Genomic DNA, 42,498 nt, shown 5'->3' with positions numbered 1-42,498 from the left:
ATGTTTGGATTTAAAAGTCCAAATGAAGTTTATGAAGAAAAATTAGTTAAATTAGCATAGGGGTAGATGTGTGCAATTAAACTTGCAATTTTCAATTAATAACTAAAAAAATTCTAATTATTGACATAATGTACAGTACGTGATATTATTAAATTAATTATTAAAAATAAGGGGGAAGTTCTATATATGAGAATAGATTTAAATGAAGCTAAAGAAGGAATGATTATTTTAGCGGATGTTTATGATGAATACGGGAAAATACTACTTTCATCTGGAGTAAGGCTTTCAAATAAATTAATAAATAGATTAAAAAAAGAAAAAGTAATAGAAATAGATGTAAGAGAACAAGACGCTCCTAAAAAAAGATTTGAATATTTTGAAGAAGAAGAAGAAATAGAAAACTCAAAAGTAGAATTAAAAAAATTTGGTAGACCTGAAGTAAAAGAAAAAGTAACAGAAAATTGTAATAAATTAGAAGATATTATAAAAAAATTATTTTTAAATAATAATGTTGACGTTGCAAAAAGAAAAACTATAATTGCTTCGGTAGTTAAATTTATTAAACAAAATTTTAATAAAGATATAATTTATATTTTAGAGTATATTACAAAAGATAGAATAATAGAAGGGCAATTATATTATCATAGTTTAAATGTAGCTATTTTATCCTATACAATAGGAAAATGGTTAAAATATACAGATAAACAGTTAGATACATTAATTGTAGCGGCGCTTTTTCATGATATAGGAAAAATTAAAATACCAGAAGAAATATTAAATAAAGAAGAAAGATTATTAGATAATGAATATGAAATAATAATGTCACATGCAAAAGAAACAGAAAATATAATGAAAGAATTTGGATGTTTTTCAAAAGAAACAATAGAAGCAGCAAGTTTTCATCATGAAAGATCTGATGGTAGTGGATATCCAAATAAACTAAATGGAAATGAGATAAATGAGTATTCAAAGATAATAGCAGTAGCAGATATTTTTGATGCATTAACTTCAAAAAAAGCATATAGAGAAAAATATAATTCTTTTAAAGCTTTGGAAATAATAGATAATTATTCATATAGTAAATTAGATAATAAAATTACAAAATTATTCATTACAAAATTTTTTGAAATATATTTAGGACAAGGAGTAGAGCTTAATGATTCTACTAAAGCAAAAATAATTAGATTGAACTCAAATGAAATAACAAGACCTTTATTAGCAACAACAGATGGACAAATAATAGACTTAGCACTTAGAAAAGAATTAGAAATACAAAAATTTTTATAAAATTTTAATAAAAATATAAAGTGATTAAAAAAAAGAACGATAAATATTATGTAGAAATAGATAATAAAAAAATTAAAAAAAAAACTAAAGAAAAAAACTAAAAGAACGATAATTAATATGTAAAGAAAATAAAGTTAAGCACGGAGGCTTATTTTAATGGACTAAAGGAGTAGTCGAAAAAGACAAATTCTTTAGTAGCATTAGTAAGCTTTGTGTAGCGCTAATGTAAATTTGTGTTACAAAAAAATCAAAAAAACATTAAAGTTTTATAAAAAATGAGACGATAAATATAATATGAAAAGAGCAAATAAGCTCTATAAAAAATTCTTAAACACGGAGGTTTAAGTAAGTCTAATGGAGTAGATGATTAAGGTTTGTAAAAGTGTATTAATCTAAGTTTAAATTACTTATTTAGTTTACTTAAATTTTAGTGTGCTTTTATAAATTTTAATCTAAATACTCATAGCTACTTAAATTATCCGGTTTATGAAAATAAATCGGATTTTTTTATTGTAAAAGACAAGGATGTCGAAAAAATTCAAGGAGGATGAGAAGTATGAGAATTAATCACAATATTACAGCTATGAATGCTTATAGAAATCTAACAATGACAAACCAAAGAGTGGAAAAATCATTAGAAAGATTATCTTCAGGATACAGAATTAATAGGGCAGCAGATGATGCAGCAGGACTAGCAATATCAGAAAAAATGAGAGGTCAAATTAATGGGCTAAAAATGGCTACTAAAAACTCTGAAGATGCGATTTCTTTAATTCAAACGGCAGAAGGAGCACTAAATGAAACACATGCTATACTACAAAGAATGAGAGAATTAGCTGTACAAGCAGCAAATGATACAAATACACAAAGTGATAGAAAACAAATTCAACAAGAATTAAATCAATTAAGAAAAGAAATAGATAGAATAACAAAATCAACAGAATTCAATACTAAAATATTGCTAAATGGTGATTATGCAGATAATGGACTTATATTTCATATAGGAGCAAATAAAGATCAAACTGTTACACTTACTTTAAATGATATGAGTGCAAGTGCATTAGGAATAGCAGGAAAAATAGAGAAAGAAATAATAAAAAAAGATGAAGCAGGGAATCCTATATTAGATGCAAATGGGCAAGAAGTGAAAGAAACTCAACTAGTAGATTCTGAAGATACAGCAATATCAGTAATGTCAGTAGGAGAAGCAGAAGTAGCCATAAAAACAATAAATGATGCTTTAGAAAAAGTATCAGATGAAAGAGCTAAATACGGTGCTATGCAAAATAGATTAGATCATACAATAAACAATTTAAAAGTATCTGCAGAAAATTTACAAGCAGCAGAAAGTAGAATAAGAGATGCAGATATGGCAGAAGAAATGGTTAAATTTTCGAAAAATAAAATAATAGCACAATCAGGAACTGCGATGTTAGCTCAAGCAAATGCACAACCACAAGGAGTATTACAACTATTACGAGGATAAATATTATGATATTACACCATTTGGTGTAATATCATAATAAAAAAGATACACTTTAATAAAAAAATAATTTTTTATTAAAAATAAAAAAGTAAAAAATAAAAAAGTAACTATTATTTTTGGTGTGAATATAATAAAATTATTATGTTTTTATTAGAAATAATAAAAGTACATTGACAATAAAATAAAATAGGATTTTAAAGTGTTTTATTTAAATGCTGTAAAGATTTTATTATATATATTCCTTATATAATTATTTTAAATTATGTAGAGGTATAATATATGTGATGATATTAATAAAAAAAAATAAAAAAATATAAAAAAATAAAAAAAGTAAAAAAAGTAAATAAAGGCAAGGAAGCCGTTTAAAATTCAAGGAGGAATGAAAAATGATAATCAATCATAATTTAACAGCAATGAATGCTTATAGAAATTTTAATGATGTAAATACAAGAGTAGAAAAAACAATGGAGAAATTATCTTCAGGATTAAGAATTAACAGAGCATCAGATGATGCAGCAGGGCTAGCAATATCAGAAAAAATGAGAGGTCAAATAAAAGGACTTAATATGGCAACAAAAAATGCTCAAGATTCAATATCAATGTTACAAACAGCAGAAGGAGCATTAAATGAAACACATTCAATATTACAAAGAATGAGAGAATTAGCTGTACAATCAGCAAATGATACAAATACACAAAGTGATAGAAAACAAATTCAAAAAGAAATGGATAGACTAAGACAGGAAATAGATAGAATATCAACAACAACAGAATTTAATACAAAAAAATTAATAGATGGATCATTCAAAGATAATAAATTAAGTTTCCATATAGGAGCAAATCAAGATCAAGTAGTAACACTAAATATAAATGATATGGGAGCAAAAGCATTAGGAATAGCAGAAGTAAGAGAAGTAGAAATAACAAAAGAAGATGGGACAAAAGAAAAAAGATATGTACAGACAGAAAATACAGCAGTAGATGTAACAACAGTAGAGAAAGCAGAAAAAGCGATAACAATATTAAATAATGCAATAGAAACAGTATCAGATGAGAGATCGAAATTTGGAGCATTACAAAACAGATTAGAACATACAATAAATAATTTAAGAGTATCAAGTGAAAATTTACAAGCAGCAGAAAGTAGAATAAGAGATACAGATATGGCAAAAGAAATGGTATCTTTATCAAAAGATAAAATCATATCACAATCAGGTAATGCAATGTTAGCACAAGCAAATGCACAACCACAAGGAGTGTTACAATTATTAAAAGGATAAAACAAATTAAAATATTATAAATGAAATATATTTAAAAAAAGTAAAAAAAGTAAATAAAGTAAATAAAGGCAAGGAAGCCGTTTAAAATTCAAGGAGGAATGAAAAATGATAATCAATCATAATTTAACAGCAATGAATGCTTATAGAAATTTTAATGATGTAAATACAAGAGTAGAAAAAACAATGGAGAAATTATCTTCAGGATTAAGAATTAACAGAGCATCAGATGATGCAGCAGGGCTAGCAATATCAGAAAAAATGAGAGGTCAAATAAAAGGACTTAATATGGCAACAAAAAATGCTCAAGATTCAATATCAATGTTACAAACAGCAGAAGGAGCATTAAATGAAACACATTCAATATTACAAAGAATGAGAGAATTAGCTGTACAATCAGCAAATGATACAAATACACAAAGTGATAGAAAACAAATTCAAAAAGAAATGGATAGACTAAGACAGGAAATAGATAGAATATCAACAACAACAGAATTTAATACAAAAAAATTAATAGATGGATCATTCAAAGATAATAAATTAAGTTTCCATATAGGAGCAAATCAAGATCAAGTAGTAACACTAAATATAAATGATATGGGAGCAAAAGCATTAGGAATAGCAGAAGTAAGAGAAGTAGAAATAACAAAAGAAGATGGGACAAAAGAAAAAAGATATGTACAGACAGAAAATACAGCAGTAGATGTAACAACAGTAGAGAAAGCAGAAAAAGCGATAACAATATTAAATAATGCAATAGAAACAGTATCAGATGAGAGATCGAAATTTGGAGCATTACAAAACAGATTAGAACATACAATAAATAATTTAAGAGTATCAAGTGAAAATTTACAAGCAGCAGAAAGTAGAATAAGAGATGCAGATATGGCAAAAGAAATGGTATCATTATCAAAAGATAAAATCATATCACAATCAGGTAATGCAATGTTAGCACAAGCAAATGCACAACCACAAGGAGTATTACAATTATTAAAAGGATAAAACAAATTAAAATATTATAAATAAAATATATTTAAAAAAATAAAAGATTTATGAAAAGCCTTTTGGCTTTTCTATAAATCCTCCTTAAAAAGATGATAACTCATGCTGTATATAATTACAGCAAATGTTTTTAAACATTTAAAATATTTAAAAATATCTGTGGTGGTTATATAATCAACATACTAAATATTTAGGGAAAGAGTGTCATCAAAAATTAGCAAGGATGCTAAAAAAATCAAGGAGGATGAAAATTATGAGAATTAATCACAATATGGTGGCAGAAAATGCATATAGATCAACTACATTAACAAATAACAGAATGTCAAAAGAGATGGAAAAATTATCTTCAGGTCTAAGAATTAATAGATCAGGAGACGATGCCGCTGGACTAGCAATATCAGAAAAAATGAGAGGGCAAATCAGCGGGTTAAAAATGTCTTCTAAAAACTCACAAGATGCAATATCATTAATACAAACAGCAGAAGGAGCACTAAATGAAACACATTCAATACTACAAAGAATGAGAGAATTAGCTGTACAATCTGTAAATGATACAAATACTGATAGTGATAGAAAGCAATTACAAAAAGAAATGGATAGACTAAGACAAGAAGTAGATAGAATAGCTAATACGACAGAATTTAATACTAAAAAGCTATTTACAGGAAATTTAGCTAGAAAAGGACTTATTTTTCAAGTAGGAGCAAATGAAGGGCAAACAGTAGAATTAACTTTTAGTAATATGGGAGCAAAAGCTTTAAAAATTAATGGATGGGAAGCAGTAAAAAATGAGGATGGAACTATATCAAGAAGAAGTAGTAAAGATACTGCAGTTGATATAACTAATGCTAAAAGTGCAGAAAGAGCAATAACAATAATAAATGACGCAATAGAAAGAGTGTCAGATGAAAGAGCGAAGTATGGAGCAATGCAAAATAGATTAGAACATAGTATAAAGAATTTAGATGTAGCAGCAGAAAATCTACAAACAGCAGAAAGTAGAATAAGAGATGCAGATATGGCAAAAGAAATGGTTGATTTATCAAAAGATAAAATCATATCTCAATCAGGAACAGCAATGCTAGCACAAGCAAATACACAACCACAATCAGTATTACAATTACTTAGATAATTAAGTAAATAATATTTGGAACTTCTTAAAAAATTTAAGAAGTTCCAATAATAAATCATCCTATTTAAAATGACAGGTTTAGTTACAATGTTTATACTGAAGATTTTAAGTATAAGTGTGGTAATTAAAATTACCAAATTTTAAAATGTGCACATTTAAAATTATGTCATTTGAAAAACTATAATTTTAGTTTTTTATTAGTGGTTGAAAATAGCATGGATGCTAAATTAATCAAGGAGGATGATTTAAATGATAATCAATCATAACATAGTAGCATTAAACTCTTATAGAAATATGACTGATGTAAATAACAGAGTGTCAAAAACAATGGAAAAACTATCTTCAGGTTTAAGAATAAATAGAGCTGGAGATGACGCTGCAGGATTAGCGATATCAGAAAAAATGAGAGGTCAAATAAAAGGACTTAATATGGCTACTAAAAACTCGCAAGATGCGATATCGTTAATACAAACAGCAGAAGGAGCATTGAATGAAACTCATTCAATATTACAAAGAATGAGAGAACTTGCAGTACAAGCAGCAAATGATACAAATACTAATTCTGATAGAGGTCAAATCCAAAAAGAAATGAATAGACTTAGACAAGAAATAGATAGAATAGCAACAACAACAGAGTTTAATACAAAAAAATTATTTACTGGAAATTTTGAAAATAAAGGATTAAGATTTCAAGTAGGAGCAAATGAAGGGCAAACAGTAGAACTTACATTTAGAGATATGGGAGCAGCTTCATTAGGAGTAGCAGATAAAAAAATAGTAACAGATGCAGAAGGAAATGCAAGAACAGTGACAACAAGAGATACAGCAGTAAATGTAGAAACATCACAAAATGCAGAAAAAGCAATAACAGTAATAAACGATGCTATTGAACAAGTATCAGCAGAAAGAGCAAAATATGGAGCAATGCAAAACAGATTAGAACATACAATAAATAACTTATCAGTAGCAAGTGAGAACTTACAAGCAGCAGAAAGTAGAATAAGAGATACAGATATGGCAAAAGAAATGGTAGAATTATCAAAAGATAAAATTATTTCTCAGTCAGGAACAGCAATGCTAGCACAAGCAAATACACAACCACAAGCTGTATTACAATTATTAAAATAGTAAATAATAAAATTATATAAATTTTGGGAAAACTTATAAAATTTATTATATAAGTTTTCCCGTGATAAAAACTTCTTGATTTTTATTGTTTTAGCCTCTGCATATATATTAAAAATTTTAATATATATGTGGTGGCTGGAAGCTGCCAATTTATGATATAATCCCGGGATATCATAGCAAGGAAGCAAAAACAATTAAAAATCAAGGAGGATGATTTATATGATAATCAATCATAACATAGTAGCATTAAATTCTTATAGAAATGTAACAGGAGTAAATAACAGAGTAGAAAAAACAATGGAAAAACTATCTTCAGGTTTAAGAATAAATAGAGCTGGAGATGACGCTGCAGGATTAGCAATATCAGAAAAAATGAGAGGTCAAATAAAAGGACTTAATATGGCCACTAAAAACTCGCAAGATGCGATATCGTTAATACAAACAGCAAAAGGAGCATTGAATGAAACTCATTCAATATTACAAAGAATGAGAGAACTTGCAGTACAATCATCAAATGATACAAATACTGACTCTGATAGAGGTCAAATCCAAAAAGAAATGGATAGACTTAGACAGGAAATAGATAGAATATCAACAACAACAGAATTCAATACAAAAAAACTATTAACTGGCGAGTTTAAAGATAAAGGATTAAGATTTCAAGTAGGAGCAAATGAGCATCAAACAGTAGAACTTACATTTAGAGATATGGGAGCAGCTTCATTAGGAGTAGCTGGAAAAAGAACAATAACAGATGCAGAAGGAAATACAAGAACAGTAGCTACAAGAGATACAGCGTTAGATGTAGGAACATCAAAAAGTGCAGAAAAAGCAATAACAGTAATAAACGATGCTATTGAACAAGTATCAGCAGAAAGAGCAAAATATGGAGCAATGCAAAACAGATTAGAACATACAATAAATAACTTATCAGTAGCAAGTGAGAACTTACAAGCAGCAGAAAGTAGAATAAGAGATACAGATATGGCAAAAGAAATGGTAGAATTATCAAAAGATAAAATTATTTCTCAGTCAGGAACAGCAATGCTAGCACAAGCAAATACACAACCACAATCTGTATTACAATTACTTAGATAATAAAAATTTTTATATATTGGCTTAGCGAAATCTAAATTTAATATAATTTAAATATTTTTCGCTTTGCCTTGACTATAAACTTTTTAATTATCATCCTCAAAACTGGAAATTGACAATTAAATATTTTAATTTGTTTGATTCCTCCAAGATATAGCTTCAGAAAAGTTTAATTTCTTTTTGATATTGAGCTTTAGTCACGATGTTTGGATTTAGGATGAAATTTTGTCCCCAAACCGTGTCTTCTGAATGTAGATGTGGTGACTAAAGTATCACCAAATTTAACGAATCTCGGCCGAGTATCGTAGCATGGAAGCAAAAAATCAAGGAGGATGATAACAATGATAATTAATAACAATATTACAGCTTTAAATTCGTATCGTAATTTAACAGATGTAAATAACAGAGTATCAAAATCAATGGAAAAACTGTCTTCAGGTTTAAGAATAAATAGAGCTGGAGATGACGCTGCAGGATTAGCAATATCAGAAAAAATGAGGGGCCAAATAAAAGGACTTAATATGGCCAGAAAAAATTCACAAGATGCGATATCATTAATCCAAACAGCAGAAGGAGCATTGAATGAAACTCATTCAATATTACAAAGAATGAGAGAACTTGCTGTACAAGCAGCAAATGATACAAATACTCAAAGTGATAGGAAACAAATTCAAAAAGAAATGAATCAACTTCGTCAAGAAATAGATAGAATTTCTAAAACAACAGAATTTAATACAAAAAAATTATTAAATGGAGATTTTAATGGTCAAAATGGCTCTAAAATAAGATTTCAAGTAGGAGCAAATGAAGGACAAACAGTAGAACTTACATTTAATGATATGAGTGCTAAAACTCTTAGGATAGCACAGGTTAAAAGAATAGAAACAGATAATGGTACTAAAGAAGTAGATACTGGAGATGCAATTTCAGTTACAGATGCAAATTCGGCACAAAAAGCCATAACAACAATAAATAACGCAATTGAAACAGTATCAGAAGAAAGAGCAAAATATGGAGCTGTTCAAAATAGATTAGAGCATACAATAAATAATTTAGCTGTATCTGCAGAAAACCTACAAGCAGCAGAAAGCAGAATAAGAGATACAGATATGGCAAAAGAAATGGTAGCTTTATCAAAAGATAAAATTATTTCTCAGTCAGGAACAGCAATGTTAGCTCAAGCAAATACTGCGCCTCAAAATATATTACAGTTACTTAGGTAGCCCTGTGCTATCTGAGTAACCCTTTCTCCGTGTTAAAATTTAATAACTATTGTAATTTTTAGAAAAAATTATAAAAATATAATTTGAAAAAGTTATTAAAAATTATAAATGGTTATTAAAGACGGGCCCGTTATAAAAATAACCAGGATGTTCATGGAAGGAATATCCAAATAATAACACGGAGGGAGGTTTAAAAAATGATAATTAATAATAATATAAGAGCAGAAAATGCTTATAGACACTTGAGTGAAACTCAAGAGAGGCAAGCAGCGTCATTAGAGAAATTATCTTCAGGTGTAAAGATAAATAGAGCTGGTGATGATGCAGCAGGACTTGCAATTTCTGAGAAAATGCGTAGCCAGATAAAAGGACTTGAAATGGCGGTAAGAAATGCACAGGATGGCATCTCTCTTATTCAAACTGCAGAAGGAGCATTAAATGAAACACATGCTATTTTACAAAGAATGAGAGAACTTGCTGTACAATCTTCTAATGATACAAATACAGATGCAGATAGAAGAGTAATACAGCAAGAAATGGATCAATTAAGAAGAGAAATTGATAGAATTGCAGATACAACAGAATTTAATACAAAACAATTATTAACTGGGAAATATGGATATGACCCTAAAAATAATAGCTCTAATGAAGGACTAAAATTTCAAATAGGTTCTAATGAAGGGCAAACTGTTGTAGTAACTTTTGATAAAATGGATGCCTATGCATTGGGGATAGCAGGTAAAGAAGTAAAAGCTACAACAGATAGAAGAGGAAATGATACTAAAAAAGAAGTAATATCATCAGATAAAGCAGTATCAGTAATTACTTCAAGTGATGCTGAAAAGGCAATATCTGTATTAAATAAAGCTGTAGAAAAAGTATCAGAACAAAGAGCAAAATATGGTGCTATGCAAAATAGACTTGAACATACAATTAATAATCTTAGAGTTGCAAGTGAAAATTTGCAAGCAGCAGAAAGCAGAATAAGAGATGTGGATGTGGCTAAAGAGATGGTATCATTTTCAAAAGAAAAAATATTATCTCAGTCAGGAACAGCAATGTTAGCCCAAGCAAATTCACAACCAAAAGAAGTATTGAAATTAATAAAAGAATAATATAAAAGACCTTAGTTTTCATGGTACTAAGGTCTTTTTTTAGTTTTTATTCCAACTCAAGACTTTTGATAAAAATATTTTTAGATTTTTAGTTTTAGGCGAAGACAGAATATTAGGTGGTCCATGTTCAATAATTTTTCCTTCATCAATAAAAAGAATATAATCAGCAACATCTCGAGCAAATCCAATCTCATGTGTTACTATTATAAAATCTTTTTTTTCATCTTTTAATTTTAGTATAGTTTCTAATACTTCATATGTAAGAATTGGATCTAAAGAGCTTGTAGGTTCATCAAAAAAAAGTATATCAGGATTAATAGCAAGAGAACGTACAATAGAGGCTCTTTGAGATTGACCGCCACTTAATTGTTCAGGTAATTTATGCATATGTTCTAATAATCCAAATTTTTCTAATAAATAGATGGTTTTTTCTTCAGCGTTTTTTTTATTAATTTTATGTATTTTTTCTAATATTAAAGTTATATTTCTTAAAATTGTTAAATGAGGAAATAGACTATGACTTTGAAAAACAAAACCTATTTTTTTATGGTAATCTTTTATTTTATCTTTTGTTATTTCTAATCCATTTACAATTATACTTCCCTCTGTTAATTCTTCTAGCCCTGCAACAAGTCTTAAAAAAGTAGACTTTCCGCCACCACTTGGACCAATTACTCCAATAATATTTTTATTTTTTAGTTCAAGATTTATTCCTTTTAAAACAGGTTTATCATAATCTTTTTTTAAATTTTTAATAGTTAGATTCATTTAGGCATACCTTCTTTCAAGATAGTTCGTAATTCTGATAAGAGGAATTGTAATTAACAAATATGAAACAAGCATTAAAATATATCCTTCTGTAAAAGCATAAGTACGTGATTGCGCAGTTGAAATAGAATAAAAAAGTTCTTTATATCCAATAACATAAAGGATAGAACTACCTTTTATTATAAAAGTTAAATTTCCAGATAATGGCGGCATAATAATTTTTATTATTTGAGGTAAAATTATATATTGATATTTTTGTATAGTTGTAAAACCAAATAATTTTGCTGCCATATGTTGATTTTCATCTATTGATTCAATAGCGCCTTTAAATAAATTTGTCATATATGGTGCCATATAAAGACTAAGTGCAGCAGTGCCAAGAACCATTCTATTGGAATAGTTAAATGCAGTTCCAATAAAATAATAGATTATTAACACAAATACAAGAAGTGGTGAACCGAAAATTATTTCATTAAAAATAATAGCTAAATATTTTATAAAATAACGTAAAAAAGGTATATTATTTATAGTCATTATATAAATAACAAACCCAATTATTAAACTACAAAAGAGGGCTATTATACTAATTAAAATACTATTTAGCCAACCTTGTATAATTAAATTTTTATATGGTGCTAAAAACGAAAAACTAAAATTACTAGAAGGTATTCTTTTTATTATAAAGTATACAAAGTAAGTGAATACTAAAAAGGCTAAAAAGAAATTAAAGCCTTTTATAGATTGTTTTTTAAAATTCATTATTCATCTCCTATAGGTGTAGTGTAAAAATCAAGTGTTTGACCAGGTAAACTTTTATCTATAATACTATTATATTTTTCTGCCAATCTTTTATAAACTCCATTTTTTTCTAAATCATTTATAAAAGTATTTACTTTTTCAAGTAATTCAGTATCACTTTTTCTAAGTCCCATTCCTATTTTAGCTTGTTCAACAGGATCCCATAGTATTTCTGTTTGTTCGGGATATTTACTATAAAATTCAGATGCAGCAATAGCATCTATAATAAAAGCATCAGCTTTTCCTTGAACCACTTCAAGAACAGCACTTGATTTATCATCAAATTCCAATAATTTTGGATTATTAGCTTTTTCTTTAGGTATTTTTAAAGCTACAAAACTTTTGGGCCCTACAAATTTTAACCCTTCTCTTGAAAATAATTCTTTTTTATCTTTAATATTACTATTTTTATTTAAAAGAGTAACTAATGAAAAATAAAAATATGGTTTTGAAAAATTTATTTTTTCTGCTCTTTCTTTTGTGATAGACATAGATGCTATAATTATATCAATTTTTCCAGTTTCAAGCGCAGGTATTAATGAGCCAAAAGAAGTATCAACTATTTCAATATCTCTATCTAAATACTTTCCAAGTTCATAAGCTAAGTCAACACTAATACCAGTTGGTTTTCCATCTTCAGTTATAGTTTCAAAAGGTGGCCATTTTAATTCCATTCCTACTTTTAATGGTGCTTTTTTGGTAATACTTCCTGAATTATTTGTATTTTTTTTATTACAAGAAATCACAAATAATGATAATATTAACACTATTATAAAAGCTTTAATTTCTTTCATAAATATTCCCCCTGTAAAATTTTAAATTAATATCACTAATATATTATTTCATATTTAAAATAAAATTTCAAGCTATTTTTCTTTATAAAAAAAATAAAGAATTAAATTCATTGATGATTTGAATAAATATTGCTATAATATTTTGAGGTGAAATTATGATATTTATAGGTATATTTAGCATAAATTATGAAGAAAAATTTATAAAAAAAATAAAATTAGAAAAAAATTATTTAGATTTAGAAGAAGTTGATTTAGTAAAATTAGAAAAAAATTATAAATTGTTTTTTTTGAAATTATTTTCATGGTTTGATGGATACTATTTTAAAGTAAAAGATAATTATATAAAAATTTATACAAATAATATAAAAGATATTATTATAAAAGAAAAAATAGATATTACAAAATATTTATAAAGAGCTTGAAATTTTATAAAAATCATGATAAAATTTTATGCAAAAAAAGAATATGCAAGGATGGTGGAATTGGTAGACACGCTACTTTGAGGGGGTAGTTGGCTTAGCCAGTGAGGGTTCGAGTCCCTTTCCTTGTACCAAAAAAATCAAGTGTAATAAGCACTTGATTTTTTTTGATATTTCAAAACAATAATGGTATATTAAAATTAAGTATATAAAAATTATTAAGGAGATAATAAAATGGGAAAAATAATAACAGAGGAAATTTATATTAAACAATTAAAAAAAAATCGAAAAGTAAGAATTTATTTACCAAATGATTATGAAAAAAGTGATAAAAAATATCCTGTTATATATATGCATGATGCACAAAATATATATAACATTGGGATATCTGCTTATGGAATGGAGTGGAATGTAGACAAAACTTTAGATAGTATTTTTGAAAAAACTAAAAAAGGCTTTATTGTAGTAGGAATAGATAATGCTTCTGAAAGAAATGGAGCAGAAAGAATAACAGAATATTCACCATTTATAAATAATAATCTTTATAAAATCACTGATAAATATAATGATGGTTATACTCTTGGAGGAAAAGGTGATAAGTATGCCGAATTTATAGTAAATGATTTAAAATTGTATATAGATAAAAAATATAAAACTCTGTCTGACAGAGAAAATACCGCTATAATAGGAAGTTCTATGGGAGGATTTATTTCTATTTATATTGGATTGAAATATCAAAATATTTTTTCAAAAATAGGAGGTTTATCAAATGCAATTTGGTTTGCTGAAAATGATATGATACAGTTTATTAAAAATATAAAAAAAGAAAATGATATGACAATATATTTGGATGTAGGAACTAATGAAACAAGTGATGAGAGAGTAGACAATTTTAATGAACTTTATATTAATGGAAATAAAAAAACATATGAAATATTGAAAGAAAAAGGATTTAATGTAAATTTTTATTTGATTGAAGGTGCTAAACATAATGAAGTATATTGGGCAAAAAGATTTTCTAATGTAATAGAAGCTTTGTTTTTTAATGAATAATAAAATACTCCTCCTTATAGTCAAGAATTTTTCTTTACTATAAGGGGAGCTTATCAAACATTTTAAAATCTTTAATTATATAAATTTTTTTTAGCAATATTAATAGCGTCATTAATATTTTTACATATAAATTGTTTTCCAAGTTTTTTATCTAAACCAATTTTTTGTATCGCATTTATAGGTTGTTTATTTATACCAGATATTATTATTTGAATATTATTTTTTTTACAAGATTTAATAATAGTTTCTAATGCAGAAAGTCCAGTAGCATCAATAACAGGAACATTTCGCATTCTTAAGATTAAAAATTTTGGTAAAATTTCGATATTTCCAAGATTATCTCTAAAAATAGATGCAGCACCAAAGAAAAAAGGCCCGTTTATTTCAAAAATTTCAATCTCTTTTGGAATAGGATTATTATTTTCTAAAATTCCAGTTGCAATAAATTCTTCATCAGTATCATAATATTCTTTTTTTAAAAATTCTGCTTCAGTCACTTCACTCATTCTTTTCATAAATAATAAAGCTGATAAAATTATTCCAAATTGGATAGCTACAGTAAGGTCAGCTAAAACAGTAAGTAAAAATGTAATTAAGAGTACAAAAAAATCTGATTTTGGAGCTTTTCTTAATTTTATAAAATGTTGTATTTCGCTCATATTATAAGCTACAATCATTAAAATACCAGATAATGTAGCCATAGGAATCATTTTAGCTAATTTTCCTAAAAATAACATAATTATAAGAAGTGTTATTGAATGAACTATTCCTGCAAATGGAGAACGACCACCATTTTTTATATTTGTTGCAGTTCGAGCAATTGCTCCAGTAGCTGGAATACCACCAAAAATAGGTGAAAAAATATTTGCTATTCCTTGTGCAATTAATTCAGTATTTGAATTATGTCTTGTTCCGATCATTCCATCAGCAACAACAGCAGATAATAAAGATTCTATACTGGCTAATACTGCAATAGTAAAAGCTGAAGGAAGAAGTTTTTTAATCGTTAAAAGATTTATACTTGGAAAATGTAATGGCGGAAATGAGCTAGGAACATCTCCAAATACACTACCAATAGTATCAATTGGTAGTTTAAATGAACTAACTAATATAGTTGTGGTAATGATGGCAATTAAAGATCCTGGAATTTTTTTAAATTTTTTTGACCAAAAAAAAGTTATTAATATAGTTATCAATCCAATAAATACAGAATAAAAATTAATATTTGAAATATTTCTTATAAAATAAGGAAATTTTTCTAAAAATTCTGTAGGAGCACTATCATATAAACCTAAAAAATCTTTTATTTGTGATGTGAAAATAAGTAATGCGATTCCAGAAGTAAAGCCTACTGTTACTGGGTAAGGAATAAACTTAATAAAGCTTCCTAAACGAAAAGCACCAAAAATAACCAAGATAATTCCCGCTAAAATAGAAGCAGTAGCTAAACCAGTATAACCAAATTTTTGTACTATGTTATATACAATAATAACAAAGGCACCAGTTGGCCCCCCTATTTGAACTCTACTACCTCCAAATAATGCAATTAAAAATCCAGCAATAATAGCTGTATAGAGTCCTTGTTCTGGCTTTACTCCAGAAGCAATAGCTAATGCAATAGATAATGGTAATGCTACAATTCCTACAATTATCCCAGCAATCAAATCTTTTGTAAAACTATTAAAATCATATCCTTCTTTTAAAACTTTTAAACTTTTTGGATAAAAAACTTTTGACATTATGTCATCTCCTTTATATAAAAAAATTAAATACAATCAAACATACATAATATATCATTAAACTATTTGTAATGCAATATTATTTTTATTGACAAAACGGATAAAAATAGAGTAAAATATATTAGAAAATAATAATATAGTAAAAAGGTGATTTTATGGATTTGAATGAATTAGAAGTAAAATTTTTTAAAGCGTTAGCACACCCAATAAGAATAAAAATAGTAAAAAAATTATTATTTGGAGAATTATGTGTTTGTGATTTAAATGATGATATAGATTTTTCTCAATCTAATTTATCTCAACATTTAAAGATATTAAAAGATGCAAGAATAGTTACTTCAAGAAAAGAAGGGTTAAAAGTACATTATTCTATAGAAAATTTAGAAAAAATTAGAAAAAGTTTTCAATTAATAGAAGAACTGATAAGAGAAACATGGGATATTAAGTTTTAAATAATTTTATAAATAAAGATGAGAAAAATTTTCTCATCTTTATTTATTTTATATATTTTTATATTCATTAATAAAAGCATTTACAGCCTTTATTGGTGTAGCCCATGATGTAACAAGCCGAATAACAGAACTATTTTCATCAAATTTCTCCCAAATATAAAAATCAAATTTTTTTAATAGTTTGTTTATTTTTTTGTTATCAATTATTGGAAATATTTGATTTGTAGAAGATTCAACTAAAAAACTACAACCTAATTTTTTTAATTCTATTGTTAAAATATCTGCCATATTATTTGCATGTTTTGCTAATTCAAAATATAAATTATCTTTAAATAATTCATTAAATTGAATTCCCATTATTCGTCCTTTAGCAATTAGAGCTCCTCTTTGTTTTATAATATATCTTATTTCGTTTTTTATATCTAAATTTTTAATAATAAGAGCTTCTCCTAATAAAGCACCATTTTTAGTTCCACCAATAAAAAAAGCATCACTATAATTATACATATCTTGTAATGTTACATCACTAGCTAATATTGCATTTCCAATTCTAGCTCCATCTATATATAAATAAAGTTTATTGGTTTGGCAAAAATTATATAAATTTTTCAATTCATTTTTAGAATATACAGTACCAATTTCAGTAGAATTAGAAATATATACTAATTTGGGCTTTACCATATGCTCAAAATAATGATATTCTAATACTGGCTGTATAAGCTCAGGGGTTAATTTACCATCAACAGGAGTATTTATATTAATTACTTTATGACCGGTTGCTTCAATAGCGCCTGTTTCATGATCTACTATATGTCCAGTTTTAGCAGCAATACATGCTTCGTGAGGCCTAAGAAAAGCAGTAATTGCAATAAGGTTTGTTTGAGTACCACCAGGAATAAAGTGAATATCACATTGTCCATTAATGTAATTTTTTATATTTGATTTTGCTTCTTCTGTATAAATATCTTCACCATATCCATTTTGTTGGTTAAGATTATGTTTTAATAAAGCTTCTAATAATTTTCGATGAGCACCTTCAGAATAATCATTTTTAAATTTATACATAATAAAAACTCCTTTCAAATTTTCTAAATTATACAATAAATAAATATAAAATACTATATTTTTTAGAAATGGATATTATTTTATAGAGAGATTTTTAAAAAGTAATAATCTATGATATAATTTAATAAAAATTATTAAGGAGAATTTTATGAAAATAGCATTTATATCAGATGTCCATAGTAATTATTATGCATTAAAAAGTGTATTGGAGAATATAAAAAAAGAAAAAGCAAATGAAATATATTTGGCGGGAGATATAATAGGATATCATTCTATGCCAAATGAAGTAATTGAATTAATAAAAGAAAATAATATTATTTCAATAAAAGGAAATCATGATTATGATATTATTAATAAACGTTTCGATGAAAATATAAAAGATTTTAAAATATGGACATATGAAAATTTAACAGAAGAAAATAAAAAATATATAATAAATTTACCAGAAGAATTAATTATAGAAAAAAATAATATTAGAATAAAAATTGTACATGGGAGTAGCAGAGATATTGCAGAATATTTATTTGAAAATAGTAAACAGATAGAAAAAGAAGCAGAAAATTTAAAAGAAGATGTACTTATATGTGCTCATACTCATTTTCCATATATAAAAAAAATACACAATAAAATTATAGTAAATACTGGGAGTGTAGGAAAACCTAAAATAGCTAAGCCAACTCCAAATTATATAATATTAAATACAGAAAATAAAGAATTTGAAATAAAATTTGTAGAATATGAAGTAGAGAAAATGTGTAAAGATATGAAAAATAAAGGGTTATCAGAAAAACATATTAAAGAGCTAAGATTAGGAAAAGTAATAAAATAATTACATAAAAAATAGGTCTAAAAATAAAAGACCTATTTTTATTTTTTTAGATTTTTCTTATTTTTAATAATAATAAAATATGATATAATTGTATCTGATGAAAAAATATAAAGAAAAAATAAAAGTATAGTAAAAAATAACTCGTATAGAGCTATAGAACAAATAAATATATATAAGTAAAAATTAATGTAATATTTCGTCCGAATTTTATATTTTAAAATTATTTATAGTTATTCAAAAAATTATAATTTTAAAATATAATTATTAGGATTTTAATAAATGAAAATGGAGGATATACTTTTTTTATGAAAAAACATATATTGTTATTGTATATAATTTTATCAATAAATATTTTAGCTGGAGATCAATTAAATATAAATACTGATGAAGCAGTGATTGATTTTGAGAATGAGGAGTTTCAAGCTGGTGGAGGAGTCAATTTTAATTATGATGATATAAAATTAAAAGCGTATAAGCTTAGAAAATTGAAAGATAAGAATATTATTATAGCTGAAAAAGGAGTGATATTTAATAAAGGAGATAATAAAGTAGAAGCATATAAATTAACTTTAAATATAGATAAAAATATAGCTATAATTCAAGATGGAGTATCTTATGTGGAAGTAGCAGGCGCACCAAAAAGACATAACAGACTATATTACGGTGGAGAGCAATTTTTAGCTAGTTATCCAGATAAAGCAGAAGTAAAAAATGCATGGTTTACTACTTCACATAAAGCATTAAAAGTAGAAAAACAAGATGATAGATTTAAACTTCCATATCATATGAGTTCAAAAAGAATATTAGTATATCCTGGGAAAAAGGTGATAGCATATAATAATATTTTATATGCAGGGAGAATACCTATATTTTGGATGCCATGGTATGCTAGTTCTTTAAAATCAGATACACAAGCTCCACTTTTCCCTAAAATTGGTTCAAATAGTGATGAAGGAACATATATTATATGGGGATTTGATTATGGTATAGAAAATAAAAATTTAAATGGAAGTTTAGCTTTAAAACAATCAACTAAAAAAGGAACTTTCATAGAAAGTTTTGAAAATATATATAAAATAAATGACGAAAACAAAGGGAAAGTTTCATTTTATGATACTTTGATTTTTCCAAGAGGAGATTATGAAGAACAATGGAATTTTGAACATCAACATGATTATAAAACGAAAAATGGGGAGTTACACTGGAAATATAAAAATCAAACAATTAATACAATAAATGCTGTAGAAGATAGTAGAAGTGAGGCAGAAGATTCTGGTGAAAGTGACCCATATAGTAACTATGAACAAAAAATGTCTAGGTATGAATTATCTACTCAATTTGATAAAATTGGAAAAAATAAAGATACATCAATTTATGCATATATACAATATGTAGATAATAAAGATGTTTTAAAAGAAATCATAAATAATAATAATGAAAACCTTTTAAATAAGGATAACAAAAGTGAAATAGATAATGAGATACAGACAAAATTAAAATTTGATAAAGATAATTTAAGATATAAACTTTATGGGTATTATGAAAGATTTGAAGATTTAGATCCAGGGTCAAGTCAAAGTGATACAAAATCATATAATAATATAGATGAATATAGAATGATAGATAAAAAATATAGGATAGATTTTTCTTATAAAAATACAGATTATGATGTATGGAGAAGTTTGTCTGATAGTGAAAGGTATGATGATGACAAGGAACTAAGTGATTATACAGGTGATTCTTATAACCCATATACAACTACTCAATATGATGAGAAATCATTAAAAGATGTTAATATTACTTTAGGTAATTATAATATTTTAAAAAATTATAAATTAAAATTTAGTTATAGCTATGATAAAAACTATGAAAAACTTAATTTAGATGAAGATCCTTTTAGAAGTAGTTATACAAATGCAAGAGATAGACAATATAATAGAACAGTTGATATTATTGAAAAAAATATAGAACAAAATGGATATCTAACGGAATTAAGTAAAGATAGCAAAAGATTAAAACTTGTATTAGGAGATTATAAATCATTTGCTAAAGATAGAGACTTGTATGAAAATACAGGTTATGATGAATTTGTAAATAATTCTAATTATAATATAATAGAATATCAAGATAGTAAAATAAATACAAAATTAGGAAATTTAAATTTTTTAATTAATAGAAGGTATGATAAATATTTTGAAAAAGATAGTTTGCAAGAATTTACTACAAAAGAAATTGTAACTAAAAATCTCTACAATAATACAGGAGATTTTTATAGAAAATATGATCTTAAAATTGATAATAAATTTAGCTATTATATGAATTATTTTATCTATAATAGTGAAAATAGAGATTTTAATGATAAGGTAGCGTATATTTCTGATGCCGAAGATTCAAAATATTATAGATTAAATGGGAAAACTTTAAAAAAGGATATATCGAATGAATTAAAAGTATTATTTGGAAATACAGATACAATATATAATATAAATTTAGTAACATATAATGATGCATATAAAAATAAATGGTTAAAAAATATATCATTAAAAAATAGTATAAATTTTAATATAGAAAATAAAAAAACTATTGCTACATCTTATGATATAAATAATTCTTATCAAGAAGATAACTATAAAAATATAGATAATCAAAACTATAAACTAGAACTTTATGACGATAATAAAGAATTTAAATATAATGTTTCATATTATAAAAATAGAGTAAGAAATGAAACTATTGATACAACTCTTGATTATTCAGATAGAATTAGGGCTTATAATTTTTTAAAGTATATAGATAAAGATATTATAAATAATTTTGAATATTCTTTTGGAGAAAAAAGTAAAAAATGGTGGACATTAGAGTATACAATAACTACAAATACCACTTATGATTATAATGATAGCAGTGGTAATACAGTAAATGATTATAGTGAAAACATTTTAAAAAATCAAATTAAAATAAATTATTTAGTGGGTGATAAATTATCTGAGTATAATAATTATAGCTATGAAGTAATAGATTATAATAATAAATTAGATAACAATTATTCTTATTATCAAAATGAAGTTAGCTATGAATATAATGATTTAAAAAAAGATGAAGATAAAAAAATAATATATACAGATAGTACAGGAGAATATCAAGTAGAATTAAGTCAATCAGAAGAAGAAAAACTACAAAGAAAATTTTTAGAACAAGTAAAACAAGAGAGGGGAATTACTACTGATATTTTTGGTATAGATGATATTGCAGATGAGATTATTTATAAAAAATATAATAAATTCACACTTACTTTAAGAGCAGATAAAAATTATACAAAAGAAACAAATTTTTTAAATGCATTAGAACTATTTAAGCTTAGATTAGAAATGCATAGAGATGAAAATAAATTAGTATATTCTTATGATGAAGAAAATAGTATATATAATAATGTCAAAACATTAAGTACAAGTAAAACACATTATTTGGAATTTATAAAAAAAATAGGGAAAACAGATGAAAAATGGATATATAAATTTGCTACAAAATATAAAACAGAATTAAAAGATAGCAATAGCGAAGAGAACTTAGATGAAGTAAGAGCTACAATAGGAAAAGAGATAGAGTTTGGACAATGGCAAACTTCATATACGCTTGATTGGAATCAAACCTATTTAAGATATGATTATACTATATCATTTAGTTTTAATTTATTTACATTCCCCGATAAATCTATTGGTATAGCAAAAAAATCTACTGAAAATGAATTGAAATTAGAAGCAGGTATTTAAACTTGACAAAAAAAGTTTAAAATAGTATAATCAATGGAAATTGGAGGTAATAAAATGAATAAGTTTATTAATATACAAATTACCTATACCGCAAAATAAAGAGGGCTAATTATTCCCTCTATATTAAAATGTAAAAATGCGGATTAGGTTTGTATCAAGAGGGCTGATTTATTTTATTTATTGATTTAATTAAAAATACCCTGGTATAAACCCGGGTATTTTTTTATATTTAATATGAAGATATAAATTTATATAAAGGAGAGATTATTATGATAAACGTAAAACTTCCTAGTGGAGATATTAAGAGTTTTGAAAACAGTGTAAATATGTTTGAAATAGCTAAAAGTATAAGTAATTCTTTAGCTAAAAAAGCAATAGCTGCAAAAATAGATGGGAAATTAGTAGATATGACATATGTACTTGATAAAGATGCAAGTGTAGAATTAATTACTCCAGATACAGAAGAAGGAGTAGATATTATCAGACATAGTACAGCGCACCTTATGGCTCAAGCTGTAATTAGACTTTTTCCAGAAACAAAAGTTACTATTGGTCCATCTATAGAGAATGGATTTTACTATGATTTTGATCCGAAAGAACAATTTACAGATGAAGATTTAGAAAAAATTGAAGCTGAAATGAAAAAAATTGTAAAAGAAGATATAAAAATTGAAAGAGAAGAAAAAACAAGAGAAGAAGCAATAGAATTTTTTGAAAATATGGGGGAAACTTATAAAGTAGAGATAATAAAAGCAATTCCTGAAGGAGAAGTATTATCACTTTATAAACAAGGAGAATTTATTGACTTATGTAGAGGACCACATGTTCCATCTACTAGATATCTTGGTTCTTTTAAGCTTAAATCTGTGGCAGGAGCTTATTGGCGAGGAGATTCTAATAATAAAATGTTACAAAGAATTTATGGATTTGCTTTTGCAAACAATAAAGAATTAAAAGATTATTTAACTTTATTAGAAGAAGCAGAAAAAAGAGATCATAGAAAATTAGGAAAAGAATTAGAATTATTTTTTATATCAGAATATGGACCAGGGTTTCCATTTTTCTTGCCAAAAGGGATGGAAATCAAAAATATTCTTATGAGAATATGGGAAAAAGAGCATAAAAAAGCGGGATATAAAATTATTCAAACTCCTATGATGCTTAATAAGGAACTTTGGGAAACTTCTGGACATTGGTTTAATTATAGAGAAAATATGTATACTTCAGAAATAGATAAATTTGAGTTTGCAATAAAACCAATGAATTGTCCAGGTGGAATATTAGCATATAAAAATGGATTACATTCATATAAAGATTTACCTCTTAGAATGGGTGAATTTGGACATGTACATAGACATGAATTTTCAGGAGCTTTACATGGATTATTTAGAGTAAGAGCATTTACTCAAGATGATGCACATGTATTTATGACAAAAGAACAAATCGAAGATGAAGTTGTAAATGTAATTTCATTATATGATAAATTTTATACATTATTTGGATTAGAATATCATATTGAATTGTCTACAAAGCCAGAAAAAGCAATAGGTAGTGATGAAATATGGGAAGTTTCAGAAAAAGCATTAGCTAATGCAGTAACAAAAGCAGGAAAAGATTATAAGTTAAATCCAGGAGATGGAGCTTTTTATGGTCCTAAACTTGATTTCAAATTAAAAGATGCTATTGGAAGAATATGGCAATGCGGAACAATTCAATTAGATATGAACTTACCTGAAAGATTTGATATGTCATATATAGGTGAAGATGGAGAGAAGCATAGACCCATAATGATACATAGAGCTATGTATGGAAGTATTGAAAGATTTTTAGGAATATTAATTGAACATTATACAGGAGCGTTTCCTACTTGGCTTGCACCAGTTCAAGTAAAAATTCTTACTCTAAATGATGAAGTAATACCTTATGCAGATGAATTAAAAAGTATATTAGAAAATGAAGATATTAGAGTAGAGATAGATGATAGAGCTGAAAAAATAGGATATAAAATAAGAGAAGCAAATGCAAAGCAAAAAATACCTGTACAATTAATAATAGGAAAATCAGAAGTAGAAAATAGAAAAGTAAATGTAAGAAGATTTGGTTCAAAAGAACAAGTCGAAATGGATATTGATGAATTTATTAAAATAATAAAAGCTGAATCAAAGCCAGTATTTAAAAATTAATATAAAAATTAGTAGAGCATATTTTTTTTATTAATTAAAGAAAATTGCTCTATTTCTTTTAATAAATTTTTAAGTTTTTGAATTTAAAATTCGATTAGATAAAAGTTATGCGAATAGTTTTAAAAGTAACTTTAATGATAAATTATTTAAATTTTTTGTGAATATTTTTGTGAATTACTAAGTTTAAAAAAATAAAAAAATTATAGGAGGGATAGATATGTACGGACTTAATGGTGGTGGATATTATCATGTAAGTGAAAAAGTAATGGCAAATACAATATCAAAAATTCTTATTTGGATGGTAGCTGGGCTTTTAATAACTTTTGGAGTAGCATTTTCAATAATGACTAATCCAGTGATGGCAATGACCGTATCAAGATCATATTTATTATTAATAATTGCACAATTTGGTGTAGTTATAGCGATGTCAGGAATGGTAAAAAAAATAAGTGTTCAAACTGCTAAGATACTATTTGTTGTATATTCAGCTTTAACAGGGGCGACATTATCATTATTAATGATGTTTTTTACAACTGCATCTATTATATATGCATTAATTATTACAGTAGTTATATTTTCTGTAATGGCAATATATGGATATACTACAAAAGAAGATTTATCAAAATTTGGAAATCTTCTTAGAGTAGGAATAATAGCGTTAATTATATTATCATTGGTAAATATGTTTTTAAGAACAGCAGCTATTTATTGGATAGTATCATATCTTGGAGTATTAATTTTTATAGGATTTATAGGATATGATATGAATATGATTAAAAATAATATTATAATAATGGCAAATGGTGATGAAGAATTAATAGAAAGATTTTCAGTATTTGGAGCTTTAATGCTTTATCTGGATTTTATTAATTTATTCATTTATATATTAAGAATAGTAGGCCTTAGAAACGATGATTAATAGTTAATCCCCTAAAAAGTAGGGGATTTTTCTTTATTTGAAAAAACTTTATTATTATGATATAATTTTGTTTAGTTAAAATGTTAAAAAGGGATGGAAAGAGATATGAAAATAGCGAGTTTAATAAAAAGTAGTACGGTTGATTTTCCAGGGGAAATAGTAGCTACTATTTTTTTGGCGGGATGTAATTTTGACTGTGATTTTTGTCAAAATTATGAACTTATTTCTCCTATAAATGTAGAATATATATCTGAAAAAGAAGTAATAGAATTTTTAAAAAAACGTAAAAATTTATTAGATGGGATATGTATAAGTGGTGGTGAACCAACTTTACAGGGAAAAGAATTAGTGAAATTTATTAAAAAAATCAAAAAAGAAGTTAGAGAAGATTTTTTAATAAAACTTGATACAAATGCAAGTAATATAGAGGTTGTAAAAGAATTAAAAGAGTGTTTAGATTATATAGCGATAGATTTTAAATCTTTAGATTATTCAAGATTTTCAGATTTCAAAACAGAAGAAATTTTAGATAACATAAAAAAAATGATTAATTTAAAAATAAATTATGAAGTAAGAATAACAATGTATCCAGAATATATTAAAGAAGAAGAATTTGAAAAAGTTGTAGAGCAGTTATATGAAATAGGAGTAAAAAAAATTTATATTCAACAGTATCAACATGCATATAGAGGTGTAGAAGAATATTATTCTTTGGGAACGTTAGAAAAGTTTAGAAAAAAATTTGAGAAAAAAAATATAGAAGCAGAGATAAGATAGAAAGAGGTTTTTTAAATGAAAAAAATCTATGTAGCACCAATAGCAGGTGTGACTGATTTTATATATAGAAAAATTTTAAATGAATTCCAGCCAGATCTTATGTTTACAGAAATGGTAAGTGTAAATGCTGTTCAAATGGGGAATAAAAAAACGGTAGATGTAATGTTAAAACTTCATGAAAATGATGGAGTTCAAATATTTGGAAAAGATATAGAGCTTATGAAAGATACAGCAATTTTTTTAGAAGAAAAAGGTGTAAAAAATATAGATGTAAATATGGGTTGTCCTATGCCAAAAATAACTAAAAATGGTTATGGAGCAGCACTTTTAGAAGATAAAGAGCATGTAAAAAAATTATTGACAACTATAAAAAATTCATTAAAAGAAGAAACAAAATTTAGTATAAAAATAAGAGTGGGTTATAAAGATAGTAAAGACCCACTATTTTTTGCTAAATTAGCAGAAGATCTCAATTTAAGTCATATAACTATACATGGACGTACAAGAGAACAAATGTATACTGGAATAGCTAATTGGGAAATTATAAAAGATATTAAATCAAAGGTAAATATTCCAGTAATTGGAAATGGAGATATTTTTACAGCAGAAGATGCTATGGAAAAAATAAATTATTCAAATGTAGATGGAATAATGTTAGCTAGGGGAATATTTGGAAATCCTTGGCTTATACAGCAAATAAGAGAAAAGATCTCATTTGGGGAAGTTAAAACTATTCCTACAATATTAGATAAATTAAATATGGCTATTAAACATGTTAACTATGCTAGAGAGTATATAGACAAGCCATTTTATTATGAAATAAGAAAACATTTATGTTGGTATATAAAAGGAATGAAAAATGCAACAAAGCTTAAAGATGAAATAAATCATATTGATAATTATAAAGAATTATTAAATAAATTAGAAGAGTTTAAATTATTACAGAAAGAGGATTAAATATGGCGGAAACTCCATTAATGAAACAATACAGACAGATTAAATCTGAAAATAAAGATAATATACTTTTTTTTAGATTGGGAGATTTTTATGAAATGTTTTTTGAGGATGCTGTTATAGTATCAAAAGAATTGGGCCTTACACTAACATCTAGAAATAAAGAAAAAGGTATAGATATTCCAATGGCTGGAGTTCCATTTCATTCTGCAGCTAGTTATATATCAAAACTTGTAAATAAAGGTTATAAAGTAGCTATCTGTGAGCAAGTAGAAAATCCTAAACAAGCAAAAGGTATAGTAAAAAGAGAAGTGGTAAAAATAATTACCCCTGGTACCGTTATAGATATAGATTTTTTAGATGAGAAAAATAATAATTATTTATTATCTTTAATTATAAAAGAAAATCGTGCAGGAATAAGTTATTTAGATATTACAACAGGAGAATTTAAAACATTTGAAATAGAAAAAACAAAAGTTTTAAACGAAGTATATAAAATCTCGCCAAAAGAAATACTTATAGAGGAAGAAAGCTATAAAGAAATAAGGGATGAAATAGATAAATTTTTAGAAATTAATGATATAAATTATACTATTATAAACAAATTAAAAACTTCAGAAGAGTTAATAAAGGAGTATTTTAATATAGTATCATTAGAAAGTTTTGGGATAGAAGATAAATTATTATCTATAGATGCGAGTGGGATTATTTTAAAATACGCGTTAGAACTTCATAAATATAATGAATTACCAATAACAAAACTTAGTTATGAAAATCGAGCAGAGTATATGGAGCTTAATGTAGCTACTCAAAAAAATTTAGAGCTTTTTAGTAGTGAGAAAAATAATATAGGAACTTTAGTTTGGGTTTTAGATGAATGTAAAACAGCAATGGGTTCTAGATTATTAAAGAAATTTATTAAAAATCCTCTTACAAGTATTGAAAAAATAAAAAAAAGACAAAATGATGTAACTTTTTTTATAAAAGATATAATTAAAAGAGAAGAAATAAAAGAGAACCTTAAAAATATATATGACATAGAGAGACTTATAGGGAAAATAATACTTGGTACTGAAAATGGAAGAGATCTTATAGCATTAAAAAAATCTATAAAATCATCTATTGAAATAGCAGCTATACTAAATAATGATAAAATAATAAAAATAGATATAAAAAAATTAGATTATTTATATAAATTAATAGATACTACAATTACAGAAGAACCACCTTTTTCAATAAGGGAAGGTGGAATTATAAAAGAAAATGTAAATTTAGAACTTGATGAATTAAGAAAAATATCTAAAAACGCAAAAGATATAATAATCGAAATAGAGGCAAGAGAAAGAGAAAAAACAGGTATTAAAACTATGAAAATTAAATATAACAAAATATTTGGTTATTTTTTAGAAGTAACAAAATCAAATATAAATTTAGTACCAGATACATATATTAGAAAACAAACTCTTACAAATGCTGAAAGATATATTACAGAAGAATTAAAAGAAATAGAGAATAAGATAATTAATGCAAAAGATAAAATAGAAAATTTAGAATATGAATTATTTAAAGAAATTAGTGAAAAGATAAGAAAAGAAAAAAATTTATTGCAACAATTAGCAAATGATATAAGTTATTTAGATGTAATAATATCTCTTGCATCAGTTGCAATAAAAAATGATTATATAAAACCTGAATTAAATACAGAATATAGCATAGAAATAAAAGAAGGTAGACATCCTATTGTTGAAAAACTTTTAATAGATGAAGATTTTATAGCAAATGATGTGTATTTTGATAGAGAAAAAAATTTGATAATTCTTACAGGGCCTAATATGGCAGGAAAATCTACTTATATGAAACAGGTAGCTCTTATTTTGATATTAGCTCAAATGGGATCATATGTACCAGCTGATTATGCTACTATAGGTATAGTAGATAAAATATTTACAAGAATAGGAGCGAGCGATGATCTTGTAAGTGGACAATCTACATTTATGGTAGAGATGAGTGAAGTAGCAAATATTATGAATAATGCTACAGAAAATTCATTTATAATACTAGATGAAGTAGGAAGAGGAACATCTACATTTGATGGAATTTCAATAGCTACATCTATTACAGAATATATACATAATAATGTAAAAGCAAAAACTATATTTGCAACACATTATCATGAACTTACAGAGTTAGAAAATAGATATAAAACAGTAATTAACTATAGAATTGAAGTAAAAGAAATAGATGATAGTGTTATTTTTCTAAGAAAAATTGTAAAAGGTGGAGCAGATAAATCATATGGAATTGAAGTAGCAAGGCTTGCAGGACTACCAAATGAAATATTAGAAAATTCAAGAAAAATATTAAAAAATCTTGAAGAAAAAAGAGCTTTAATTGAAAAAAAAATAAAAGGAAAACAACTTGCACTTTTTGGCGGGGTAGAAGAAGAAATAGAAGATGAACCAGAAAGAATAGTTGAAATAAAAGAAGTAGTTCCAGAAAATATAATTGAAATAATAAAATATATTGAAACTATTGATATAAACAATATTACACCAATGCAAGCTATAAATTATTTAAACGAAATAGTTTTGAAATTGAAAAACAAATAAAAAAATAAAACTCTAATATAAATAAATATTGAAAAATATATCAAATTATTTTTTTAATTAAAAAATTAGAAATTTTTAGTGATTATAAAATGAAAATCAAATTATTGGGGGAAAAATGTTAAAAAAAAGCTTGAATTTATTTATAATGCTATTTCTAGTATTTTTTATATATAATACATATATAAAAAAAGATAAGGAAATAAAAATCGAATTTAATAATGATATAAAAACTACTAATATTATATATAATTTTGATAATTACAAAATCAAAGCAGAAATTCAAACGAATGAAGCTATTAGTAAAAAAGAAATATTTGAACAAACTTTAGCTTATTTTAAAACTAGTATATTAAAAGGAAATAAAGCTGAAATAGATAAAAATAGTAATATGGTTCTTAGAGGAAATATCAAAGGAACAAATAGTAAGAATGGTTGGGAGTTAGAAACTGAAGAGTTAAAGTATTTGGCAAAATCTAAAAGAATTATTGGAAATAGAAGATTAACAGCTATTAACAAAGAAGAAGATTTAAAGTTTATATCAGATACTTTTAATACAAATTCTGATTTTTCATATTTTGAATTAATTGGAAATATTAAAATTTACCATGGTGATTCTATAATATATGCTGATAGAGCTGTTTACTCTGAAAAAGATCAAAATTTAGAAATTTCAGGGAATATTATTATAAATTATAAATCACAAAAAAAAATGTTAATAGGGAAATTTACAAAATTAAATTATAATCTTAAAAAAGAAATTTTAATAAGTAATTTAGCATATAAATTAGAAATGAACAATTATACTTTATCAGCTAAAAAATTTTATTATGATAATATAAAACAAGTTGTCATAGCTGAAAAAGATGTAAAAATATATGATAATCTTAAAAATTTAGAAATGAGTAAAATAAATTATAATCTAAATAATAAACAAATGATTATGATAGGTGAAATACATGGAAATTATGAAGATTTTAGTTTTATAGCAGATAAGGGTGAAGCATTTATAGATTCAAAAGAATTATTTCTTTATGATAATATAATTATAAATAAAGAAGGGAATAAAATTTATGGTGATAAAGTTATTTATAATGAAGAAAACAAAAAAATGTTAATAACAGGAAATAAATTAAGAGTAGAGCTAGAAAAGTATCATTTAATTTCAACGCTAGTAGAGTACAACTTAAATAAATCAGAGCTGCAAGTACCAAATAATTTTGAAATGTTAGAAAAAGAGAATAAAATAGAGATCTATGGTAATAAATTATTATATAAAATAGATACTGAAAAAGGAATAGCAGAGGATATAACGATAATTAACAAAAATAATAAAGCTACGAGTGATAATATATTTATCGATTATAATAATAAAAAATATACATTAAAAAATAATGTGAATTTAAAAAATGATGAATACAGAATAAAAACAGATAAAATAGAAATGATTGATAAAGATATACTATATATTCCAAATGAATACACGATAATTAACGAAAAAGGTAATATTAATGGAACAAATGCAATATATAATGATATTGATAAAATTTTATTAAGTGACGAAAAGTCAAATTTAAAAAACGATGAATATAATATTTATTTTTTAAAATATAAATATGATTTAAAAAATAATCAAATAACTTTAGAAAATATAATTGGAGAAAATTTTAAAGAAAAGATAAAATTTAGAGCAGATAATGGTATATATATTCAAGGAACAAATGATATTTCACTAAAAAAAAATGTAGAAATAGATTATAATAATTATACAGCTTATACAGAAAAAGCTATATATAATGATGAAAGTAAATTGATAGAATTTCCAGTAAAAGCTTTTATTTTATCAAAAGATAAAAAATTGAAAGGGGAAATCTATAGCGGAGAAATAGATTTAAATAATAATGAATTTTTAGGAAATAAATTTATTGCTAATAATGAAAAAAGTAAAATATTAAGCGATGAGATAAAATATGATATAAGAAATGAAATAGCTTATTTAAATGAAAATGTAAAATATACAAGAGATAATATTGAAATTTTAACAAATAATATGATTTATTATAAATTGACAGAGTATATTGATTCACCAGAACCTATAGTTTTTAAAAGAAATAATATAAAAATTACTTTAGATAATGCTAAAATAAATTTAAATAAAAAAATAATAAAAGGTGAAAATCCTTTATTTACAACAATAAATGGAAATATTATTAAAGGAAATTACATTTATGGAGAATATTATAAAAATGAATTTAATTTTTATAATGGTTTAGAAGCAAAAATAATAGATGAAAAAACAAAAAATAGTATTACATTTGAAGGAGAAACAGCAAAAATATATTTTACAACAAAAGGTGATAAACAAGAGCTTACTAGAGCAGAGATAAAAGATAAAGTAGATTTTTATTATAAAAATTTATATTTAAATTCTAATTATTTAGAATTAGATAATATTGGGAAAACAGTATTTTCAACTGGTGAATCTATTTTAGAGATAGATAAAACAGATAAAATTTCATCACAAAATTTAGAATTTGATATAAATAATGAAATAGCAAAAATGAAAGAAAATGTAAAAATTTTTAATATAAGTAAAGAAAGTGGAGATGTGAATACAAGAGCAGACGAAGCTATTTTTAATAATACGCTCAATAAAATTGATCTTAGTGGAAATGTAATATCGTATAAAGGTGATACTAAGATATTAGCTGATTCTGGGATATATGACTTAAAACAAAATAAATTATATGGAAAAGGTAATATAGCTTTTACATTTGACATAGAAACTTTAGAACAGAAAAAAAATAAAGAAAAAAATGAAAAGAAAAATATCGAAGTAATTAATAAAACAATAGAGAAAATAAAGATTCCTAAAGTATTAACTGAAAAAATAAAAACTATAGACTTAAAAAAAAGAGATGGAAATGTTATAATAATATGGAATAGTAGTAATAAAAATATTATTTCTAAATATGGTGAAGTAAATCATCCTAAATATTTAGAAAATGATGAAGTTGTAATTCTTACTGCTACTTATAAACTTTATAATACAGAAATAAAAAAAGAATATATTGTAAAAGTAGAAAAAGAAAGTAAAGATAGTTATATTAATGGAAAAATTTTAGAAACAAAATTTGATATTATAGATAATAAATTAATTATTGAAAATAAAGATTTGAGTTATCAATTTAAAAAAATAAAAAAAATAGATGATAATAAAAATATATTTGAAAATGAATTTGAATTCAAGCTTAAATATAGATTTGAAGATATAGAAAAAGAGATAGAATATAAAGGATATAAAGAAAATAAAAAAATAGAAATTGTAGGAGATATACAATGAAAAGTATAGCAGCTCAAGATTTAGTGAAAATATATAAAAAAAGAAAAGTTGTAAATGGTGTCAGTCTCGAAGTTAAAAAAGGTGAAATAGTTGGACTTTTAGGACCAAATGGAGCGGGAAAAACTACAACTTTTTATATGATAGTAGGAATAGTAAAACCAGAATTAGGAATAGTATATTTCAATGAAAAAGATATTACAAAATATCCAATGTATAAAAGAGCTAGATTAGGAATAGGTTATTTAGCTCAAGAACCATCAGTTTTTAGAAATTTAACAGTAGAAGAAAATATTTTATCTGTTTTAGAAATGAGAAATATAAGTAAAAAAGAAAGAATAGCAATAAAAGATGAACTTTTAGAAGAATTTAAACTAACGCATGTATATAAATCATTTGGATACTCTCTGTCGGGTGGAGAAAGACGAAGGGTTGAAATAGCTAGAACTATTGCTAATAATCCGGATTTTATACTTCTTGATGAGCCTTTTGCAGGTGTTGATCCAATTGCAGTAGAAGATATTCAAAATATTATAAGATATTTAAAAGAAAGAGGATTAGGGATTTTAATTACAGATCATAGTGTGAGAGAGACATTAAATATAACAGAAAAAGCATATATTATGGCTGAGGGAAAAGTATTTATTCAAGGAACTCCAAAAGAAATTGCAGAAAATGAGCAGGCAAGAAAAGTTTATTTGGGAGAAAAATTTAAATTAGATTAATATTTATTGACATTATAGCAGAAAATATATATTATATTTTTGTTAATACATTAACAATTTTAATTGAGGTGATAGAAAAATGCTTACTGGAAATGAAATTAGGAGCAAATTTATTGAATTTTTTAAAGATAAAACACATAAACATTTTGAAAGTGCATCACTTATACCAGATGATCCAACTCTTTTATTGACGGTTGCAGGAATGGTACCTTTTAAACCTTTTTTTTTAGGTCAAAAAGAAGCTCCGTATCCTAGAGTGACTACGTATCAAAAATGTATAAGAACAAATGATCTTGAAAATGTAGGAAGAACAGCTAGACATCATACTTTTTTTGAAATGCTTGGAAATTTTTCTTTTGGTGATTATTTTAAAAGAGAGGCAATAGAATGGTCATGGGAATTTGTAACAGAAATATTAAAATTTGATAAAGAAAAATTATGGGTATCAGTATTTAAAGATGATGACGAAACAGCAAAAATATGGCAAGAAATAGTTGGAATACCAGCAGAAAAAATAGTTAGACTTGGAGAAGAAGATAACTTTTGGGCGGCAGGACCAACGGGAAGTTGTGGACCATGTAGTGAAATATATATAGATATGGGTGAAGAATTTGGATGTGAGAGTCCTACATGTGGAGTAGGATGTGATTGTGACAGATATTTAGAAATATGGAATTTAGTATTTACTGAATACAATAGATTAGAAGATGGGAGTTTAGAGCCGCTTCCAAAGAAAAATATAGACACAGGAGCGGGACTTGAAAGACTTACAGCAGCATTAAATAAAACACATACAACATTTGAAACAGATTTATTATTTCCTATTTTAGAAAAAGTGGCTGAAATGGCAAATGTAAAATATAAAAATAATGAAAAAACAGATTTTTCTTTAAAAGTTATAACAGATCATATTAGAGCTATAATTTTCTTAATTTCTGATGGAGTATTACCATCAAATGAAGGAAGAGGATATGTTTTAAGAAGAATATTAAGAAGAGCAGTAAGACACGGTAGACTATTAAATATAACAGATAATTTCTTATATAAATTGGTAGATTTTGTTGTTGATATGATGAAAAATGCTTACCCTGAGTTAGAAAAAACAAAAGAACACGTAAGAAAAGTAATAAAAATAGAAGAAGAAAAATTTTCTAAAACTCTTGATCAAGGGATAGAAATGGCAATTCGAGAAATTGAAAAATTAAAATTACAAAAGAAAACAAAATTTGATGCAGAAACTGTATTTAAACTTTATGATACATATGGTTTTCCATTTGAATTAACAGAAGAGATTGCTATAGAGCACGGAATAAAAGTGAGTTTTGATGAATTTAATGAAAAAATGGAAGAACAAAAAAATAGAGCTAGAAATAGTAGAGAAGTAATTAAAGAAGAAGGGCAAGATGAATTTATTGAAAAATTTTATGATATATACGGCAAAACAAATTTTGAAGGATATAATTTATTAGAAACAAAAGCTATTGTATATGATATACAAAAATTAGAAGAAAATAAATTACAAATTATTTTTGATAAAACTGTATTTTATGCTGAATCAGGAGGACAAGTATCAGATAGCGGAATAATAATAGGTGATAACTTTAATGGAAAAGTAATAGATGTACAAAAAAGAAAAGATATTTATTTACATATAGTTGAAATAAATGAAGGAGATATAGAAAAAGGTAATGAGCTTATTTTAAAAGTAGATAAAGAAAAAAGAGATTCAATAAAAAGAAATCATACAGCAACACATTTATTACATGAAGCTTTAAAAGAGGTAGTAGGAGAACACGTAAATCAAGCAGGGTCATTAGTAACAGAAGATAGATTAAGATTTGATTTTACTCATTATGAAGGATTGACTAGAAAACAAGTAGAAGAAGTAGAAAGAATTGTCAATAAAAAAATCTTTGAAAATCTTGAAGTAAAAATAGAATATATGGATATAGAATCTGCAAAATCAAAAGGAGCAATGGCTCTATTTGGTGATAAATATGGAGATATAGTTAGAGTTGTATCAGTAGAAGGGTTCTCTATAGAGCTATGTGGAGGAACTCATGTAAATAGAACAGGAGAAATTGGATTATTTAATATTTTACATGAATCAGGGATAGCAGCAGGAGTAAGAAGAATAGAGGCAACTACAGGATATAAAAGTTTTGAAGTAGTAAATGAAATGGAAAGGGAGATATTAAAAGTAGCGGAATTATTGAAAACAGATATAAATCATATTGAGGATAAAATAATTAAATTGCTTGAAACGCAAAAAGAATTAACAAAAGAATTAGAGATAACAAAATCAAAATTAGCAACATATGAAGCAAATAGTTTATTTAATGAAATAGAAGAAATAAACGGAGTAAAAGTTTTGTTAAAAACTTTTAAAAATAAAGAAGCCGGTGAATTAAGAGAAATAGTTGATAAAGCAAAAGAGAAATTGAATTCATGTGTAGTAGTATTAGGAACAAATAACAAAAAAGCTATATTCGCAGTAGGAGTAACAAAAGATTTAATTAATAAAATAAAAGCTGGAGATTTAGTGAGAAAAATAGCTGAAGTAGCAGGTGGAAAAGGTGGTGGAAGAGCAGACTTTGCACAAGCTGGAGGACCAAATGGAGATAAAGTTACAGAAGCAATAAAATTAGCAAAAAAAATATTAACTGAAAGTTTATAAAAATTAAGAGAAGGGATAAAAAATGTATAAAAAATATTTATCTCTTGATATAGGAGATGTAAGAATAGGGGTAGCGAAATCAGATATTTTAGGAATTACAGCTACACCATATGAAGTAATAGACAGAAGAAAAACAAAAGCAATTAAAAGAATAAAAGAGATATTAACAAAAGAAAATATTTCATCTATAGTTGTTGGGATACCTAAGAGTTTAGATGGAAGTGAAAAAAGACAAGCTGAAAAAGTGAGATTATTTATTTCAAAATTACTAAAAGAAATAAAAGGGTTAGAAATAATAGAGATAGATGAGAGATATTCAACAGTGAGTGCTGATAAAGCACTCACGGCTATGAATAAAAAGGGTGCAATAGAAAAAAGAAAAGTTGTAGATAAAGTAGCTGCAGCTATTATTTTGCAAACATTTTTAGATAGTAAAAAATAAATTTTATTATAATACAATTAGGAGGCAAGCATGAAAAAGAATTTAGTATTTGATTTTGTTATTATTTTAATAGTTCTGTTAGGTGCAGCATATTTTGCTTTTAAAAAACCTATAAAAATGGGACTAGATTTAAAAGGTGGCGTATATGTAGTAATGGAAGCAGTTGCTGAAGATGGAGGAACTATAACTTCAAATGATATGGACAGATTAATAGAAGTTTTAGAGAGAAGGGTAAATGGATTTGGAGTATCAGAAGCAGTAGTTCAAAAAACAGGTGATAAAAGAGTTATAATAGAATTACCTGGTATTAAAGATACTCAAAAAGCAGTGGAAACAATAGGGAAAACAGCGTTTTTAGAATTTAAATTAGTAGAATCAGATGGTTCATTAACAGAAACAGGAGTAAATGGGAAAGATTTAAAACAAGCAGACATAAGTTATGATAATTTTGGAAGACCTCAAATAGTATTTGAGTTAACAATAGAAGGAGCTAAGAAATTTGCAGAATTAACTAGAAATAATATAGGAAGACAATTAGCTATTACTCTTGATGGTGAAGTTCAAACATCACCAACAATTAAAAGTGAAATTCCTGGAGGGAAAGGGACTATTTCAGGAGGATATACAATAGAAGAAGCAAAAAGTTTAAAAACTTTACTTAATGCAGGAGCATTACCTGTAAAAGCAGAAATACTTGAAACAAGAACAGTAGGAGCAACTTTAGGTGATGAATCAATTGCTCAAAGTAAACAAGCGGGAATAATTGCAATAGTATTAGTAATGGCGTTTATGGCAATTTTCTATAAATTACCAGGACTTATAGCAGATGTAGCTCTTACAATTTGTGGAATTATCATATTTGGAACGCTAAATTATTTTGAAGCAACACTTACATTACCTGGAATAGCTGGACTTATATTAACATTAGGAATGGCAGTAGATGCAAATGTAATAATATTTGAAAGAATAAAAGAAGAATTAAGAGGAGGAAATTCAATTTTAAAAAGTGTAGAAAATGGATTTAAAAAAGCATATTCTGCAATTTTAGATGGAAATATTACTACTCTTATAATTACAGCAATTTTATTTTCTCTAGGAACAGGGCCTGTAAAAGGTTTTGCAGTTACATTAACAATAGGGATACTTGCTTCAATGTTTACAGCTATTACAGCGACTAGATTTATGTTAAAAACACTTGTTCTTTATACTGATATAAAAAATCCGAAATTCTTTGGTGTTAGGGGGAAATAAAATTGAAAAGACTAGAAATTATTAACAAAACAAAAATATGGTTAGGTTTTTCAGCATTTTTAATAGTAGTATCATTAATAGGTATAATAAAAGGATTGAATTTAGGAATAGATTTTACTGGTGGAAGTTTAGTACAAGTAAAATTTGAAAAACAAGCAGATTTAAAAACACTTAATAATGTATTTGATGAAATTTCAAATGAAATATCTCAAGTAGCTTCAACTAGTAGAAAAGTTCAAATTGCTGATGATAATTCTGTTATAATAAGAGTACCTGAATTAACAGAAGAAGAGACAGGTACTTTATTAAAAAAATTAGAGGAAAAATATTCAAAATTTGACTTATTAAAAGTAGATAAAGTAGGAGCAACTATAGGAAAAGAATTAAAAACAAGTGCAATATCAGCACTTATAATAGGAGCAATTTTAATAGTTATATACATCACTATTAGATTTGAGTTTATTTTTGCTATTGCAGCGATAATAGCGTTATTACATGATGTAATAATAGCAATAGGTGGGATAGCACTTTTAGGTTATGAAGTAAATACACCATTTATAGCTGCAGTTCTTACAATATTGGGATATTCTATAAATGATACAATAGTTGTATTTGATAGAATAAGAGAAGTATATAGAAGAAATAAAGCAAGAAATTTAGGAGAGATAATAGATGAAAGTATAAATGATGTAATAGTAAGATCAATAAATACATCATTAACTACTTTTTTAGCAGTAGTTGCAATTCTTTTATTTGGAGGAGCAAGCTTACAAACATTTATTACGACATTGTTAATAGGAATAGTTTCAGGAACATATTCGTCTATTTTTGTAGCTAGTCCACTTGTATATTTATTTGAAAAAAATAAAAAAATAAAAGTTTAACAAGAAAAAGGGAGGGATTATATTGAAGTATTCATTTGAAATGATAGGAAATAATGCAGGGATAATATGGAAAACATTAGCAGATAAACCAAAACAAAGTATTGTTGAATTAGAAAAAGAAACAAAGCTTAAAAGAGATGAAATTTTATTAGCACTTGGTTGGCTTATAAAAGAAGATAAATTGACTTATGAAAAAATTGGAAGAGGAATTAAATTTTACTTAAAATAAAAGCAGGCAAGAGGGTTTTCTCTCGCTTGCTTTTTAGTATGTTTTTAGAAAAAAACATACTAAAAAGCAAGATAAACATAGAAAGAGGGACGCAAAGTATGAGAGCTTGGGCTGAAATAAATATTAAAAATTTAGAGCACAATATTAATATAATTAAAAACATTTCAAATAATCATGATATATTAGGGATATTAAAAGCTGATGCATATGGACATGGTGCAATAGAAATATCTAAAATTTTAAAGAAAAATGGGATAAAAATATTTGGAGTTGCTTCTGTAGATGAAGCTATTGAACTTAGAAAAAATGGAATAAAAGATGATATTTTGATATTGGGCTGTGTACTAAGTGATGAATATGACGATATTATAAAATATAATATAATTATAACAGTAGCGTCTTTTGAAAATATAAAAAATATAGAAAAATATAAAATTTATCCTAGAATACATATAGCAATAGATACAGGCATGGGAAGAAGAGGTTTTTTTTCAGAAGAGTTTTTAAAAGCGTATAATTATATAAAAAATAATAAAATAGCTAAAATAGAAGGAATATATTCTCATTTTTCTGTTGCAGATGTTGAAGAAGAAAAAAAATATACAATTAATCAATTAAGAGAATTTGAAAAATTAACACATAATATAGAAGTAAAATATAAACATATATCAAATAGTGCTGGGATAATTAATTATTTAGATAAAACAAATAGCAATTTAATAAGACCAGGAATAGCACTTTATGGGATAAATACAACAAAAAAAGAGTTGGATTTAAGAAATGTATTAAAATTTAAATCTAGAATAGTTCATTTAAAAAAAATAGATAAACCTAGATATATATCTTATATGAAAAAATATCTTGCAAAAGAGGGAGAAGTAATTGCTACTATTTCAGCAGGATATGCTGATGGAGTAAAAAGAGCTTTTTCAAATAAAGGTTATGTAAAGATACATAATGTAAAATGTAAAATAGTTGGACTAGTATGTATGGATCAATTTATGGTAAGTATAGACAGTTCAATAGTAGATAAAGTAAAATTAGGAGATGAAGTAATAATATATGATGAGAATATAAGTGAATTAGCTAGTATGATAGATACAATACCATATGAATTATTAACATCTCTGACTAAAAGAGTAAAGAGGGTATATTTATGATATTTCAAAAATTAAAAATTTCTTCAAGATTAATAACTTTTTTAGATATAATTGTTATAGTGTTTATGTTTATATTTTTAAAAAGTTATTTTTCGGTTCATAAATATTCTTATACAACTAAAAAAAATGGTTTAAAGATAGTTTCTACAATAAGAAATAAAAAACTTAATCAAAATAATTTTATGATAATTAATTTAACGATACAAAATACTACTAGAAAAGATAAAATTATAGAAATAAATAGAAAAAATATATTTAATATTATAGTAGAAAAAGATAATAAAGTTATATATAAAAGTGATATATTAGATATTAAAAGAGAGAGAAGTAAAAAGATAAAATTGGCTCAAAGAGGCGAATTAAAATTATCATATGAATGGGATTTGACTTCAAATTTTAAAGAGGAAATAACAACCGGAAATTATAAAGTTACAGTATATAGTTTAGATTTAGATATTAGTCATTCGTATGATATAGAGATAATAGAGGAGGAAAATTAATGAAAAAAATAGTATTATTAGTATTAGGATTAATAATATTAGCTTGTACTAATAATGTACCTTTACAAAACACAGTAAAACAAGGGGGCATTGTTAATAATACTCCAGTACAAACAAAATCTATTGATAATTCAAAATTTCAAGGGATTAATTATTTAGAAAAAAAAGTAATAGGAATAAGCATGGAAACAAGTGGAATGAGTTATGAAGAAAGAATAGGATTTCTAGAAGATAGAATAATAGGAAATAGAAGTAATGACAATATTTTAATTAGACAAAGAAAACTATATGATTTAGTATTTTTAGATGGAAGTTATTATAGTTTGAATACAAAAGTAGACAATTTAGAAGATTATATATTTCAAGAAAGAGATTCTGATTTAGACCTTCAAACTAGAATAGAAAAAATAGAAGAATATCTTTATAGTGACAGAAAAAATGGAGAAGCATTGCTAGATAGAATAAATGATATATATTCATATTTACTTATAACAGATAAAGATTTCATTAAAAAAGGTCAATTTTTAAAACGAGAAATAGGGGTTATAGAAATAAGAACGGTTAAAAATTACGGTTCTTTAGAAGTAGGAGAAATATTAGAATTTAATTTAGAAAAAGATATTGAGGGGATAGCAAAAACGGGCTCTTTAGTAATAGGAAAAGTTATTAGCAAAACAACAGGCGGATTGTTTACTGATGAAAAAGTAACTATTGTTCTTGGGAAAATAATAAATCAAGAAAAAAGAGAAATAAGTATTTATAAGAAAATAGAATTAAAAGGAAATGTGCAGAGAATATTTGGTGGAAAATACGTAAGAATAGATAATATGGTAATAATAGGATAAGAAAGGAATAAAATGGCTACAAGAGTAATACTAAATAAAAATAAAGATAAAAAAATTAAAAATTTTTATCCAAATGTATTTAAAGATGAAGTAAAAGCAGTAATGGGGAAATATAATATTGGTGATATAGTTAATGTATGTGATGAGAAATTAAATTTTATAGGGAAAGGATATATTAACAACAATACAAATATTTTAGTTAGAGTATTAACAACAAAAGATGAAGATATAAATTATGAATTTTTTTATAAAAAAATTAAAGAAGCATATAAAAAAAGAACATATTTAAAAAAAGAAACAAATTCAAAAAGAATATTTTTTGCAGAAGCAGATGGAATTCCAGGATTCATAGCTGATGATTTTGATGGTTATTTATCAGTTCAATTTAGAAATGAAGGAATAGAAAAATATAAAGATATTATAATAAAAGCTATTTTAGAAATAGTAAAACCTAAAGGAATTTATGAACGATCAGATGTAGAAAATAGAGTAATTGAAGGTGTTGGTGAGCAAACAGGAATTATTTATGGAGAAATACCAGATAAAATTATAATGGAAGACAATGATTTGAGAT

The 42,498-nt window shown here is 25.3% G+C and carries 35 protein-coding genes and 1 tRNA gene (1 of these 36 running past the window's edge); 31 read left to right on the top strand and 5 right to left on the bottom strand.

The window, feature by feature from the left end; genetic code table 11:
• Positions 1-186 precede the first annotated feature (186 nt).
• The 9 genes from EV215_RS07845 to EV215_RS07805 all read left to right on the top strand — a co-directional run bounded on the left by EV215_RS07845 (position 187) and on the right by EV215_RS07805 (position 10,745).
• Positions 187-1,287: an HD-GYP domain-containing protein gene (locus EV215_RS07845; RefSeq protein WP_134113453.1), complete on the top strand. Its 1,101-nt coding sequence runs from the start codon at positions 187-189 to the stop codon at positions 1,285-1,287.
• Between the two features lie 556 nt (positions 1,288-1,843).
• The gene (locus EV215_RS07840) at positions 1,844-2,773 is read left to right on the top strand and encodes a flagellin N-terminal helical domain-containing protein (RefSeq protein WP_134113452.1); all 930 of its coding nucleotides are present in this window, start codon (positions 1,844-1,846) and stop codon (positions 2,771-2,773) included.
• 386 nt (positions 2,774-3,159) lie between these two features.
• Positions 3,160-4,053, top strand: coding sequence for a flagellin Hag (gene hag, locus EV215_RS07835; RefSeq protein WP_134113451.1), 894 nt, complete (start codon positions 3,160-3,162; stop codon positions 4,051-4,053).
• A 105-nt stretch (positions 4,054-4,158) separates the two neighbouring features.
• Positions 4,159-5,052 (top strand): flagellin Hag, encoded by an 894-nt coding sequence (gene hag, locus EV215_RS07830; protein WP_134113450.1) that lies wholly within the window; start codon positions 4,159-4,161, stop codon positions 5,050-5,052.
• 253 nt (positions 5,053-5,305) lie between these two features.
• Complete coding sequence (locus EV215_RS07825) at positions 5,306-6,184, top strand: flagellin N-terminal helical domain-containing protein (protein ID WP_134113449.1); 879 nt, start codon at positions 5,306-5,308, stop codon at positions 6,182-6,184.
• 249 nt (positions 6,185-6,433) lie between these two features.
• Positions 6,434-7,312 (top strand): flagellin Hag, encoded by an 879-nt coding sequence (gene hag / locus EV215_RS07820; protein ID WP_134113448.1) that lies wholly within the window; start codon positions 6,434-6,436, stop codon positions 7,310-7,312.
• A gap of 219 nt (positions 7,313-7,531) precedes the next feature.
• On the top strand, positions 7,532-8,410 hold the full coding sequence (gene hag / locus EV215_RS07815; RefSeq protein ID WP_134113447.1) for a flagellin Hag: 879 nt from the start codon (positions 7,532-7,534) through the stop codon (positions 8,408-8,410).
• A gap of 338 nt (positions 8,411-8,748) precedes the next feature.
• The gene (gene hag / locus EV215_RS07810; protein WP_134113446.1) at positions 8,749-9,630 is read left to right on the top strand and encodes a flagellin Hag; all 882 of its coding nucleotides are present in this window, start codon (positions 8,749-8,751) and stop codon (positions 9,628-9,630) included.
• 197 nt (positions 9,631-9,827) lie between these two features.
• Positions 9,828-10,745, top strand: coding sequence for a flagellin N-terminal helical domain-containing protein (locus EV215_RS07805; RefSeq protein ID WP_134113445.1), 918 nt, complete (start codon positions 9,828-9,830; stop codon positions 10,743-10,745).
• 39 nt (positions 10,746-10,784) lie between these two features.
• Here EV215_RS07805 and EV215_RS07800 read toward each other — a convergent pair whose 3' ends face one another.
• The 3 genes from EV215_RS07800 to EV215_RS07790 are packed head-to-tail and all read right to left on the bottom strand — an operon-like array spanning position 10,785 to position 13,105.
• Positions 10,785-11,513, bottom strand: coding sequence for an amino acid ABC transporter ATP-binding protein (locus EV215_RS07800; RefSeq protein WP_134113444.1), 729 nt, complete (start codon positions 11,511-11,513; stop codon positions 10,785-10,787).
• Positions 11,514-12,272 carry an ABC transporter permease subunit gene (locus tag EV215_RS07795; RefSeq protein ID WP_134113443.1) on the bottom strand — a complete coding sequence of 253 codons (759 nt, stop codon included), beginning with the start codon at positions 12,270-12,272 and terminating at the stop codon, positions 11,514-11,516.
• Positions 12,272-13,105 carry a transporter substrate-binding domain-containing protein gene (locus tag EV215_RS07790; protein WP_134113442.1) on the bottom strand — a complete coding sequence of 278 codons (834 nt, stop codon included), beginning with the start codon at positions 13,103-13,105 and terminating at the stop codon, positions 12,272-12,274. Before EV215_RS07790 ends, EV215_RS07795 begins: the two co-directional genes overlap by 1 nt.
• A 155-nt stretch (positions 13,106-13,260) precedes the next feature.
• Here EV215_RS07790 and EV215_RS07785 point away from each other — a divergent pair, with 155 nt between their 5' ends.
• The 3 genes from EV215_RS07785 (at position 13,261) to EV215_RS07775 (ending at position 14,577) form a co-directional block, all read left to right on the top strand.
• On the top strand, positions 13,261-13,518 hold the full coding sequence (locus tag EV215_RS07785) for a hypothetical protein (protein WP_134113441.1): 258 nt from the start codon (positions 13,261-13,263) through the stop codon (positions 13,516-13,518).
• Between the two features lie 54 nt (positions 13,519-13,572).
• Positions 13,573-13,658 (top strand) — tRNA-Leu (locus EV215_RS07780).
• Positions 13,659-13,758: 100 nt separating this feature from the next.
• Entirely contained in the window at positions 13,759-14,577 is an 819-nt protein-coding gene (locus EV215_RS07775; protein WP_134113440.1) for an alpha/beta hydrolase, read from the top strand.
• A 71-nt stretch (positions 14,578-14,648) separates the two neighbouring features.
• Here EV215_RS07775 and EV215_RS07770 read toward each other — a convergent pair whose 3' ends face one another.
• A complete protein-coding gene (locus EV215_RS07770; protein ID WP_134113439.1) occupies positions 14,649-16,316 on the bottom strand; it encodes a SulP family inorganic anion transporter in 1,668 nt (555 codons plus the stop codon).
• A 155-nt stretch (positions 16,317-16,471) separates the two neighbouring features.
• Here EV215_RS07770 and EV215_RS07765 point away from each other — a divergent pair, with 155 nt between their 5' ends.
• Positions 16,472-16,768, top strand: coding sequence for an ArsR/SmtB family transcription factor (locus EV215_RS07765; protein ID WP_134113438.1), 297 nt, complete (start codon positions 16,472-16,474; stop codon positions 16,766-16,768).
• 48 nt (positions 16,769-16,816) lie between these two features.
• Here EV215_RS07765 and EV215_RS07760 read toward each other — a convergent pair whose 3' ends face one another.
• A complete protein-coding gene (locus tag EV215_RS07760) occupies positions 16,817-17,833 on the bottom strand; it encodes a threonine aldolase family protein (RefSeq protein WP_134113437.1) in 1,017 nt (338 codons plus the stop codon).
• A 148-nt stretch (positions 17,834-17,981) separates the two neighbouring features.
• Between EV215_RS07760 and EV215_RS07755 the strand changes: the two genes are divergently transcribed.
• The 18 genes from EV215_RS07755 to EV215_RS07670 form a co-directional block, all read left to right on the top strand.
• Positions 17,982-18,662, top strand: coding sequence for a metallophosphoesterase family protein (locus EV215_RS07755; RefSeq protein WP_134113436.1), 681 nt, complete (start codon positions 17,982-17,984; stop codon positions 18,660-18,662).
• A 305-nt stretch (positions 18,663-18,967) separates the two neighbouring features.
• Positions 18,968-22,432 (top strand): LPS-assembly protein LptD, encoded by a 3,465-nt coding sequence (locus EV215_RS07750; RefSeq protein WP_134113435.1) that lies wholly within the window; start codon positions 18,968-18,970, stop codon positions 22,430-22,432.
• Positions 22,433-22,701: 269 nt separating this feature from the next.
• Entirely contained in the window at positions 22,702-24,615 is a 1,914-nt protein-coding gene (gene thrS / locus EV215_RS07745) for a threonine--tRNA ligase (RefSeq protein ID WP_166667379.1), read from the top strand.
• 217 nt (positions 24,616-24,832) lie between these two features.
• Positions 24,833-25,534, top strand: a complete 702-nt coding sequence (locus EV215_RS07740) for a Bax inhibitor-1/YccA family protein (protein WP_134113434.1) — start codon at positions 24,833-24,835, stop codon at positions 25,532-25,534.
• A 105-nt stretch (positions 25,535-25,639) separates the two neighbouring features.
• Complete coding sequence (locus EV215_RS07735) at positions 25,640-26,311, top strand: anaerobic ribonucleoside-triphosphate reductase activating protein (RefSeq protein ID WP_166667378.1); 672 nt, start codon at positions 25,640-25,642, stop codon at positions 26,309-26,311.
• Between the two features lie 15 nt (positions 26,312-26,326).
• Positions 26,327-27,268 carry a tRNA dihydrouridine synthase DusB gene (gene dusB / locus EV215_RS07730; RefSeq protein ID WP_134113432.1) on the top strand — a complete coding sequence of 314 codons (942 nt, stop codon included), beginning with the start codon at positions 26,327-26,329 and terminating at the stop codon, positions 27,266-27,268.
• A 2-nt stretch (positions 27,269-27,270) separates the two neighbouring features.
• Entirely contained in the window at positions 27,271-29,874 is a 2,604-nt protein-coding gene (gene mutS / locus EV215_RS07725; RefSeq protein ID WP_134113431.1) for a DNA mismatch repair protein MutS, read from the top strand.
• Between the two features lie 115 nt (positions 29,875-29,989).
• Positions 29,990-33,214, top strand: a complete 3,225-nt coding sequence (gene lptC, locus EV215_RS07720) for an LPS export ABC transporter periplasmic protein LptC (protein ID WP_134113430.1) — start codon at positions 29,990-29,992, stop codon at positions 33,212-33,214.
• Positions 33,211-33,936, top strand: coding sequence for an LPS export ABC transporter ATP-binding protein (gene lptB / locus EV215_RS07715; protein ID WP_134113429.1), 726 nt, complete (start codon positions 33,211-33,213; stop codon positions 33,934-33,936). The genes lptC and lptB overlap by 4 nt, the downstream gene beginning before the upstream one ends.
• A gap of 79 nt (positions 33,937-34,015) precedes the next feature.
• Entirely contained in the window at positions 34,016-36,613 is a 2,598-nt protein-coding gene (gene alaS / locus EV215_RS07710) for an alanine--tRNA ligase (protein ID WP_134113428.1), read from the top strand.
• A gap of 22 nt (positions 36,614-36,635) precedes the next feature.
• Positions 36,636-37,055 carry a Holliday junction resolvase RuvX gene (gene ruvX, locus EV215_RS07705; RefSeq protein ID WP_134113427.1) on the top strand — a complete coding sequence of 140 codons (420 nt, stop codon included), beginning with the start codon at positions 36,636-36,638 and terminating at the stop codon, positions 37,053-37,055.
• Between the two features lie 30 nt (positions 37,056-37,085).
• Positions 37,086-38,306, top strand: a complete 1,221-nt coding sequence (gene secD / locus EV215_RS07700) for a protein translocase subunit SecD (protein WP_134113426.1) — start codon at positions 37,086-37,088, stop codon at positions 38,304-38,306.
• A 2-nt stretch (positions 38,307-38,308) separates the two neighbouring features.
• The gene (gene secF, locus EV215_RS07695) at positions 38,309-39,190 is read left to right on the top strand and encodes a protein translocase subunit SecF (RefSeq protein ID WP_134113425.1); all 882 of its coding nucleotides are present in this window, start codon (positions 38,309-38,311) and stop codon (positions 39,188-39,190) included.
• 22 nt (positions 39,191-39,212) lie between these two features.
• Positions 39,213-39,419, top strand: coding sequence for a winged helix-turn-helix domain-containing protein (locus EV215_RS07690; RefSeq protein WP_134113424.1), 207 nt, complete (start codon positions 39,213-39,215; stop codon positions 39,417-39,419).
• 38 nt (positions 39,420-39,457) lie between these two features.
• Complete coding sequence (gene alr, locus EV215_RS07685; protein WP_166667377.1) at positions 39,458-40,579, top strand: alanine racemase; 1,122 nt, start codon at positions 39,458-39,460, stop codon at positions 40,577-40,579.
• On the top strand, positions 40,576-41,079 hold the full coding sequence (locus tag EV215_RS07680; RefSeq protein ID WP_134113422.1) for a hypothetical protein: 504 nt from the start codon (positions 40,576-40,578) through the stop codon (positions 41,077-41,079). The genes alr and EV215_RS07680 overlap by 4 nt, the downstream gene beginning before the upstream one ends.
• Positions 41,079-41,924, top strand: a complete 846-nt coding sequence (locus EV215_RS07675; RefSeq protein ID WP_134113421.1) for a hypothetical protein — start codon at positions 41,079-41,081, stop codon at positions 41,922-41,924. Before EV215_RS07680 ends, EV215_RS07675 begins: the two co-directional genes overlap by 1 nt.
• 12 nt (positions 41,925-41,936) lie before the next feature.
• Positions 41,937-42,498, top strand: the 5' portion of a protein-coding gene (locus EV215_RS07670) for a class I SAM-dependent rRNA methyltransferase (protein ID WP_134113420.1). 623 nt of this gene lie beyond the right edge of the window; 562 of the gene's 1,185 nt are visible here — the first part of the coding sequence; it begins with the start codon at positions 41,937-41,939; its stop codon lies beyond the right edge, outside the window.

It is taken from the genome of Hypnocyclicus thermotrophus (assembly GCF_004365575.1).
In the GTDB taxonomy this organism is placed as follows: Bacteria; Fusobacteriota; Fusobacteriia; order Fusobacteriales; family Fusobacteriaceae; genus Hypnocyclicus; species Hypnocyclicus thermotrophus.
The sequence above is the reverse complement of the archived record's forward strand: the minus strand, read 5'-3'. Positions and strand labels throughout refer to the sequence as shown.

Bases quoted from the DNA above. Each gene is read 5' to 3' on its own strand.
- EV215_RS07845 (WP_134113453.1), top strand. From the start codon at position 187: ATGAGAATAGATTTAAATGAAGCTAAAGAAGGAATGATTATTTTAGCG.
- EV215_RS07840 (WP_134113452.1), top strand. From the start codon at position 1,844: ATGAGAATTAATCACAATATTACAGCTATGAATGCTTATAGAAATCTA.
- hag (WP_134113451.1), top strand. From the start codon at position 3,160: ATGATAATCAATCATAATTTAACAGCAATGAATGCTTATAGAAATTTT.
- hag (WP_134113450.1), top strand. From the start codon at position 4,159: ATGATAATCAATCATAATTTAACAGCAATGAATGCTTATAGAAATTTT.
- EV215_RS07825 (WP_134113449.1), top strand. From the start codon at position 5,306: ATGAGAATTAATCACAATATGGTGGCAGAAAATGCATATAGATCAACT.
- hag (WP_134113448.1), top strand. From the start codon at position 6,434: ATGATAATCAATCATAACATAGTAGCATTAAACTCTTATAGAAATATG.
- hag (WP_134113447.1), top strand. From the start codon at position 7,532: ATGATAATCAATCATAACATAGTAGCATTAAATTCTTATAGAAATGTA.
- hag (WP_134113446.1), top strand. From the start codon at position 8,749: ATGATAATTAATAACAATATTACAGCTTTAAATTCGTATCGTAATTTA.
- EV215_RS07805 (WP_134113445.1), top strand. From the start codon at position 9,828: ATGATAATTAATAATAATATAAGAGCAGAAAATGCTTATAGACACTTG.
- EV215_RS07800 (WP_134113444.1), bottom strand. From the start codon at position 11,513: ATGAATCTAACTATTAAAAATTTAAAAAAAGATTATGATAAACCTGTT.
- EV215_RS07795 (WP_134113443.1), bottom strand. From the start codon at position 12,272: ATGAATTTTAAAAAACAATCTATAAAAGGCTTTAATTTCTTTTTAGCC.
- EV215_RS07790 (WP_134113442.1), bottom strand. From the start codon at position 13,105: ATGAAAGAAATTAAAGCTTTTATAATAGTGTTAATATTATCATTATTT.
- EV215_RS07785 (WP_134113441.1), top strand. From the start codon at position 13,261: ATGATATTTATAGGTATATTTAGCATAAATTATGAAGAAAAATTTATA.
- EV215_RS07775 (WP_134113440.1), top strand. From the start codon at position 13,759: ATGGGAAAAATAATAACAGAGGAAATTTATATTAAACAATTAAAAAAA.
- EV215_RS07770 (WP_134113439.1), bottom strand. From the start codon at position 16,316: ATGTCAAAAGTTTTTTATCCAAAAAGTTTAAAAGTTTTAAAAGAAGGA.
- EV215_RS07765 (WP_134113438.1), top strand. From the start codon at position 16,472: ATGGATTTGAATGAATTAGAAGTAAAATTTTTTAAAGCGTTAGCACAC.
- EV215_RS07760 (WP_134113437.1), bottom strand. From the start codon at position 17,833: ATGTATAAATTTAAAAATGATTATTCTGAAGGTGCTCATCGAAAATTA.
- EV215_RS07755 (WP_134113436.1), top strand. From the start codon at position 17,982: ATGAAAATAGCATTTATATCAGATGTCCATAGTAATTATTATGCATTA.
- EV215_RS07750 (WP_134113435.1), top strand. From the start codon at position 18,968: ATGAAAAAACATATATTGTTATTGTATATAATTTTATCAATAAATATT.
- thrS (WP_166667379.1), top strand. From the start codon at position 22,702: ATGATAAACGTAAAACTTCCTAGTGGAGATATTAAGAGTTTTGAAAAC.
- EV215_RS07740 (WP_134113434.1), top strand. From the start codon at position 24,833: ATGTACGGACTTAATGGTGGTGGATATTATCATGTAAGTGAAAAAGTA.
- EV215_RS07735 (WP_166667378.1), top strand. From the start codon at position 25,640: ATGAAAATAGCGAGTTTAATAAAAAGTAGTACGGTTGATTTTCCAGGG.
- dusB (WP_134113432.1), top strand. From the start codon at position 26,327: ATGAAAAAAATCTATGTAGCACCAATAGCAGGTGTGACTGATTTTATA.
- mutS (WP_134113431.1), top strand. From the start codon at position 27,271: ATGGCGGAAACTCCATTAATGAAACAATACAGACAGATTAAATCTGAA.
- lptC (WP_134113430.1), top strand. From the start codon at position 29,990: ATGTTAAAAAAAAGCTTGAATTTATTTATAATGCTATTTCTAGTATTT.
- lptB (WP_134113429.1), top strand. From the start codon at position 33,211: ATGAAAAGTATAGCAGCTCAAGATTTAGTGAAAATATATAAAAAAAGA.
- alaS (WP_134113428.1), top strand. From the start codon at position 34,016: ATGCTTACTGGAAATGAAATTAGGAGCAAATTTATTGAATTTTTTAAA.
- ruvX (WP_134113427.1), top strand. From the start codon at position 36,636: ATGTATAAAAAATATTTATCTCTTGATATAGGAGATGTAAGAATAGGG.
- secD (WP_134113426.1), top strand. From the start codon at position 37,086: ATGAAAAAGAATTTAGTATTTGATTTTGTTATTATTTTAATAGTTCTG.
- alr (WP_166667377.1), top strand. From the start codon at position 39,458: ATGTTTTTAGAAAAAAACATACTAAAAAGCAAGATAAACATAGAAAGA.
- EV215_RS07680 (WP_134113422.1), top strand. From the start codon at position 40,576: ATGATATTTCAAAAATTAAAAATTTCTTCAAGATTAATAACTTTTTTA.
- EV215_RS07675 (WP_134113421.1), top strand. From the start codon at position 41,079: ATGAAAAAAATAGTATTATTAGTATTAGGATTAATAATATTAGCTTGT.